The organism is Streptomyces sp., from assembly GCF_036524955.1.
Lineage (GTDB): Bacteria > Actinomycetota > Actinomycetes > Streptomycetales > Streptomycetaceae > Actinacidiphila.
Genome location: NZ_DATDBG010000315.1, coordinates 1 through 48,247 on the forward strand (window position 1 = coordinate 1; position 48,247 = coordinate 48,247).

Here is a 48,247-nt window from a genome sequence, read left to right on the forward strand (position 1 = left end):
CGCCGAGCCGCCCCGGCCGCGCGGCAGCCGGCCGGCGTCCTCGCGCACCGTCCGTACCGCTTCGCCGACGGCCGGACCGCGAGGTCCTGCGCCCGCACCGCCCGCCGGACCTCCTGCCGCACTCGGTCGCCCCCGCGGCCCGTCACCGCTGACCGGCGGCACCGCTTAGGGTGGGCGGCATGACCGCCACCCCCGTAACCACCTGGTACCTGGAACAGGCCGCACCCGACGACCTGCGGCCGGCGGCCGTGCCCGCGGCGGACGCGGGCGTGCGGATCGTCCGGGCCGAGGTACCGTCGGCGGAGCTGGGGCGCTTCCTGTATACGACCGTGGGCGCGGACGTGTCCTGGACCGACCGGTTGCCGTGGCCCCGGACACGGTGGCAGAGCCACCTGGAACGGCCGGGCTGCGAGATATGGGTGGCGTACGAGCACGGCACGCCGGCGGGCTTCGTGGAACTGGACGCGCAGGACGAGGGCGCGGTGGAGATCGCGTACTTCGGGCTGCTGCCGGACTTCAGGGGCCGTGGCATCGGCGGGCACCTGCTGTCGTACGGGGCCGCGCGCGCCTGGGACCTGGACGGGCGGTGGGCCGGACGCCCGCCGACCAAGCGGGTGTGGGTGCACACCTGCTCGCTCGACGGACCGCACGCGCTGGCCAATTACCGGCGGCGGGGATTCCGCGTGACACGCACCACAGTGTCTCAGTAAGCGAGATTATCGAGTCCACATAATGGATCGCGGTGGACTCCCCGGAGACCGCCGTGCCACGCTTTCGTCATGTCGCGCACTGGAATCGCCTTGGTAGGTCGGCCGCACGTCGACTTCTGCCGCGTGTCCAGCGCCATCTGTCCGGCGGGTTGAGCGCACTGACCTTGAGTTCCGCCGTCCCCGTCGTCGTGGACGCGCGGGAGTGCGCCGCCACCTCGCCGTCTGCCGCAGCCCTGCGTTAGCCCAGGTCAGACTCAGGCGAGCGGATACCCCCGCGCTGTTTCGACCGTATTCGAGCCTGCCCGAAGGACGCATCGCTATGGCTTCCAGCCCCGACTCGCCCAGGACCCCCGACGCGAGCGCTCCCAAGGCGACCCCCGCGGCCCGCCGCAAGGCCGGACGCCACCGCGGTGAGGGCCAGTGGGCGATGGGACACTTCACGCCGTTGAACGCCAACGAGCAGGCGAAGAAGGACGACGACGGTCTCAATGTGCGGACACGTATTGAGACGATTTACGCCCACCGTGGTTTCGACTCCATCGACGGCGCCGACCTGCGCGGACGCATGCGCTGGTACGGGCTCTACACGCAGCGCCGCCCCGGGATCGACGGCGGCCGGACCGCGATCCTGGAGCCGGAGGAGCTGGACGACAGCTACTTCATGATGCGGGTGCGCATCGACGGCGGCCGGCTCACCGTCGCCCAACTGCGCGTCATCGGCGAGATCTCGCAGGAGTTCGCCCGCGGCACCGCCGACCTCACGGACCGGCAGAACGTGCAGTACCACTGGATCCGCATCGAGGACGTCCCCGAGATCTGGCGCCGGCTGGAGGCGGTCGGCCTGTCCACCACCGAGGCGTGCGGCGACACCCCGCGGGTCATCCTCGGCTCCCCCGTGGCCGGCATCGCCGCCGACGAGATCATCGACGGCAGCTCCGCGATCGACGAGATCCACGCCCGCTACATCGGGTCCAAGGAGTTCTCCAACCTGCCGCGGAAGTTCAAGACCGCCATCTCCGGCTCGCCCCTGCTGGACGTCGCCCATGAGATCAACGACATCGCGTTCGTCGGCGTCGAACACCCCGAGCACGGACCCGGCTTCGACCTGTGGGTCGGCGGCGGCCTGTCCACCAACCCCAAGCTGGGCGTCCGCCTGGGCGCGTGGGTGCCGCTGGCCGAGGTGCCGGATGTCTGGGCCGGCGTGATCGGAATCTTCCGTGACTACGGCTACCGGCGGCTGCGGGCCCGCGCCCGGCTGAAGTTCCTGGTCGCCGACTGGGGACCGGAGAAGTTCCGCCAGGTGCTCCAGGACGAGTACCTCAAGCGGGAGCTGACCGACGGGCCCGCGCCCGAGCAGCCCGTACAGCAGTGGCGCGACCACATCGGCGTGCACCGGCAGAAGGACGGCCGCTATTACGTGGGGTTCGCCTCGCGGGTCGGCCGGATCGACGGCGCCACCCTGACCAAGATCTCCGACCTCGCCGCCGCGCACGGCTCGGACCGGCTGCGGACCACCGTCGACCAGAAGCTGATCGTGCTGGACGTCGAGGAGGACCGGGTCGATTCCCTGACCTCCGCTCTCGAAGCGCTGGACCTCCAGGTCAAGCCGTCGTCCTTCCGGCGCGGCACCATGGCCTGCACCGGCATCGAGTTCTGCAAGCTCGCCATCGTGGAGACCAAGGCGCGTGGCGCCTCGCTCATCGACGAACTGGAGCGGCGGCTGCCGGACTTCGACGAGCCGATCACCATCAACGTCAACGGCTGCCCCAACTCCTGCGCCCGTATCCAGGTCGCCGACATCGGCCTCAAGGGGCAGCTGGTCACCGACGCCGAGGGACGGCAGGTCGAGGGTTTCCAGGTCCACCTGGGCGGCGGCCTCGGCCTCGACCCCGGCTTCGGCCGCAAGGTGCGCGGCCTGAAGGTCACCTCCGCCGAGCTCCCGGACTACGTGGAGCGGGTCCTCACCCGCTTCCAGGCCGAGCGCGCCGAGGGTGAACGGTTCGCCCAGTGGGCGGCCCGCACCTCGGAGGAGGCGCTCTCATGAGCGACGCACGCGCGGCCACCCGGCCGCAGCCGACAGCGATTGCCACGCCTGCGCGCCGCGAGGGCGGAGAAGCGAGCCAAAGAGGCACAGCGAGCGACGCACGCGCGGCCGCCCAGCCGCAGCCGACAGCGATGCCCGCACCGCCGCGCCGTGCGCACGGAGAAGCAAACAAGGAGGCACTGTGAGCGAGCGTGCCGCACCCTTCTACTGCCCCTACTGCGGAGACGAGGACCTGCACCCGTCCGAGGAAGGCCATGGCACCTGGGAGTGCCGCGCCTGCAACCGCGCCTTCCAGGTGAAGTTCCTCGGGCTGCTGGCCAGGGGCCTGCAGGCCGACACCCCGCACGGAGGCGCTTCGTGACCACCGCACAGCACACCGCCGACGATCTGCGGCGCCTGGCCGAACAGGCCGGGCGCGACCTGGAGGAGGCGTCCGCGCTCGACGTCCTGCGCTGGGCGGCCGACACGTTCGGCCGCCGGTTCTGCGTCACCTCCTCGATGGAGGACGCCGTCGTCGCGCACCTCGCCTCGCGGGCGATGCCCGGCGTGGACGTGGTCTTCCTGGACACCGGCTACCACTTCCCGGAGACCATCGGCACCCGGGACGCGGTGGCTGCCGTGATGGACGTCAACGTGCTCACCATCACCCCGAGGCAGACCGTCGCCGAGCAGGACGCGCAGTACGGCCCCAAGCTGCACGACCGCGACCCCGACCGGTGCTGCGCGCTGCGCAAGGTCGCCCCGCTCGAAGAGGGCCTGCGCGACTACGACGCCTGGGCGACCGGCCTGCGCCGCGACGAGTCGCCGACCCGGGCGGGCACGCCGGTGGTCGGCTGGGACGCCAAGCGGCGGAAGGTCAAGATCGCCCCGATCGCGCGGTGGACCCAGGAGGACGTGGAGCGGTACGTGGCCGAGCACGGGGTGCTCACCAACCCGCTGCTGATGGACGGTTACGCCTCGGTCGGCTGCGCGCCGTGCACTCGCCGGGTGCTGGAGGGCGAGGACGTCCGCGCCGGGCGCTGGGCCGGACTCGGCAAGACCGAGTGCGGGATCCATCTGTGACCGCCGGGACGACGGGAACGAGCGTGACCACCACGACGGACAGCATGACAAGCGTGACGACGGACCAGGAGAGCCGCATGACCACCGGGGCCACCGTATGGCTCACCGGTCTGCCGAGCGCGGGCAAGACCACCATCGCCACCGCACTGGCCGAGAGGCTGCGCGGCGAGGGCCGGCGGGTCGAGGTGCTGGACGGCGACGAGATCCGCGAGTTCCTCTCCGCGGGCCTGGGTTTCAGCCGTGAGGACCGGCACACCAACGTGCAGCGGATCGGCTTCGTCGCCGAACTGCTCGCCTCGCACGGCGTGCTGGTCCTGGTGCCGGTGATCGCGCCGTACGCCGACAGCCGCGAGGCGGTGCGCAAGCGCCACCAGACGCACGGCACCGGCTACGTCGAGGTGCACGTTGCCACACCGCTGGACATCTGCTCGGTCCGGGACGTCAAGGGGCTGTACGCCAAGCAGGCCGCGGGCGAACTGACCGGCCTGACAGGGGTGGACGACCCGTACGAGGTCCCGCAGGACCCGGATCTGCGGATCGAGACGCAGGGCAGCACGGTTCAGGAGTCAGCTGCGGCCGTCCACGCGCTGCTTGCCGAGAGGGGCTTGGCGGCGAGCGACGCACCCGCGGCCACCGGGCCGCAGCCGACAACGATGCCCGCACCCGCGCCGCGAGAGCGGAGAAGCGAACCACAAAACACAGCGAGCGACGCACCCGCGGCCGACGGGCCGCAGCTGACAACGATTGCCACGCCTGCGCGCCGCGAGGGCGGAGAAGCGAGCGAAAGAGGCAGGCGCATATGACGTCGACCGTGACACACACCGGTACCACCGAGGACAGTCCGTACGCGCTGTCGCACCTGGACGCGCTGGAGTCCGAGGCGGTGCACATCTTCCGCGAGGTGGCGGGCGAGTTCGAGCGGCCGGTGATCCTCTTCTCCGGCGGCAAGGACTCCATCGTGATGCTGCACCTGGCGCTCAAGGCGTTCGCGCCGGCCGCGGTGCCGTTCTCGCTGCTGCACGTGGACACCGGGCACAACTTCCCGCAGGTGCTGGAGTTCCGGGACCGTACGGTCGCCGAGCACTCCCTGCGGCTGCACGTGGCGAAGGTGCAGGACTACATCGACGACGGGCGGCTGCGCGAGCGCCCGGACGGCACCCGCAACCCGCTGCAGACCGTGCCGCTGACCGAGGCGATCCAGCAGCACCAGTTCGACGCGGTGTTCGGCGGCGGCCGGCGGGACGAGGAGAAGGCCCGCGCGAAGGAGCGGGTCTTCTCGCTGCGCGACGAGTTCTCGCAGTGGGACCCGCGCCGGCAGCGTCCCGAGCTGTGGCAGCTCTACAACGGCCGGCACGCGCCCGGTGAGCACGTGCGGGTCTTCCCGCTGTCCAACTGGACCGAGCTGGACGTGTGGCAGTACATCGCACGGGAGCGGATCGCGCTGCCGGAGATCTACTTCGCGCACGAGCGCGAGGTCTTCAACCGCTCGGGCATGTGGCTGACGCCCGGCGAGTGGGGCGGCCCGAAGGACGGCGAGCCGCTGGAGACCCGGCTGGTGCGCTACCGCACGGTCGGTGACATGTCCTGCACGGGCGCCGTCGACTCCGACGCGACCACGCTTGACGCGGTGATCGCCGAGATCGCCGCCTCCCGGCTCACCGAGCGGGGCGCGACCCGGGCGGACGACAAGCTGTCCGAGGCCGCGATGGAAGACCGCAAGCGCGAGGGGTACTTCTAGACATGACGAGCACCACGAGTCACCTCACCGCCGAGCAGTTGTCGGCGACCACTCTGCTGCGCTTCGCCACCGCCGGTTCCGTGGACGACGGCAAGTCCACGCTGGTCGGACGGCTGCTGCACGACTCCAAGTCGGTGCTGGCCGACCAACTGGAGGCGGTCGAGCGGGCGTCACTGGTCCGCGGCCAACAGACACCGGACCTCGCGCTGCTCACCGACGGCCTGCGGGCCGAGCGGGAGCAGGGCATCACCATCGACGTGGCGTACCGGTACTTCGCCACGCCCCGGCGCCGGTTCATCCTGGCCGACACCCCGGGCCACGTGCAGTACACCCGCAACATGGTGACCGGCGCCTCGACCGCGGAGCTGGCCGTGGTGCTGGTGGACGCCCGCAACGGCGTGGTCGAGCAGACCCGCCGCCACGCCGCGGTCGCCGCGCTGCTGCGGGTGCCGCATGTGGTGCTCGCGGTCAACAAGATGGACCTGGTGGGGTACGCGGAGCCGGTGTTCGCGGCCATCGCCGAGGAGTTCACGGCGTACGCGGCCTCACTGGGCGTCCCGGGCGTCGCTGCGATCCCGATCTCCGCGCTGGCCGGCGACAACGTGGTGGAGCCGTCCGCGCACATGGACTGGTACGGCGGCCCGACCGTGCTGGAGCACCTGGAGACGGTGCCGGTCAGCCATGACCTCACCGGCTGCCCGGCGCGGTTCCCGGTGCAGTACGTGATCCGCCCGCAGACCGCCGAGCACCCGGACTACCGCGGCTACGCGGGCCAGGTCGCCTCCGGCATCCTGCGGGTCGGCGACCCGGTGACCGTCCTGCCGTCCGGGCGGACCACCACGATCGCCGGGATCGACGCGCTCGGCCGGAGCGTGGCCACCGCGTGGGCGCCGCAGTCGGTGACCGTGCTGCTCTCCGACGACCTCGACGTGTCCCGCGGCGACCTGATCGCCCCCACCGCGACCGCGCCCGCGGTCACCCAGGACATCACGGCCACCGTGTGCCACCTGCACGAACGCCCCTTGCGGATCGGTGAGCGGGTGCTCCTGAAGCACGCCACCCGCACGGTGAAGGCGATCGTGAAGGAGCTGCCGTACCGGATCGACCTGTCGCACGGCCTGGCGCACGAGAACGACCCCGCGCAGCTGAGGGTGAACGACATCGGCGCGGTGCGGCTGCGCACCGCCGAGCCGCTGCCGATCGACGCGTACGCGGACTCGCGGCTGACGGGTTCCTTCCTGCTGATCGATCCAGCGGACGGTACGACGCTCACCGCCGGCATGGCGGGCGAGGCGTTCGCCGAACGCGACCCGGCGGCCGGTGCCGCCGCGGCCGACGACGAGGGGTGGGACTTCTGACGATGACCCAGGAAGCCTTTTCCGGTTTCGCGAAGGAGGGCGGGCGCGTCGGCAGCGGCTCGCTCGGCTCGGGTACGGGCGGGGTGGCCCGATGTGCGGGCTGACCGCCTCGGCAGCGGCCCGCGGATCGACCGCGCCCGCCGCCGTACGCGCGTGCGCCACCGCCGTACGCACCCCCTCGCACCACCTTCGAAGACCTGACGCCACACCGGCCGCGCGCTAGAGCCCCCAGGGTCCAGCTCCGCGACACCGCCGGGCCTCACGAAAGGACACATCCACGTGTCTGCCCTGTCCCCCTCCGCGCTCCACGGCTCTTCCCACCGCCGCAGACTCACCGCCGCGGCGGCCGCCCTGCCGATCCTCTTCGGCGCTCTGGCCGCCTGCGGCTACGGTTCCGACGACAAGACGGAGGACAAGCCCAGCGCCGCCCCGAGCACGAGCGCGAGTGCCAAGAAGCTCTCCGCCGACGAGGTCAGGATCGGCTACTTCCCGAACCTGACCCACGCCACCGCGCTGGTGGGCCTGAAGCAGGGCATCTTCCAGAAGGAGCTCGGCGGCACCTCCGTCAAGGAGCTGACCTTCAACGCGGGTCCCGCCGAGATCGAGGCGCTGAACGCCGGTTCCATCGACATCGGCTGGATCGGCCCCTCGCCCTCCATCAACGGCTACACCAAGTCGGGCGGCACCAACCTGCGGATCATCTCCGGCTCCGCCTCGGGCGGCGTGAAGCTGGTGGTGAACCCGGCGAAGATCAAGACCCTGGACGACGTCAAGGGCAAGCGGATCGCCACCCCGCAGCTGGGCAACACGCAGGACGTGGCGCTGCTCAACTGGATCGCCACCAAGGGGTGGAAGGTCGACGCGCAGAGCGGCAAGGGCGACGTGTCGGTGGTCCGCACCGACAACAAGATCACCCCGGACGCCTACAAGGCCGGCTCCATCGACGGGGCGTGGGTGCCGGAGCCGACCGCGTCCAAGCTGGTCGCCCAGGGCGCGAAGGTGCTGCTGGACGAGAGCACGCTGTGGCCCGACAAGAAGTTCGTGATCACCAACGTGATCGTGTCGCAGAAGTTCCTGGCCGACCACCCGGACGTGGTGGAGGCGGTGCTGCGCGGTTCGGTGAAGGCCAACGAGTGGATCAACGCCAACACCGACCAGGCCAAGGCGGTCGCCAACACCGAGCTGGAGCGGCTGACCCAGAAGGCCCTCAAGCCGGAGGTGCTGGACCCGGCATGGGAGTCCATCCAGGTGATCGACGACCCCCTGGCTGCGACCGCCGAGCAGGAGGCGGCCCACGCGGTGTCGGCGGGGCTGCTGAAGTCGCCGAAGCTGGACGGCATCTACGACCTGACGCTGCTCAACAAGGTCCTCAAGGAGCTGGGCAAGCCGACGGTGGACGCGGCCGGACTCGGCAAGCAGTAGGCCCGAGGCCGGCAGATCCATCGGGCCGCCCGCACCGGCGGGCGGCCCGCTTCCCGACACCAGGACCCCAGGAGGTGACACCCATGGCCGACACCCTCACCAGTGACCAGGCGCGGACCGAGGAGAGTGCCGCGTACGCCGCACGGCTCGAACAGGTGTCGAAGGCATTCGGCAGGCCCGGCGCGCAGACGCTGGTCCTGGACGGCATCACGCTCGACGTGCGGCCGGGTGAGTTCGTCTGCCTGCTGGGGGCCTCGGGCTGCGGCAAGTCGACGTTGCTCAATCTGGTCGCGGGGCTGGACCAGCCGTCCGCCGGGAGCATCACCGCTCCCGGCGGGCGGCCCGCCCTGATGTTCCAGGAGCACGCGCTGTTCCCGTGGCTGACCGCGGGCAAGAACATCGAGCTCGCGCTGCGGCTGCGCGGCGTGCCGCGCGAGGAGCGCCGCCCGGAGGCCGAGCGGCTGCTGTCGCTGGTCCGGCTCGGCGGTTCCTACGGCAAGCGGGTGCACGAGCTGTCCGGCGGCATGCGGCAGCGCGTGGCACTGGCCCGCGCGCTCGCCCAGGACAGCCAGCTGCTGCTGATGGACGAGCCGTTCGCGGCCCTGGACGCCATCACCCGCGACGTGCTGCACGACGAGCTGACCCGGATCTGGTCGGAGACCGACCTGTCGGTTCTGTTCGTGACGCACAACGTGCGCGAGGCGGTCCGGCTGGCCCAGCGGGTCGTGCTGCTGTCGTCCCGGCCGGGGCGGATCGCCCGCGAGTGGACCGTGGACATCCCGCAGCCGCGCCGGATCGAGGACGCCACGGTGGCGGACCTGTCCATCGAGATCACCGAAGAACTGCGTGGGGAGATCCGCCGCCATGGCCAGCACTGAGACGACCGGCACGCACGGCACACCACGGGCGCCCGGCGCCGAGGACGCGCCGCCGGCCGTGACGGCGCGGAAGGCCGCCCGGCCCGGCATGGACGACCTGTCCGGCCTGGAGGCGGGCCTGGACGCGCTGGAGACCGTGACCGTCCGGCGCACGACCGTCGGCCAGGTGCTGCTGCGCAAGGTGCTGCCGCCGATCGCCGCCGTGCTGCTGGTCCTGCTGGTGTGGCAGGTAGCGGTCTGGGGGGAGCTGGCGCCGCCGACGAAGCTGCCGAGTCCGGACGCGGTCGCGAACGCGCTCGCCGAGCGGTGGGCGGCTGGCGACCTGTTCGAAATCATCTGGACCAGCGTGAAGCGCGGCCTGCTGGGCTTCCTCACCGCGCTGGCCATCGCCACCCCGCTGGGCCTGATCGTGGCGCGGGTGCCGTTCGTACGCGCCGCGATCGGCCCGATCCTGTCCGGCCTGCAGTCGCTGCCGTCCGTGGCGTGGGTGCCGGCCACGGTGATCTGGCTGGGCCTGAGCGACTCCGCGATGTACGCGGTGATCCTGCTGGGCGCGGTCCCCTCGATCGCCAACGGCCTGGTGTCCGGCATCGACCAGGTGCCGCCGCTGTACCTGCGGGCGGGCCGTACGATCGGCGCGACCGGCCTGCGCGGCGCCTGCTACATCCTGCTGCCCGCCGCGCTGCCCGGCTACGTGGCGGGCCTGAAGCAGGGCTGGGCGTTCTCCTGGCGGTCGCTGATGGCGGCCGAACTCATCGCGTCCTCCCCCGACCTGGGCGTGGGCCTGGGCCGCTACCTGGAGAACATGCGGGAGGGCTCGGACATGGCCGGGGTCTTCCTCGGCATCCTGCTGATCCTCTTCGTCGGCGTCGCCATCGACCTGCTGATCTTCAGCCCGCTGGAGCGCCGGGTGCTGCGCAGCAGGGGCCTGTCGGCCGGGAAGCAGTGAGGGTGCGACCGGTGAGCGCGCAAGCGGTGACCGCACGTCCGGTGACGGCGAGCCCGGCGACCACGCAGCCGACGATCCCGCACGCGGCGACCGTGCGTCCGAGTACCACCCCGCGTCAGGTGACCGCCCACCCGGCGATCACCCAGCCGGCCACCGCCCGTCCGACCACCCCGCACCCGGTGACCGTGCACCCGGCGACGGCCTGCCCGGCCACCCCGCACCCGGCGACCCCGCACCCGGTGACCGTGCACCCGGTAACGGCCCAGCCGGTGACCGCCCAACCGCTGAGCCCGCGCCCGGTGACGGCCCGTCCGGCCACCCCGCACCCGGTGGCCGCCCGTCCGGTGACCGTGCACCCCTTCCGCCCCCCGGCGCTGCTGGTCGTCGCGCACGGCTCCCGCGACCCGCGGCACGCCGCGACCGTGCGCGCCCTGACCCGGCGGCTGGCGGCGGCCCGGCCCGGCCTGCGGGTGGAGACCGCGTTCCTGGACTTCAACACCCCCTCGGTGCCGGCGGCCGTGCGGCGGCTCGCGGCCGACGGCGTACGGGACGCGGTGGCGCTGCCGCTGCTGCTGACCCGCGCCTTCCACGCCAAGGCGGACATCCCGGCCGTGCTGCGGGAGTCCACGGCGCCGTACCCGTGGCTGCGGCTGCGCACCGCCGGTGTGCTGGGCCCGTCGCCGCTGCTCATCGCCGCGCTGGAACGGCGGCTGCACGAGGCCGGGCTGCGGCCCGGCGACCGCTCGTCGACCGGCGTCGTGCTGGCCTCGGCGGGCTCCACCGACCCGGAGGCGAGCGCGGTGATCGCATCAATCGCGCGGGAGTGGCGGCGTACCGGCTGGTGCGCCGTGCGGCCCGCGTTCGCCTCCGCTTCCCTGCCGCGCACCGAGGACGCGGTACGCCGACTGCGCGCCGAGGGCGTCCGCCGGATCGCGGTCGCCCCCTACGTCATCGCGCCCGGGTTCCTGCCGGACCGGATCGCCCACGGCGCCGAGGAGGCCGGGGCGGACGTCCTGGCCCCCGTCCTGGGCGCGGCGCCGGAGCTGACCGAGCTGCTGCTGCTGCGGTACGACGCGGCGTCGGCGTACCGCACGGGCGCGGATCCCGCCGGCGTGCGGCGGCTACTGACGGCCTGACGGCTCCTGCCAGGGGCATCTGTCACATCTCACACTCAACGGTCAGTTGTGCATGCCGTCCCGGACGCGGGCAAGGCGTTCCGTGTGAGTCAACAGACCGAGACCAGCGTCCCACGGCGCACCGCGCCCTCACCTCATCCCGTATCGCGGGTCCCCGTGCCGAAGCCGCCGTCACCGGTCCCGGGGCGGCAGGGCGGTGAGCGACTGGCCGTGCTGGACGGACTGCGGTTCGCCGCCGCGCTGTCGGTCGTGCTGTTCCACTTCCTGGGGCAGGCGCCGGAGACGTTCCGCTGGATCTGGGGGCAGCCGTACGAACGGGTCTTCCCGGTCGCCCACGGCTACTTCGCCTTCGGGCGGCTCGGGGTGGAGCTGTTCTTCCTGATCAGCGGGTTCGTGATCGCGATGAGCGGCTGGGGGCGCACCCCGCGGGAGTTCTTCGTCTCGCGGGTGTCCCGGCTGTATCCGATGTACTGGATCGCGGTGCTGCTCACCGCCGCCTTCCTGACGGTGGCGGACACGCCGTTCGGGCGCCCGGGGCTGCGTACCGTGATCGCGAACCTGACGATGCTTCAGACACCGCTCGGCGTGGAGAACCTGGACTCGGTGTACTGGACCCTCTGGCCGGAGCTGTGCTTCTACCTGATGTTCGCGGTCGTGGTGTGGCGCGGCGTGACCTACCAGCGGGTGGTGCTGCTGTGCGGGCTGTGGACGCTGGCCGCCGCGCTCGCCCCGGCCGCCGACAACGACCTGGTCACCCTGCTGGTCAACCCGGTCTCCGCGCCGTACTTCATCGCCGGCATGGCCTTCCACCTGATGTACCGGTTCCGTCCCTCGCCGCTGCTGTGGGGCATCGTCGCCATGTCCTGGCTCCTGGCCGTGCAGTTCCTGCTGGCCCCCGCGCGGGGCCGGATCGACTGGACCGCCTGGTCCCCGGCGAAGGGCTGGTTGCTCCTCGCGGTCAGCACCTGTTTCCTCTTGGTCGCGGCGGTCGCCCTGGGCTGGACCCGCCGGATCCGCTGGCGCCGACTGAGCACCGCGGGCACCCTCACCTTCCCCCTCTACCTGATCCACGACAGCCTGGGCGTCTCCCTCACCCACGCCCTGAGCGGCCGGATCTCCCCCTGGGCCCTGGTCGCCCTCCTCACCTCCGCGCTGGTCGCCCTGTCCTACGTCCTCCAGCGCTACGCGGAACGTCCGCTGGCGGTGGCGGTCCGGCGCTCACTGAATTCGGCGTCGTGGAAGGGCGCGGGCTGGTGATGTTGTCGAAGGAGAATCGCTCGTCGTGGCATGCCCGCCGCGGAGCTCTGTCCTGCCCCCCGCAGCGGCCCTGCACGGTCAGGGGGCTGCCCGTTACGGCACGCCCGGCACGCCTGGCACGCCGCTGACCAGGCCCGGAGACGGGGGATGTCCCACCCGCCGCGCCGCCGCACGGCGTCGCGGCGGGAGCCGAGGCGGGGCCTGGGAGAAGGGGCGGGACTTTGTCACCCTGGCCGGAATCATGCGGTCAGCCACGCACCGGCAACCGCTAGCCTCTCTGCGTCCATCAACTGACCGAATGTTCAAGGAAGTTGAGGCGTTACCGTGATCAGTCGCAGGTCTCTTCTCGGCGTTGGCGCAGGCGCGCTGGCTCTGACCGGATTCAAGGCCCCCACCACCTGGGCCGACAGCGGTGTCCCGTGGAGCCGTTTGGCCGCGCGGATGCAGGGCCATCTCGTCCTTCCACGTGATGCGGACTACACAACGGCCAAGCACCTCTACGACCAGCAGTTCGATGTCATCGACCCGCAGGCGCTCGCCTACTGCGTCAGCGCCTCGGACGTGGCGACGAGCCTGACGTTCGCCCAGTCCCACCGGCTCCCCTTCGCGGTACGCAGCGGTGGGCACAGCCTCGGGGGGTTCTCCACCACCACCGGGCTGATCATCGATGTCTCCGCGCTCAACTCGATCTCGGTGGGCAACGGGACGGTCACGGTCGGCCCGGGCGCCCAGGGCGTCGACGTGGCCAACGCCCTCGCCCCGTACGGGCTGGCCGTCGTCGGCGGATACCACTCGTCGGTCGCTGCCGGTGGCTTCTACCAGGGTGGCGGCACCGGCCTGCTCACCCGCGCGCTGGGCATGGGCTGCGACCGGATCACCTCGGCCCGGGTCGTGCTGGCGGACGGCACGGCAGTCACCGCGTCGCCCACCCAGAAGAGCGACCTCTACTGGGCGGTCCGCGGGGGCGGCGGCGGCAACTTCGGCGTCGTGACCTCCTACACCATGGCCCCCGCGGTGATATCCCAGATCGCGGTGATCAACCTGGCGTGGAGCTGGGACAGGGCCGCCGCCCTGCTCGACAGTTATGCACGCTGGTCGGTCGACGCGCCGCGCACGCTCAACGGCGGCGTCTCCATCCGGTTGGCGGACGCCGCCGTGGGCAACACCCCCGTACCCTTCGCCTTCGTGGCGTCCACAGGCAGCACGGCCGAGTTGGAAAGCGAGGTCGCCCGGCTGGTGTCGCTGACCGGCGCCCCGGTCCAGCAGTCGCCGACGGCGGTCATGCCGTACCGGGACCTGATGATGAACTTCTACGGCTGCGCGACGAACACCGTGGCCCAGTGTCACCGTGCCGACACTCACCCCGGCGGTGTGCTCACCCGCTCCGGTCTCTACCTGCTGCGCAGTCGGCTGTTCACCACGTTGCCGCCCCTGAGCATGTGGCAGGACGTGGTGGCGCTCCTCGACACCCAGCGAGTGGCCGGCCAGGCCCACGCCGTGGAGCTGGTTCCGTTCGGCGGCGCCGTGAGCGACCTGGCCCGCACCGATACCGCGTTCGTTCACCGCGACGCGCTGTTCTCCGTGAACTATCTCGCCGACATCGGGTCGACCACCGCCGCGGACCCGGCCGGCAAGGCCGCCGCGCACCAGTTCGTGGACGACGGCTTCGCCGTCATCGACCCGCTGTCGGCCGGTGAGACGAACCAGAACTTCATCGACCCGAAGCTGACCGATTGGGCACAGTCGTACTACGCCGAGAACTACACGCGACTCGTCCAGATCAAGGCCAAGTACGACCCCAACGGTGCCTTCGGCTTCGCGCAGAGCGTGGCATGAGCTGAGCTGTCCGGACACCCGGGCATCACGGCTGGGCCTGTCCCGCGCGTCAGGGCCGGGCCCCGGACCGGCGAGACGGGCCGGGGCCCGGCCCGTCTCGCCGGTCCGGGCTCCGCCCGTCCGGCGGGTCCAGGGGGGTGCGTGCGGCCCCGGTACGGGGGGTGCGGTCGGGCGCGGGGCCCCGGAACCGTACGGCTGGGCAGGGTCGGCGGTCCCGCCGACTCTCCCCCGGAGCAGGCGCGACAGCGCCGCGTGCACCTCGTCCAGGCTCCGCTCCGCCTTGCTGACCTGGGCATTTGACCAGGCGGCAGTGGCCGGGGGCGCCCCGGGGAGTTCGTGGCCGCAGGGACTGTCAGGGGTCGCGGGTACGGTGGAACGTATGGGCGTGAGGCAGAGTGCGAGCGGCAGCGCGGCCCTCGCAGGCGACGACGTGGAATCGCGGCTGGAAGGGTACCGGGTCGAGCTGACCGGGTACTGCTACCGGATGCTGGGGTCGTCCTTCGAGGCCGAGGACGCGGTGCAGGAGACGCTGGTGCGCGCCTGGCGCGGCGCCGACCGGTTCGAGGGCCGGGCCTCGCTGCGCTCGTGGCTCTACAGGATCGCCACCAACGTGTGCCTGGACAGCCTGAGCGCGGGCAGCCGCCGGGCCCGGCCGATGGACCTCTCCCCCGCCTCGCACGCGGACGCGGCGCTGCCCTCCCCGACCGCACCGTCCGTGTGGATCGAGCCGGTCCCCGACGTACGGGCGCTGCCGTCGGCCGGCGATCCGGCCGACGTGGTGGTCTCACGGGAGACGATCCGGCTGGCGTTCGTCGCCGCGCTCCAGCACCTGCCGCCACGGCAGCGGGCCGTGCTGATCCTGCGGGAGGTGCTGGCCTGGAAGGCGAGCGAGACCGCGGAACTGCTGGGCACCACCGTCGCCTCGGTCAACAGCGCGCTCCAGCGGGCCCGGGCCACGCTCTCGGCGGCCGGGGTGACGTCGTCCGCGGCCGAGACGGCGCCCGTGCCCGCGATGGACGAGAGGCAGCAGGCGCTGCTCGACGCCTACGTCGACGCCTTCGAGCGGTACGACCTGGAGTCGCTGACCGCGCTGCTGCACGAGGACGCCACCATGTCCATGCCGCCCTACCCACTGTGGCTGCGCGGGCACGAGGACATACGCGGGTGGCTGCTCGGCACTGGAATCGGCTGCAAGGGATCACGGCTGCTGCCGCTCGGCGCGAACGGATCGCCTGCTTTCGGCCAGTACCGTCCGAGCGCTTCGGGCGCGGGGTACCAGGCCTGGGCGCTCCAGGTGCTGGAGCTCTCCGACGGCCGGGTCACCGGGCTCACCTCATTCCTGGACGTTCCGCACCTGTTCCCGCTTTTCGGGCTCCCACTCGAACTCCCCGGCTAGCCCGGCGAGTTCGAGCAGCCCGCGCAGCGCGGGCGCGGCGCCGCGCAGCCGTACCCGGTGGCCGGTCCGCCGGGCGGCCAGCGCCAGCCTGGCCAGCGCGGCAAGGGCCGCGAGGGCGGCCTCGGGGGTGCCACCCGGGCCGCCGCCGTCCGCGGCCAGCACGCTGACGTCCAGGACGACCGGGCCGATCCGCTCTCCGGGCGCCGGGCGGGGCCTCCCGGAGGCTCCGGGCTCGGCCCCGTCTCCGGCCTCCCCCGTGCCTACGAGCTCTTCAGGGGCTCGGACGGCTCCGGACTCCCCTGGGACTCCGGGCGCCGGGCGGGGCTTCTTGGGCGCACCGGGGATTCCGGGCTCGCCCCCGTCTCCGGCCTCCCCCGTACCCGCGAGCTCTCCGGGGGCTCCGGACCTCCCGGGGGCTCCGGGGTCTTCGAATCCCCCCGGGTCTCCGGGCTCACCGGGATCTCCGGGCTTCCCCGGGATTCCGGGGCCTCGGAGGGCTGGGCGGGCCGGATCGTCCGAGCCGGGGGTCGGCACCACTGTCGTTCCTCCTTCTCGCGGGGCCCCCGCGAGAGGGCTCCCCGCGATACCGACCGACACCACGTCCGTAACTCATCGGTGGTACGGGTACGTATCGCGGCGGGTTAGCCGAAAATCTTGCGCGGAACGGGGCCGCGCGGATGCGAGACTTACGGAGTCCGAACGAATGGCCGATGCCCACGGCATATGCGGTCGGATACCGGGCAGTCAGGCGTCGACTTCGAGAGGCACGGCATGGCGGACGCGGTGTTCACGCAGGAGCGGGCACGGGCGGTACTGGACGCCGCCGGGCATCCCGAGGCCGATCTGCTCTCGTTCGGGGAGAACGCGGTCTTCGCAGCCGGACGACTGGTGATCAAGGTGGGGCGCGGTGCGGATCTGCTGGACCGCGCCCGGCGGGAGGTGCGCACCGCGGACTGGCTGGCCAAGCACGACGTGCCGGCGGTGCGATCCGCGGAGTCCGAAGTGCGGCTGGTCGACGGGCACCCCGTGACGTACTGGCAGCGGCTGCCGGAGTCGCTGCGGCCCGCGGCGCCCGCCGACGTGGCGCCGCTGCTCAAGCTGGTCCACGCGCTGCCCGAGCCGGACTTCGGGCTGCCGCCGCGGGATCTGCTCGGCGGGGTGGAGCGGTGGCTGCGGCTGGCCGGTGCGGCGATCGATCCGGCGGACGCGACCTACCTGCGCAGACGCCGGGACGGGTTCGCCGAGCAGGCAGCCAAGCTGGTGCCGCAGTTGCCGCGCGGGCCGATCCACGGAGACGCCCTCCCCCGCAACGTGCACATCGGCCCGGACGGCCCGGTCCTGGTGGACCTGGAGACCTTCTCCTCCGACCTCCGCGAACACGATCTCGTCGTGCTGGCCCTCGCCCGTGACCGGTACGGCGTCGCCCCGGCCCACTACGACGCGTTCACCGCGGCCTACGGCTGGGACGTCACCGAATGGGACGGCTACGAGGCGCTGCGGGGCGCCCGGGAGACGGCGAGCTGCGCCTGGGTCGCCCAGCACGCACCCGCCAATCCCGCGGCCCTCACCGAGTTCCGGCGCCGCGTGGCATCTCTCCGGGCCGAGGACCCGACCGTCCGGTGGTACTCCTTCTAGTGCCGCGTGGTCAGGGTTCGCCCGTCAAGGAAGCGGCGTCCGGTGCGGATGCATCGCAAGACGCCGGACAGGCCTCGTAGGGGGCACGGATCCCAGAGCAAGACCGCAAAGCGGCTCGCGGGTGCATCGCAAGGCGCCGGACAGGCCTCGTAAGGGGCCTGCTCGGTCGGCACGGCAACACCGCGAGGCGCCGTGCCGGGGCGTCGCCGCGGGGCGAACTCCGGCTGACGCGGCGCCGGCACCGCCTCACGGGGCGGCCGCGGTGCCCGGGGGCTCGGGCGGTTCGGCTCCACCGGTCCGCGCCGTACCGCTCCTCGCCGCTGCGGCGGAACGGGGCAAAGCACGCCGCTCCCGCTCACAGTGCCGTGCGGGCGGCCCGACGCCGCCCCAGCCGGGGACATGCACCGGAGGGGCGTCAGCCCAGGTGGGCCGAAGAGGCCGGGTTCTGCGCACCGCCGCGGCGGCGGGTTCCAGGACCGCGCTGACCGGCGGTGCCGAACGCACCGCCGGCCCCTACGCCGCCGCACTCCGCAGGGGCCAGTGCGGGTCCACGTCGGGTTCGGCGGAGCCCTTGCGGCGGAGCCAGGAGGTGAAGTCCTGCGCCCAGGCCGCGTACCAGCCGCGCTGCGACTCGTGGAGGGCCCAGAGGTCCGCCGAGCCCACCTGGGCGTACTTCGCGGCGAGTGCGCGGGCCACCCGCACCGCGGCGAGGGCGTCGGCGCCCGCGTCGTGCGCACCCTCCAGGGTGACCCCGTAGACCGCGCAGGCGGCCTCCAGGGTGCGCTTGCCGCGGCGGTACTTGTCCAGTGCGCGGTCCATCACCAGCGGGTCGATGACCGGCCCGGTGCGGGCGCCGGGAGCGGCCAGCGGGGGCAGCGCGTAGCGGCGCGACTCCTGGTCGAGCAGGGTGAGGTCGAACGGCGCGTTGTAGACCACGACCGGCACTCCGGCCGCCCAGTAGCCCCGTACGGCGTCGGCGACCTCGGCGACCACCTCCGGTGCCGGGCGGCCCTGCGCGGCGGCGCGCTCGGTGCTGACGCCGTGAATGGCCGTGGTCTCCGCCGGGATCGGCACGCCCGGGTCGGCGAGCCACGCCCGGTGGCGTATCGGCTCTCCCGCCTTCACCTCGGTGACCGCCGCGGTCACGATCCGTGCCTGCCGCGGATCCGTCCCCGTGGTCTCCAGATCGAAGCCGACCAGCAGATCCTCGTGCCATGCCATGGCGAGTCCTTCCCACCCGATTCCCCCGTGTGCCCTGCCATCATCCCGTGGGCCACTGACAGTCCCGCCGGGCGGGGACACGCCGGCATGCGCTGACAGCCGCTCAGGAAACGGGCCGTGAATCGGTCCAGATGCCCTCGAATTCCTCGCGGTACACCTCGAACAGACCGCTCTCCGCAGGCCGTTCGCCGTCCACCACCCGGCGCGCCCCACCGCGCAGCACCATCACGGGCACCTCCATGCCGCGTGCCCGCCGCAGATACGTCTGCACGACCGCGAGCCCGTCCCCGCTGTCCCCGTCGACCAGGTACGCGGTGAACCGCGGGGTCTCGTCGAAGACCTGGATCTCGAAGGCGCCCGGGTCGCGCAACCGGGCCCGCACCCGGCGCATGTGCATGATGTTCATCTCGACCGACCGGCTCAGCTCACCGCGCCCGAGACCGAGTTCGCGCTCGCGCCGCCGTACCGCGCTGCTCGCCGGGTTGAGGAAGAGCAGCCGCACCCGGCAGCCGGACTCGGCGAGCCGTACCAGCCGCCGCCCGGAGAAGTTCTGCACCAGGAGGTTGAGGCCGATGCCGACGGCGTCCAGCCGCCGGGCGCCGGAGAACAGGTCCTCGACGGGGAGCTGGCGCTGCAACCGCACCCGATCGGGGTACACGCCGATGACGTCGGAGTAGCGGTCGGCGACCAGTTCCTCCATCGCGTCCACCGGCAGCCGCTGTGCGACCGTACGGGAGGGTCCGGCGCCCAGCATCTCCAGCAGCCGGGCGGAGGCGCGCTCGGACTGGTCCAGGACCATCCTGGACAGCGCCCGGTTGCGGGAGACCACGTGCCGGGCCACCTCCAGCTCGTCCAGGGCGAGTTCCAGCTCGCGCCGGTCGTCGAAGTACGGCTCGAAGCAGGGCCAGTGCTGGACCACGAGTTCACGCAGCTGCGGCAGCGTCAGGAAGCTGAGCACGTTGTCGTCGGCCGGATCGAGCAGGAAGCCCTTGCGGCGGCTCACCTCACGTACCGCGACCGCCCGCTGCACCCATTCGTGTCCGGCCGGGCCGGCCGCGGCGATCACCCACTCCTCGCCGTGCACCGGCTCGTAGACCGGGCGCAGCACCGCGTTGACGACGGCCCGCAGGCGCTGTTCGACGAGATTCAGCCAGACGTATGCCCGCGCGGCGCGTCGTGCGCGGGTGCGCACCTCCGCCCACGCGTCGGCGCCCCAGTCCAGTTCCGCTCCGATCTCCAGCGGCGCGGCGAGGCCGACCGCGCCGGGCATGCCGTCGGTGGTGTCGTGCTGGTCACCCTGCTCTCCGCCACCCGGGAGCATCAGACCTCCGGACGTCACCACGTCACCGCCTCCCACCCCCGTCCACGATCAAGGAAGGGTACTGCGGTACGGGGGGCGTCGCAGCCGTGTTGACCTTACTTGACTACTACCGACAACCTCATCCCCCTGCGATCGCCGGCTGTCGCGGCTGTGTCACCCTCGGGCGGAACCGGATGGGAGGATGTCCCGGCAACATAAGTGCCGGGTGCGCGGATACAGGACCGGAACGAGGATCTGCCGCGCGGTCCGGTCCGGGAGTGGAAGAGTCACGACATGCAAGTCTGGCCGGGTCATCCGTACCCCCTCGGCGCCACCTTCGACGGGGCGGGCACCAACTTCGCCGTCTTCTCCGAGGTCGCGTCGCGTATCGAACTGTGTCTGCTGCACGACGACGGCTCGGAGACGGCGGTGGAGCTGCGCGAGGCGGACGCCTTCGTCCGGCACGCCTACCTGCCGGGAGTGATGCCGGGGCAGCGGTACGGCTTCCGTGTGCACGGGCCGTACGATCCCGCCCGCGGCCACCGCTGCAACTCCGCGAAACTCCTCCTGGACCCCTACGCCAAGGCGATGAGCGGCACCATCGACTGGGACGAGGCGGTCTACGGCTACCGGTTCGGTCAGCCCGACTCGCGCAACGATCTGGACTCGGCCCCGCACACCATGACCTCGGTGGTGGTCAATCCGTACTTCGACTGGGCGGACGACCGCCCGCCCCGGATCGACTACCACCGCACCGTGATCTACGAGGCCCATGTGAAGGGTCTGACGATGCGGCACCCGGGGCTGCCGGAGGAGATCCGCGGTACGTACGCGGCGCTGGGTCACCCGTCCGTGATCAGCCACCTGGTGGAGCTGGGGGTGACGACCCTGGAGCTGATGCCGGTGCACCAGTTCATCCAGGACCACCGCCTGATGGACGCGGGGCTGGCCAACTACTGGGGTTACAACACCATCGGATTCTTCGCGCCGCACCACGCGTACTCCTCGCTGGGCGACCGCGGGCAGCAGGTGCTGGAGTTCAAGACGGCGGTACGCGCCCTGCACCGGGCCGGCATCGAGGTGATCCTCGACGTGGTCTACAACCACACCGCCGAGGGCAGCCACCTGGGCCCGACGCTGTCGCTGCGCGGTCTGGACAACGCCTCGTACTACCGGCTCGGCGGCGACAAGCGCTACTACACCGACACCACGGGCACCGGGAACTCGCTGCTGATGCGCAGCCCGCACGTCCTTCAGATGATCATGGACAGCCTGCGGTACTGGGTGACCGAGATGCACGTGGACGGCTTCCGCTTCGACCTGGCGGCCACCTTGGCCCGGCAGTTCCACGAGGTGGACCGGCTGTCGTCCTTCTTCGATCTGGTGCAGCAGGACCCGGTGGTCTCGCAGGTCAAGCTGATCGCCGAGCCGTGGGACGTCGGCGAGGGCGGCTACCAGGTGGGCAACTTCCCACCGCTGTGGACGGAGTGGAACGGCAAGTTCCGCGACACGGTACGGGATCTGTGGCGCGGCGAGAGTGCCACCCTGGCGGAGTTCGGCTCCCGGCTGACCGGCTCCTCCGACCTCTACCAGGACGACGGCCGCCGGCCGCTGGCCTCCATCAATTTCGTGACGTGCCACGACGGCTTCACGCTGCGCGACCTGGTGTCGTACAACGACAAGCACAACGAGGCCAACGGCGAGGGCAACCGGGACGGCGAGAGCTTCAACCGCTCCTGGAACTGCGGGGTCGAGGGGCCCACCGACGACCCGGACGTGCTGGCCCTGCGCGGGCGGCAGATCCGGAACTTCCTCGCCACGCTGATGCTCTCGCAGGGTGTGCCGATGATCTCGCACGGCGACGAGTTCGGCCGCACCCAGCACGGCAACAACAACGTCTACTGTCAGGACAACGAGCTGGCCTGGGTGGCCTGGCCCGACAAACCGGGCACCGGCGAGGAGAACGAGGAGAACGACGAGGCGCACCGGCTGCACGACTTCCTGCGCACGATGGTGTGGCTGCGCCGCGACCACCCGGTCTTCCGGCGCCGCCGGTTCTTCCACGGGCGGCCGGTGGAGGGCACCCACGACGAGTTGTCGGACATCGCCTGGTTCACAGCGGAGGGCCACGGGATGACGCAGCGGGACTGGCAGGCCGGGGACGCCAGATCGCTGGTGGTCTTCCTCAACGGCAACGCGATCTCCGAGCCGGGCCCGCGCGGCGAACGGGTCACCGACGACTCCTTCCTGCTGATGTTCAACGCGGCGCCTCGCTCCCAGGAGTTCCTGGTGCCGGTCAACCACGGCAAGGAGTGGCAGGTCGTCATCGACACGGAGCGGCAGGACGGGGTGCCGCCGGGCACCGGCGAGTGGGTGCGGGCGGGGGACCGGCTGCGGCTGGCGGACCGGAGCCTGGTGGTGCTCCAGCGGCCTGCGGACTGAGGGGGCCGGCGGGCTGAGCGGGCCGGTCCCGCGGTCGGGACTCGCCGGGTTCGGACCGCCTCCGCGCGCCGGATCGGCCGATCCGGGGTAGAGAGACCCCATGACCGCACACTCCGTGACGCCGAGCGCGACCTACCGGGTGCAGGTGCAGCCCGGCTTCACCTTCGCCGACACCGCCGCGGCGGTGCCGTACCTGGCCGCGCTGGGCGTGACGCATGTGCACCTGTCCCCGGTGCTGGAGGCGGTCCCGGGCTCCACACACGGCTACGACGTGGTGGACCACACCCGGGTACGGGCCGAGCTCGGCGGCGAGCAGGGCCTGCGCGAGCTCTCCCGTACCGCCCGGGAGCACGGTCTCGGCCTGATCCTCGACATCGTCCCCAACCACATGGCGGTCCCGGCCCCGGAACACCTCAACGGCCCGCTGTGGGCGGTCCTGCGGGACGGCCCTTCCTCGCCGTACGCCGACTGGTTCGACATCGACTGGTCTTCGCTCGGCGGCAAGGTGCTGCTGCCGGTCCTCGGCGAGCCCGTGCCCGACGTGCTGGGCGACCTGTCGGTCGTACGGGACAAGGCCGCCGGGGGCAGGGTGCTGCGGTACCACGATCACAGGTTCCCGCTGCGGCCCGGTACGGAGGGACTGCCGCTGCCGGAACTGCTGGACGCGCAGTGGTACCGCCTGGCGTACTGGAGGGCCGCCCGCACCGACGTGAACTACCGCCGTTTCTTCACCATCTCCGATCTGATCGCGGTCCGCGTGGAGCACCCGGAGGTCTTCGAGGCCACCCACGCGACGGTGCTGCGGCTGCTTCGGGACGGGGTCGCCGACGGCCTGCGGATCGACCACCCCGACGGGCTCGCCGACCCGGCCGGCTACCTGCGGCGCCTGGCGGAGGCGAGCGGCGGCCGCTGGACGGTGGTGGAGAAGATCCTGCACCGCGACGAGTCGCTGCCCGAGGAGTGGACGTGCGCGGGCACCACCGGCTACGACGCCCTCGACCGGATCGACGGCCTGTTCACCGACCCGGCGGGGGTGGCGGAACTGGCCGCCTTCTACCGCGACTTCACCGGCGTCCCCGACGACCGCGGCGGCCGCTGGGCGCCGACCGCCCGCCGCGCCGCCTACCGCATCGTCACCCACGACCTCGCCGCCGAGGTGGGCCGCCTGCGCCGCACGGCGGAACGCGCAGCCCTGCCCGGCCGTCCCCTCTGCTCGCCGGAAACCCTCGCCACCGCGATCCGTGAACTCCTGGTCCGCGTCCCCGTCTACCGCCCCTACGTCCGCCCCGGCACCCCGCCCACCGCCCACGACGCCGCGATGCTGGAACGCGCGACGGCGGAGGCCCGATGCGAGTCCTCCCCGGAGCTGGCCCCGGCGCTGGACTTCGTCCGCGATCTGGCGCTGGGACGGGCAGGGGGTGAGCCGGAGGCGAGCGAGGCCGCTGACCCGGGCGCGCGCCCGGCCGCTGCGCAGGGGCCCGGGGCGGGACCCGCGTCCGGGCGAGTGGCGGGTGAGCCGGAGACGCACGGAGCCGCCGAGACGGACGGTGGCGGGACCGCCACCGTCCCGGACACGGGCAGGGGCGACGACCGTCCGAACGCCGGCAGGGTGCCGCGCTCCGACGCGCACGCACGGCCGGCTGACACGCCGGGCCCCGGAGCGGCGTCTGCCCCCGCACGGGATTCCGGCGGCCGAGCCGCCACCGCCGGGACCGACGCGGGCGCGCGATCCCCGGCCGGGAAGGCTGCCGGGCAGAACGCCGCCCCGCAGGACGCCGCTCACCCGGACGCGGACGACTTCGCGGTGCGCTTCGCGCAGGTGGCCTCCGCGCTGCACGCGAAGGCGGTGGAGGACACCGCGTTCTACCGCTATGTGCCGCTGCTGTCGCTGTGCGAGGTGGGGCGGGACCCGGGGCGGCCGGCGACGACGCCGGAGGAGTTCCACGCCTACTGCGCGCGGGTGGTGCGGGAGCGGCCAGGCACCGGCACCGTGCTGTCCACGCACGACACGAAGCGCAGCGCCGATCTGCGGCTGCGGCTGGCCGTGCTGTCGGAGATGCCGGACGCGTGGCGGGCGTGGCTCGGGGAACACCCGGCGCGAGCCGAGGCGTTGGGGTGCCCGCCCGCGCCGGACCGGCACACCGAGTACAGCGTCTTCCAGACCGGCGTGGGGCTGGGGTTCTGCCACCCCGACCGACTGGTCCCGGCCGCTCTCAAGGCGGTGCGCGAGGCGGGGCTGCGCACCACGTGGACGGAGCCGGACCAGGCGTACGAGCAGGCGGTCGGCGACTTCGCCGGCGAGGGGCCGTGCGGGGTGCAGGTCTACGACATCGGGGAGTTCGCCGGGCGCCTCCGGCCGTACGAGGAGGCCAACTCGCTGGGCGCGGCCCTGCTGCACCTCACGATGCCGGGCGTCCCGGACCTCTATCAGGGCACCGAGTTCCCGGTGCGCACCCTGGTCGACCCGGACAACCGCGGCCCGCTGACCGCGCCGGTCCCCGGGACCACGCGCTTCGGCCGCGACCGCACTTTGCGCGGCCTGCTGGACGGCGCGGCCCCGCACGGTTTCGACGAGGTCAAGCTGCGCCTGACCGCCGTGACACTGCGTCTGCGCCGCGACCACCCGCAGTGGTACGGGCCCGCGGCCGCGTACGAGCCGCTGGCCGCCGAGGGCCCGGCCGCCGGGCACTGCGTGGCCTTCCTGCGCGGCGGGGGCGCCCTGACCGCCGTGACCCGCCTCTCCCGCCGCCTGGCGGAGGGGGGTGGCTGGCGCGGCACCGTCCTGCCGCTGCCGCCCGGCCGGTGGCGCGACCGCCTCGGCGGCGGCACGTACGAGGGCCGCGTACCGCTGGGCGAGCTGCTGGACGGCTCACCCGTGGCCCTGCTCACCCGGGAGGCGTGAGGCCTGCCGGGGCCGCGCGCAATGACCCAGGGACACCGGAATGACACGCTCCGTGACCCGAGAGCAAAGTGTTTGCAAGGGCCTCCGGATCACAGCACATTGTCAGACCCCGCTGTTACGTTCGACCTCATGACGACCGACGACACCGATCCCCTGCTACGGCAACTGCTCCGTATCCCGGAGGCCGAGGAGTTCCTGGCCTGGCCGGGCGACTTCGAGCCGTCCCGGTCCGGGCACGGGGAGGAGATACATCTGCCGTCAGGGGTACCGCTGAAGGCTGTCGCGGGAGACGGCGCGGGCGGTACGTACTACCAGGTCGGCGCGGTCGGCGAGGCGAACCGGCCGGTGCTCTACGTGAGTGCGGAGGGTGAGGCCGGGCTGATCGCGGACTCGCTGGCCGAGGCGCTGGAACTGCTGATCGGGCTGCCGTACTGGCAGGACTGCCTGCCCGGCCGGGGCTTCCTGCCGGACGGCCTGGAGGCGCAGTACCGCACGACCTTCCCCGACCTGGACGAGCGCCGCGACCGGGTGGCCGCGCTGCTGGGCCTCGGCCGGCCGCCCGCCGCGGAGCTGATGACCCGTCTGCACGCCTGCGTGGCCCGCAGCGTGCCCGAGTACCTGCCGGTGAACGCCAAGGAGGAGACGTACGAGCCGCTGCGCTGACCGCGCGCCGGGTAGGACCGGGCACGGCGCTTCGTTCCGCTGCGCGACCGCGCCCCGACCGGCGGTCGGGAACCGCGGCGGATGATGCACCACCACCTTCGCTGGGCATGATCTGTCCTGGGACGACCGATTCTGACCAGACGGGAGCCGTGCGTGTTGTTCGAGGTGTGGGCGCCGAACGCCCAGCAGGTGGAGATCCTGATCGAGGACCGCACGCACCCTCTCGGCCCCGACCCGGCGCGCTCGGGCTGGTGGACGGCGGACCTGCCGGCCCGGCACGGTACACGGTACGCGTACCTGCTGGACGGCGGGCCGCCGCTGCCCGACCCCCGCTCGCGCCGCCAGCCGGACGGCCCCGACGGCCGCAGCGCGGTGGTCGACCACCCCGCCTTCGCCTGGTCGGCGCCCTGGCCGGGCCGCGCGCTGCCCGGCGCGGTCCTCTACGAGCTGCACATCGGCACCTTCACCCCCGAGGGCACCTTCGACGCGGCCGTCGAGCGGCTGCCGCACCTGGCCAGACTCGGGGTCACGCACATCGAGCTGATGCCGGTCTGCCCGTTCCCCGGCCGGCACGGCTGGGGGTACGAGGGCGTGTCGCTGTGGGCGGTGCACGAACCGTACGGCGGCCCCGAGGCGATGAAGCGCTTTGTCGACGCGGCGCACCGGCACTCGCTCGGCGTCGTACTCGACGTGGTCCACAACCACCTCGGCCCGTCCGGCAACCATCTGCCGCCGTTCGGCCCGTACTTCACCGATCTGCACCACACCCCGTGGGGCGACGCGGTCAATCTGGACGCGCCCGGCTCCGACGAGGTGCGGGACTACCTGATCGGCAGCGCCCTGTCCTGGCTGCGCGACTACCGCCTCGACGGACTGCGGCTGGACGCCGTGCACGCCCTGGTCGACACCCGGGCGCTGCACTTCCTGGAAGAGCTGTCCACCGCCGTGGACGGCCTGTCCGCCGCGCTGGGCCGCCCGCTGTTCCTGATCGCCGAGTCCGATCTCAACGACCCGCGCACCACCGCCCCCCGCGAGGCGGGGGGCCTGGGCCTGCACGCCCAGTGGAACGACGACTTCCACCACGCCGTGCACACGGCGGTCACCGGCGAGTCGCGCGGCTACTACGCCGACTTCGCCGCCGCCGGGCCCACCGCCCTCGCCAGGACCCTCACGCACGGCTTCTTCCACGCCGGCACCTGGTCTTCGTTCCGCGGCCGGCACCACGGCCGCCCGCTCGACGTCGCCGCCGTGCCCGCGCACCGGCTGCTCGGCTACGCCCAGACCCACGACCAGGTCGGCAACCGCGCGACCGGCGACCGCCTCACCCCCGACCAGTTGGGCGCCGCCGCCGCGCTCGTGCTCACCTCGCCGTTCACCCCGATGCTCTTCATGGGCGAGGAGTGGGGCGCGGCCACCCCGTGGCAGTTCTTCACCGACCACGACGACCCGGAGCTCGGCGCGGCCATCACCCGTGGCCGGCGGCGGGAGTTCGCCGCGCACGGCTGGACCGAGCAGGACGTCCCCGACCCGCAGGACCCCGCGACCCGCGATCGCTCCTGCCTGGACTGGGCGGAACCGGACAAGCCCGTCCATCGCGAACTGCTGGAGTGGTACCGGGCGCTGATCGCGCTGCGCCGCACCGAACCCGCGCTCACCGACCCCCAGTTCGACGCCGTGACGGCCACCGCGGGAGGCCGGTCGCTGCTCCTGGCCCGCGGCCCCTTCCGTACGGTCGTCAACTTCTCGGACGCGCCCGCCCGGGTGCCCCTGGACGTCCCCTGCGAGGTGGTGCTGGCCCGGCCCGCCTGCAAGCTGCTGCGGGGCCCGGCCGTGCAACTCCCGGCCCGCGGGGCCGCCGTACTGCGGGAGCAAGGGTTACGGTGAAGGGGTGACGACTCCCCCGGAAGAGCAGCGGAAAGCGTCGGACTCGGGTCCGGACGGTGAGCCGCGGGCGGACTGCGTACTGTGCGGTGAGCCGACCGAGTACCCCGCGAGCACGCGGGGCGCCACGCTCTGCCCGGTGTGCGAGTGGCAGGAGGCGCAGCGCACGGCGTGCTCGGGGTGACGGGGATCAGTCCACCGGCAGGCGGGCGCGTCGGGCGGACACGTCGAAGGCCGTCGGCGGCATCCGTTCCGTCTCCGCCGGTGCCCGGTGCTTGCCGCTGGCCCACCGGGCGTGGCGGACGGGTCGTACGCCGCCGGGCCGACCGGCCCCCGGTCCGGCGCCACGCGCGACCGGGGGCACAGATCGTCCGCGTCGTGCTCCGCCGTGCCCTCGTCGTCCGCCGAACCGGGACGGGCCGCGAGGCGCCGCCGCGGCCCCCGACGGTGCGTGGGGTCAGGCGCTCAGCCGTTTCGCGTCGCGCGCCAGCGCGGTGAGGCGGGAGACGGCGCGGAAGTACTTCTTGCGGTAGCCGCCGGTGAGCATCTCCTCGGTGAAGAGGCGGTCGAAGGGGGCGCCGGAGGCCATGACGGGGATCTCGCGGTCGTAGAGACGGTCGGCGAGGACGACCAGGCGCAGTGCGGCGGCCTGGTCGGTGACCGGGTGGACGCCGCGCAGGAAGACCGCCTCGACGCCGTCGCACAGCGCCCCGTAGCGGCTGGGGTGGACGGTGGCGATATGGGCGGCGAGCGCCGGGAAGTCGTCGAGGGCCGCGCCGGGCGTACGGTGGGCCACCGCGGTGACCTGCTCGTCGGTGTACGGTGCCGGGGCCTCGGGCAGGCCGCGGTGGCGGTAGTCCTCGCCGTCGACCCGCAGGCAGAGGAAGCGCGCGGACAGGCTCTGGATCTCCCGCATGAAGTCGGTCGCGGCGAACCGGCCCTCGCCGAGCTTGCCGGGCAGCGTGTTGGAGGTGGCGGCGAGCCGCACCCCGGCGTCGGCGAGCTTGCCGAGCAGTGTGCTGACCAGCACCGTGTCCCCGGGGTCGTCCAGTTCGAACTCGTCGATGCAGACCAGGTGGTGGCCCCGCAGTGCCTCGACGGCACGCTGGAAGCCGAGGGCGCCGACGAGGTTGGTCAGCTCGACGAAGGTGCCGAACGCCTTCTGCTCCCGGGGTGCCGGGGTGGCGTGCCACAGGGAAGCCAGGAGGTGGGTCTTGCCGACGCCGTAGCCGCCGTCGAGGTACACCCCGTCCGGACGTCGCGCGGGCTCGGCCTCGCGCCGGAACCAGCTCCTGCGGCGGCCGGCCGAAGGTCCGGTGATCGTCGCGGCGAACCCTTCCAGCCCCCGCACGGCCGCCGCCTGGCTGGGCTGAGCCGGATCCGGCAGGTACGTGCCGAACCTCACCGCGTCGAAGCGCGGCGGCGGCACCATCTCGGCCACCAGCCGTCCCGCGTCCACCTGCGGGTCGCGCCCGCTCAGCGCGACGGGTCCGGTGGTCGTACCGGTTTGCGAGGATACGGCGGAGATGGCCACGACCATGCAGCGTAGTGCCTGCCCCTGCCCTCCTCCGCCGCATGTGGCGCACCCCACGTCCGCGAGCGGCGAAACCGCGGCATCTCACCCACGCCCGGCAGCCGCCGATGGCGAAGGGCCCGCCGCGAGAGGACCGGCAGCCGACCTCCGTGCCGCGCGGGTGGGCGAGGGAAAGCACCACCCGCGCCCGGCCGGCCAGCGACGGCGGAACCCCGTACGCGCCCCGCGCGACCGGCAGCCCTGCGCGCCCCGTGCCAGACTGCGGCCATGCAGCGGCTCTACCCCCCGTCCGGGCAGGACACGTACGACGGCCACCCTCCCGAGGCGGAAGACCTCGGCACCCCCGTCGGCCTGGCCGCCGCCTACGCCTACCCGCCGCGGGCAGCGGACCCGTACCTGCGCGCCAACATGGTCGCCTCCCTCGACGGCGCCGCCCTCGCCGACGGCACGTCGGCGCCCCTCTCCTCGGACGCCGACATGCGCGTCTTCGGCGTACTGCGAGCCCTCGCGGACGTGATCCTGGTCGGCGCCGAAACCGTTCGGCGGGAGGGCTACCGTCCGGCCAGGGCACGCGCCGACTTCGCCGCGCGGCGCGCCGCGGAGGGCCGGCCGCCGGCACCCGCCATCGCCGTGCTCACCCGCCGCCTCGATCTGGACTTCACCGCGCCCCTGTTCACCCGGGCCCAGACCCCGACCCTGGTCCTCACCGGAGCCGCGGCGCCCGCGAAGGATCTCGCCGCGGCCCGGGAGGCGGGCGCCGAGGTGGTGATCGCGGGAGTGGGCGACGGCGTGGACCCGGTCCGTGCGGTCCGCGAGCTGAGCGCACGCGGCCACGTGCGCCTCCTCCACGAAGGGGGCCCCCGCGTCCTCGCCCAGTTCGCGGCCGCCGGTGTGCTGGACGAACTGTGCCTGACCGTCTCCCCGCTGCTCACCGGCGGCGACGCCCCCCGGATCATGAACGGCCCCGCCGTCCCCGGTCCGGACGCCGCCGGACCCGCCCGTTTCGTGCCGCTGTCCATCCTGGAGGAGGACGGGTACCTCTTCACCCGCTACGTCCGCGCCTGATCCGGCCCGTACGGGTGCGAAAAAGCGGATTCTCCCGTTCCGGTTCGTGCCACGCGGGAAGACTTAGGCCGGTGCCGGTCGGAGATCGGGGCAGGATTGATTCCGTGGCGGCCCGGTGGCCGTGATCCCGCTGGCCCATGAGAACGCCCATGAGAGAGAAGGACGCGTCCCGTGTTCACGACCGTGCTCATGATCGAGAAGCCGCTCGGCCCCGCCGATGTGGAGATGGTCACCACCCTCCACGGCGACGAGACGGTCTCCTTCGTCGTGCTGATGCAGCCGCGCGGCGACCAGGACCGGCTCCTGCGGGCCGTGGACGACGTAGCGCTGGGACATCTGGATGCCGCGGCCCGGGAGAGCGAGGAGCCGACCGGCTCGGCGGCCTTTCCGCCCGCCGAGCGTTCCCTCGCGCACTCCCTGGAGGCACTGCGGGCCGCGGGCGCCGAGGCGGTCGGCCAGGTGGTCGAGCACCACCCGCTGGACGCGCTGCGTACGGTCGTCGAGCAGACCCAGGCGGACGAGGTCATCGTGCTGACCGCGCCGCACTTCGTGGAGGAGTTCTTCCACCGCGACTGGACCTCGCGTGCCCGCCACAAGGTGGGCGTACCGGTGCTCAAGCTCTTCGCCCAGCAGACGACCTAGCCGTACGCCCGGCGGGGCGACCCCCGACCCCGCCGCCCGCCCCGCCGGGATCGCCGCCGGCCGACCCGCGTGCCCGGGGGGTGCGAGAATCGGCCCGCACGCACGTACCCCGCAGGCGACGCACGCGGCGCCGTACACCCGCACCCCAGGAGATCCGCGCATGAGCACGTCCATTCCACCCGCCATGGACCGACCGCACTTCATCGGGATCGGCGGCGCCGGGATGTCGGGGATCGCGAAGATCCTGGCCCAGCGCGGGGCACGGGTGGCAGGCAGCGACGCCAGGGAGTCCGAGACCGCGGCGGCGCTGCGCGCGCTGGGCGCGACCGTGCACATCGGGCACGACGCCGCCCACCTGGCGCTCGACGCGACCTGCGTGGTCGTCTCCAGCGCGATCCGCGCGGAGAACCCGGAGCTGGTCGCGGCCCGGGAGCGAGCCGTTCCGGTGGTGCACCGCAGCGACGCGCTGGCCGCGCTCATGGACGGCGCGCGGCCGATCGCGGTCGCGGGCACGCACGGCAAGACCACCACCACGTCGATGCTGGCGGTCGCGCTGACCGCGCTCGGGCTTGAGCCGTCGTACGCGATCGGCGGCGACCTGGACGCACCCGGGTCCAACGCCCACCACGGCAGCGGCGAGATCTTCGTCGCCGAGGCCGACGAGAGCGACCGCAGCTTCCACACGTACGCCCCGGAGGTCGCGGTTGTCCTCAACGTGGAGCTGGATCACCACGCCAACTACGCCTCGCTGGAGGAGATCTACGAGTCCTTCGAGACCTTCGTCGGCAAGGTGCGTCCCGGCGGGACGCTGGTGATCTCCGCCGACCAGCCGGGCGCCGTCGAACTGACCCGCCGGGTCCGCGACACCGGCGGGCTGAACATCGTCACCGTCGGCGAGTCCGAGTCCGCGTCCGTGCGCATCACCCGGATCAGCCCGCGCGGCCTGACCAGCGAGGTCACCGTCCTCCTCGACGGCCGGATGCTCACCTTCACCGTCTCCGTGCCGGGCCGGCACTACGCGCACAACGCCGTCGCCGCTCTGGCGGCCGGTATCGCGATCGGCGCACCGGCCCGCAATCTGGCCTCGGCGCTGGGGAAGTACACCGGGGTCAAGCGGCGCCTCCAGCTCAAGGGCGAGGCGGCGGGCGTACAGGTCATCGACTCCTACGCGCACCACCCGACCGAGATGGCCGCGGACCTGGAGGCGATCCGGGGCGCCGCGGGCGACCAGCGGGTCCTGGTGGTCTTCCAGCCGCACCTGTTCAGCCGTACGCGCGAGCTGGCCGCGGAGATGGGCGCCGCGCTGGCGCTCGCCGACGCCTCCGTCGTACTGGACGTCTACCCGGCCCGGGAGGACCCGATCCCGGGTGTCACGAGCGCCCTGATCATCGACGCGGCGCGCGCGGCCGGCGCCGACGTCATGGCGGAACACGACAAAGAGGCGATCCCCGGCGTGGTGGCAGGAATGGCGAAGCCGGGAGATCTCGTTCTCACCATGGGCGCGGGCGACGTGACCGAGCTGGGTCCCCTGATCCTCGCCCGCCTCGTGGCTTAAGGAGACCTCAATGTCGTACGAAGTCAACAAGACCGACGAGCAGTGGCGTGCGGAGCTGTCCCCGCAGGAGTACGCGGTCCTGCGCGAGGCCGGCACCGAGCGTCCCTTCACCGGCGAGTACACCGACACCAAGACGGAGGGCGTCTACGCGTGCCGTGCCTGCGGCGCCGAACTCTTCCGTTCCGACACCAAGTTCGAGTCGCACTGCGGCTGGCCGTCGTTCTACGACCCCGCCGACTCCGATGCCGTGGAACTCATCGAGGACCGCTCCTTCGGGATGGTACGAGTGGAGGTCCGCTGTGCGCGCTGCGGCTCCCACCTGGGCCACGTCTTCGAGGGCGAGGGCTACGGCACCCCGACCGACCAGCGCTACTGCATCAACTCGATCTCGCTGCGGCTGAGTCCGGAGAAGTAGCCCTCCCGGGCCGGCCGCCTCTCGTGCCCGCCCCCGCCCGGCCTGTCGCACCGCGGTGGCAGACTGGGCGGGTGAGCAGCCCCCTGCAGCATGAGGCCGTGGACCGCGACGCGGCGCCCCAGTTCGTCCTGCCCCTGGTCGTACGGATGGAGCGCGACGCGCCGCCGTCCCGTACGGACGCGCTGGAGACGGCCGCCCGCGCCGTACTGACCCTGCTCTCCGACGAGCGGGCGACCGCGCCCGACGGGGAGTGGGCGAAGGCGGTACGGGACTGGCAGGACGCGCGCATCCGCAAGGTGGTGCGGCGGGCCCGGGGCGCCGAATGGCGGCGCGCCGAGGCGTTGCCGGGCATCACGGTGACCGGCCGGGCCGCACAGGTGCGGGTCTTCCCGCCGGTCCCGCTGGACGGGTGGCCCAGGGACCTGGCCCGGTTGCAGGTCTCCGGCACCGAACTGGCCGACCCGGAGGCACCGCCCCCGGCCGACCTGACGGAACCGGTGCTCTGGCTGAACCCCGAGATCGCCATGTCGGCCGGCAAGGCGATGGCCCAGGCCGGCCACGGCGCACAACTGGCCTGGTGGGAGCTGTCCGACGCGGACCGCGAGTCCTGGCGCAAGGCCGGCTTCCCGCTCGCCGTCCGTACCGCGCCGCCCGCCGAATGGCCCCGCCTGACCGCGGCCGGCCTCCCCGTCGTCCGCGACGCCGGCTTCACCGAGATCGCCCCGGGCTCCTGCACGGTGGTCGCCGACCACCCGGTCCTGCGGTAAGGGGGTACCCGCGGGGTGCGGCTCGCGGCGCCGACCGCCCCCGGGCCGGGCGTCACGGCGGGCCGCACCCCTGCTCACGGCCTCACGGTACCAGGACCAGCCGACCGCGCACTCCTCCCGCGGCGAGCCTTCCCGCGCGTCTGCGGCCTTGTCCAGCGGATATGTGCCGGCGACCCCGCAGCGTGAGGCGGCCCGCGTCGGCGAGGGCGGACAGCTCGGTGGGACGGGGCCGCCGGCGCGGACCCGGACGTCGGACGCCCTACGCCAGGCCGGCCACGAGGTCGCCCAGCTCGCGGCGGCGGCCGGTGAAGAACGGAACCTCCTCGCGGACGTGCATCCGTGCCTCGGAGGCGCGCAGGTGCCGCATGAGGTCGACGATGCGATACAGCTCGTCCGCCTCGAAGGCGAGGATCCACTCGTAGTCGCCGAGCGAGAAGGAGGCGACGGTGTTGGCCCGTACGTCGGGGTAGCCGCGCGCCATCCTGCCGTGGTCGGCGAGCATCCGGCGCCGGTCCTCCTCCGGCAGCAGGTACCAGTCGTAGGAGCGGACGAAGGGATAGACGCTCACGTAGTCGCGCGGCGTCTCGTCGGCGAGGAAGGCCGGCACATGGGACTTGTTGAACTCGGCCGGGCGGTGCAGCGCCATGTTGGACCACACCGGTTCCAGGGCGCGGCCCAGCCGGGTGCGGCGGAAGAGGTTGTACGCCTCCTGGAGCGCGTCGGAGGTCTCGGCGTGCCACCAGATCATCAGGTCGGCGTCGGCCCGCAGCCCGGACACGTCGTAGGTGCCGCGTACGGTCACGTCCTTCGCGGCGAGTTGGGCGAACAGCTCCGCCACCTCGTCGGCGTAGCCCGTGCGGTCGCCGGGCAGCGCGTCCCGCAGCCGGAACACCGACCAGAGCGTGTACCGGATGACCTCGTTGAGGTCCTTGGCCTTCTTGCCCGCGTTCGGGGCCTTGGCGGAGCTGACGGTGTCAGGGGTGGCAGTGGAGTCGCTCATGCGGCTATTCTCCCGCGCCGCCAGGGGTACCCGGCACCAGGGTCGCCCCCGCCGCGCCCGGTGCGAGACCGGCCAGCACCTCGCCCGCCGCCCGGCGCCCGGCGCCCACGCACGCCGGGATGCCCACCCCGTCGTACACCGCTCCGCACACCGCGAGGCCCTGCAGCTTTCCCAGGTGCTTGCGAATCCGCCGCACCAGGTCCACGTGCCCGACCGCGTACTGCGGCAGCCCGTCGTACCAGCGGGTGACGCGCGCCGCGACCGGCGCGGCCCGCAGACCCACGGCCTCGCCCAGGTCCTCCCGGGAGAGCCGGACCAGGTCGGTGTCGTCCCAGGCGAGGTCCGCCTCGTCGCCGTGCCGGCCGACCGAGGTGCGCAGCACGACGGTGTCGCCCCCGGCCTGGTCGAGCCAGCCCCACTTGCGGCTCGCGAAGGTGGCCGCCTTGATCGTCCGGCCGTCGACCGGCGGGACCAGGAAGCCGCTGCTGTGCGGCAGGTGGAGCAGGTCACGGCGGCGGAAGGCCATGGTGACCAGGGCCATGCCCGCGTAGGCGACGCTGCCGAGTTCGGCCGCGGCGGCGGGCGACTCGGCGGCCAGCAGCCGGGCGGCCTCGGGCGCGGGCGCCGCCAGCACCACCGCGTCGGCGGCCACCGCCCGGTCCGTCAGGCCGACCTGCCAGTCGTGCGGCCCGACGCGCCGCAGCTCGCTCACGGCGGCGCCGGTCTCGATGGTGACACCCGCCGCCCGGCACGCGCCGGCGACCGCGAGCGGCAGCCGTCCGACGCCGCCACGCAGACCGTTGAAGACCGGCCCGCTCTCCCCGCGGGCGGCGGCCTTGCGCTGGAGGTCCCTGGCCGCCTCGATCAGCGAGCGCCCGTCCCGTACCGCGGTGAAGAGCTGCGGCACGGCGGCGCGCAGCGAGAGCTGGTACGCGCTGCCCGCGTACACCCCGCCGAGCAGTGGTTCGACCAGCCGGTCCACCACCTCGCGACCGAGCCGGGCGGCGACGAGGCCGCCGACCGCCACGTCGTCGCCGATCTCGGTCCGGGGCAGGACGTGGTCGAGGGTGAGGCGGGCGAGCCCGGCGGCGGACAGCACGCCGGAGGCGGCGAGCGGGCCGAGATCCCCCGGCACGCCCATCACCTGGCCCTGGGGCATCGTCCGCAGCCGCCCCCGGGTCCACAGTCCGGCGCCCAGCACCGCAGGCGGCTCCAGATCGTCCCCCAGCCCGACCTCGCGGGCCAGGGCGATCGCCTCGGGCCGCCGGGCGAGCAGCGACTCCGCACCGAGGTCGACCGGCACCCCGGCGATCTCGCCGACGTGGAGCTTCCCCCCGAGCCGCGGCGACGCCTCCAGCAGGGTCACCCGCACGCCCGCGCGGGCCAGCTCCCAGGCGGCGGCGAGTCCGGAGATCCCGCCGCCGACGACCACCACATGAGGTGCGTGCGCCCGGCCCGCGGCGCCCGCCACGGTGTGCGTCTTGGTCATTCCTCCACTTTCTCAGACGCCGGATCGAGCCCCGACCGTGACCCCATCGGGACCGCGCACCGGCAACCCGCCCGGCGACCCGTACGTCAAAGCGGCGACAGGCTTCAACGGCCCTGCCCCAGGGGGATCTCATGACGCACGTGCCCACTGTCCGCACGACCGGGACCCGGCTCAGACGCGGGCGCCGCGGCGCCGGCGCGCTGTTCGCGCTGCTGCTGGCCGGCTCGCTCGCCGTCGCCGGGTGCAGCTCATCCGGCGGCAGCGACTCCTCGTCCGCGTCGGCCGACAAGGCGGCACCGGCCCGGCCGGGAGGCGGAAGGGCCCAGGCCGACAGCCCGTCCGGCGCCACCGGAGACGACGCGGCCCCCGGCGGCAGGCCGACCACCGGTGCCAGGACCCCGGCGCCGGCCACGTACCTGGTCCGTACCGCGCACATGACCGTCCGCACCCCGCACGTCGAGGACGCGCTGAACAAGGCGCGGGACCTGGCCGCCGCGGCCGGCGGTTACGCGGCCGACGAGGACACCTCGGTGGACGCCCGCGGCCACACGCGGTCCTCGGTCCAGCTCCGGGTGCCGGCTGCCGGGTACGACCGGCTCCTCACCGACCTCGCCGGGCTCGGCACCCTGCTGGAACGCAGGGTCAGCGTGGCGGACGTCACCGGCGAGGTGGTGGACGTCGAGAGCCGCATCAAGTCCCAGCAGGCCAGCGTGGCCCGGGTACGGGCGCTCATGGACCGGGCCGCCCGGCTCAGCGACGTGGTGTCGCTGGAGAGCGAACTGAGCACCCGCGAGGCCGCGTTGGAATCCCTGGAGGCCCAGCAGGCGACGCTGAGGTCCCAGACGGACCTCGCCACCGTCACGCTGCGGCTCACCGAGCCGCCGGTGCGGTTCGTCCCGCCGAAGCCGGCCGCGCACGACGGCTTCTGGACCGCGGTCGGCCACGCCCTCGAAGACGGCTGGCATGCGTTCTACCTGGCGCTGCGCGGGACGCTCGTGGTGCTGTCGGTGACGCTGCCGTTCCTGCTGGCGGGCCTGCTCGCCTGGTTCGCCTACCGGCCGGTACGGCGCCTGCTGCCGCGCAGGAGGCCCGCCCGGACGGTCGCCCACGCCTCGCTCCACGCCCCGGACGGCAGGCCCTGGCAGGTCCCGGCCCCCGCTTCGCACGGGGAGGAGCCGGAACAGCCCCGGGACTGAGCGGCCGGCCCGGTCGGCCGGGGCTCAGGCCTCGGTCGACCGGTGCACGAAGTCGACCAGCCGGGTGAGCGCGTCGGGGTCGGTGCTGGGCAGCACGCCGTGGCCGAGGTTGAAGATGTGGCCGCCCCCGGTGGCGGTGGCGGCCCTCGCGGCGTACAGCACCTCCCGGGTCTTCGCCTCGACGGCCGCGGTCGGGGCGAAGAGCACCGCCGGGTCGAGGTTGCCCTGGAGCGCCTTGCCGGGGCCGACCCGGCGCGCCGCCTCGTCCAGCGGCACCCGCCAGTCCACGCCGACCACGTCCGCGCCCGCCTCGCCCATCAGCCCGAGCAGTTCGCCGGTGCCGACGCCGAAGTGGATCCGCGGCACCCCGTACCCGGCGACCGCCTCGAAGACCTTGGCGGAGGCCGGCATCACCTGGCGCCGGTAGTCGGTGGGCGCGAGCGCGCCGACCCAGGAGTCGAAGAGCTGTACGGCGCTGGCGCCGGCCTCGATCTGCACCTTGAGGAAGGCTGCGGTGATCTCGGCGAGGCGGTCCAGCAGGTCGTGCCAGAGCTCGGGGTCGCCGTACATCAGGGCCTTGGTGCGCTCGTGGTTGCGCGAAGGGCCGCCCTCGATCAGGTAGCTGGCGAGCGTGAAGGGCGCGCCGGCGAAGCCGATCAGCGGGGTGGCGCCGAGTTCGGCGGTGAGCATCCCGATCGCCTCGGTGACGTAGGAGACGTCGCCGGGCTCCAGGTCCCGCAGCCGCCTCAGGTCCTCCCGGCTGCGGATCGGGTCGGCCACCACCGGCCCGACCCCGGGCTTGATGTCCAGGTCGAGGCCGATCGCCTTGAGCGGCACCACGATGTCGCTGAAGTAGATCGCCGCGTCGACCCGGTGGCGGCGCACCGGCTGAAGGGTGATCTCGGTGACGAGATCGGGCCGCATGCAGGAGTCCAGCATGGGGATGCCCTCCCGCGCCTTCAGGTACTCGGGCAGCGAACGCCCTGCCTGCCGCATGAACCACACCGGGGTGTGCGGCACGGGCTCACGCCGGCAGGCGCGGATGAACGGGGAAGCAGCGGTCTGCTGGAGCGCACTCACGCCTTGAATCTTCGCACGGGCACGAGCACGGCCGCGGGCGCGGCGGCAAAGCGGTGTTGGTCCCGGCACAGCGCGCCGCAGGCGCTTACTCTTCCGGGCATGGCAGCGGTACACGGGCACTCGGGCGACGAGGCTCCCTTTCCTTTCCGGCAAGCGGTGGAGGCAGTGCGTTCCGCCCGGGTGCGGCCCGAGATCCGGATCGAGGAGACCGCGGCGCCGCGCAGGCTCGCCTCGTACGCGTACGCGCTCGAGGCGGCGGTGCTCGTGGACGGCGAGGAACTGGCCGACGGACGGCTGGTGCTGCTGCACGAACCGGACGGCCACGACGCGTGGCACGGCGACTTCCGCGTGGTCACGCTGGCCCGCGCCGAACTGGAGCCGGAGATGGCCGGGGATCCGCTGCTGCCCGAGGTGAGCTGGTCGTGGCTGACGGGCGCGCTGGCCGCGCGCGGGGCGGCGTACGACCACCCCAGCGGTACGGTCTCCCGCGCGTCCTCCCACTACTTCGGCGCCCTGGCGGACAAGACGGACGACACGCAGATCGAGATCCGGGCCTCGTGGACTCCGCGGGACCGGCCGGGCGGAGCGGGCCCCGACGTGGTCGCCCACCTGGTGGCCTGGTGCGACCTGCTGTGCGCGTGCGCGGGTCTGCCGCCGTCGGACGGCCCGGACGCGGCCGGGCGGGGGGCCGGCGGCGTGGTGCCGTTGCCCAAGCGCCGTTCCTGAAGCGCCGTTCCTGAAGGACGCCGTTGCCCAAGCGCCGTTCCTGAAGCGCCGTTCCTGAAGGACGAGGACAGGGCGCGGCGGACGTACGGCGGCCCCGTACCCGCGCCCCCGGGCACGTACGCGCGCGGGTGACGGCGGACAGGGTGACGACGGACACGGTCACGTGTCGGCAGCCGCGGCCGGGTCGCGCACCGTACCACCTGGTGCACACGCGTGCCCGTTCAGACCGCCCGTTCGAGCGGTCGTCCGATTTGCCGGAATTGATGCTCAATAAATCGTGATCTTTCCCTAAAGCCCGGGGCAATTGCTGCCGAAGGAGACTGTGACCGTTTCAGTCCCCTTTGCCACAGGAGGCCCGGTGTCCGTTCTTCTCGAGCAGCCCACGAGCCTGGTCGCCTACCGTCCCAGCAAGCCGACGGCCATGGTCGTCGTCGCCGACCCCCGCGTCCGCTCCACTGTCACCCGACACCTGTGGGCTCTCGGCGTTCGTGATGTGATCGAGGCCTCGTCGATCGCCGAGGCCCGTCCCCGGGTCGGTAATCCCCGCGACATCTGCGTCGCCGACGTCCATCTGCCCGACGGTTCCGGCCTGACCCTGCTCGCCGAGACCCGTGCGGCCGGCTGGCCCAACGGCCTGGCGCTGTCCGCCGCCGACGACATCGGCGCGGTACGCAACGCGCTGGCCGGCGGCGTGAAGGGCTACGTCGTGACCGGTACGCGCAACAGCCCCGGCTCGCTGGCCGGCCGCCCCGGGCTCGCCCCGCTGGGCGCCACCGCGGCCCGCATGCAGCGCCGCCCGCCCGGCGCCCCCGGCCACCCGGGCGGTTACCGGGAACTGTCCGGACGCGAGGTCGAGGTGCTGCGCCTGGTCGCCGAAGGCCAGTCGAACAAGGCGATCGGCGTGTCCATGGGCCTGTCCGCGCTGACCGTCAAGAGCCACCTGGCGCGGATCGCCCGCAAGCTCGGCACGGGTGACCGGGCGGGCATGGTCGCGGTGGCGCTGCGCACCGGCATCATCCACTGACAGCGCGGTGGGCGCCGGCGACTGTCCGGTGGATCACCGCGCGAACGGCCCTGCCCGGCTACCCTTGACAGGTGACCGACGCCAGAGAGACCGCAACCAGAGCAGCCACGGCGCCGGTCCCGCTGCTGGACCCGCGCGAGGGCATCCCGCCGGTGACCGCCAGCCCGGAGGCCCTCGCACCCGTCATCGCGGCCTTCGCCGCGGGCTCCGGCCCGGTCGCCGTCGATGCCGAGCGCGCCTCCGGCTACCGCTACGGACAGCGGGCCTATCTGGTCCAGTTGCGCCGCGCCGGAGCAGGGACCGCGCTCATCGACCCCGTCGGATGTCCCGACCTGTCCGCGCTGGGCGAGGCACTGGCCGACACGGAGTGGGTGCTGCACGCCGCCACCCAGGACCTGCCCTGCCTGGACGAGCTCGGCATGCGCCCCACCTCCCTGTTCGACACTGAACTGGCCGGACGGCTGGCCGGGTTCGCCCGGGTGGGGCTCGGCGCGATGGTGGAGAACGTGCTGGGGTTCGCGCTGGAGAAGGGCCACTCCGCGGTCGACTGGTCCACCCGCCCGCTGCCCGAGCCGTGGCTGCGGTACGCGGCGCTCGACGTGGAGCTGCTGGTCGACCTGCGGGACGCGCTGGAGGAAGAGCTGCGGGTCCAGGGCAAGCTGGAGTGGGCGCTGGAGGAGTTCGCGGCGATCGCCGCCGCGCCGCCGCCCGCGCCGCGGATCGACCCCTGGCGCCGTACGTCCGGCATGCACAGAGTGCGGCGCAGACGCCAGATCGGCGTGGTGCGCGAGCTGTGGCAGGCGCGGGACCGCGCCGCACGGGAACGGGACGTGTCGCCGGGGCGGGTACTGAGCGACGCCGCGATCATCACGGCGGCGCTGGAGAACCCGCCGAACGTGCACGCGCTGGCCGCGCTGCCGGGCTTCGGGCACCGGATGGGCCGCCGCCAGCTCGAACAGTGGCAGGCCGCGATCGACCGGGCGCGGGCGCTGCCGGAGCGGGAGCTGCCCCAGCCTGCCGCCGCGTACACCGGTCCCCCGCCACCGCGTTCCTGGCCCGACAAGGACCCGGCCGCGGCGGCCCGCCTGTCGGCCGCCCGGGCGGCCGTCTCCGCGCTGGCGGAGGAGCTGAACCTCCCGCAGGAGAACCTGGTCAGCCCGGACACGGTCCGCCGCCTGTGCTGGGCGCCGCCCACGGAGACCACCCCGGAGGTGGTCGCCTCCACCCTCGACTCCCTCGGCGCCCGCCGCTGGCAGGTCGCCCTGATCACGCCCGCGCTCACCACGGCCCTCATGGCCCGCCCGGTCGAGGGACAGTCCGGACAATCCGGGTAACCAGACATCACCAACTCGCGGAATGTGAGCCCTGCCGCTTCCGCGGGTAAGGCTGCGAACGTCGGTTACCCACGAGTAGCATTGGCCGGGCAGGGTTCCAATTCTTGAGAGGGAGTGCCGTCGTGCCTCGTACCGCGAGGGATGTCGTCTTCGTTGACGGTGTCCGTACCCCGTTCGGCAAAGCGGGCCCGAAGGGCATGTACCACGAGACCCGGGCCGACGATCTGGTGATCAAGTGCGTCCGGGAGCTGCTGCGGCGCAATCCGGATCTGGACCCGGCCCGGATCGACGAGGTCGCGGTCGCCGCCACCACGCAGATCGGCGACCAGGGGCTGACACTGGGCCGCACGGCGGGCATCCTCGCCGGGCTGCCGACCACCGTGCCCGGCTTCTCCGTCGACCGGATGTGCGCGGGCGCGATGACCGCCGTGACGACGACGGCCGGCGGGATCGCCTTCGGCGCGTACGACGTGGTCGTCGCCGGCGGCGTGGAGCACATGGGGCGGCACCCGATGGGCGAGGGAGTGGACCCCAACCCGCGGTTCGTCTCCGAGAAGCTCGTCGACGAGTCCGCGATGTTCATGGGCATGACCGCGGAGAACCTGCACGACCGCTTCCCGCGGCTGACCAAGGAGCGCGCCGACGAGTACGCGGTGCGCAGCCAGGAGAAGGCGGCGAAGGCGTACGCCAACGGCAGGATCCAGCAGGACCTGGTGCCCATCGCGATCCGCCGCACCGACCCGGATGCGGGCGAGACCGGCTGGGGCCTGGCCACCGCCGACGAGCCGATGCGCCCGGGCACCACGCTGGAGCAGCTCGCGGGTCTGAAGACCCCGTTCCGCCCGCACGGCCGGGTCACCGCGGGCAACGCGGCCGGTCTCAACGACGGCGCCACCGCCTCGCTGCTCGCCGCCGAGGACGTGGCCCGCGAGCTCGCCCTGCCGGTGAGGATGCGCCTGGTGTCGTACGCCTTCGCCGGCGTCGAGCCCGAGGTGATGGGCATCGGCCCGATCCCGGCCACCGAGAAGGCACTCGCCAAGGCGGGTCTGACCATCGACGACATCGGCCTGTTCGAGGTCAACGAGGCGTTCGCCGTCCAGGTGCTGTCCCTGCTGGACCACTACGGGATCGCCGACGACGACCCGCGGGTCAACCAGTACGGCGGCGCCATCGCCTTCGGTCATCCGCTGGCGTCCTCCGGGGTACGGCTGATGACCCAGCTCGCGCGGCAGTTCGAGGAGCAGCCGCAGGTGCGCTACGGCATCACCACCATGTGCGTCGGCCTCGGCATGGGCGGCACGGTCGTCTGGGAGAACCCGCACTTCGACGGAGGCAGCAAGTGACCACCACCACCGAACTGCTGAAGGGGGCGGCCGAGCTCTTCCCCGGCGAGGTCGTCACCAGCGCCCAGGTGCGGCACCTGGACCTCCCGGGAGCGGGCCGCTTCGCCCTGATCACCCTGGACAACGGGTTCGACCACACCAAGCCCACCACCTTCGGCCCGCAGTCGCTCGCGAACCTGAACACCGCGATCGACCAGGTCGAGAAGGAGGCAGCGGCCGGGGAGATCACGGGTGCCGGCATCACCGGCAAGCCGTTCATCTTCGCGGTCGGCGCCGACCTCAAGGGTGTCGAACTGCTGGGGAGGCACGAGGACGCGCTGGCCATCGGAAAGGGCGGCCACGACGTCTTCAGGCGCCTCTCCTCGCTGGCCGTGCCCACCTTCGCGTACTACAACGGCGCCGCGATGGGCGGCGGCGTCGAGGCCGGCCTGCACTGCACCTACCGCACGGTCTCCGCCTCGGTGCCGGCCTTCTCGCTGCCCGAGGTCTTCCTCGGCCTGGTCCCCGGCTGGGGCGGCTGCACCCTGCTGCCCAACCTGATCGGGGCCGACCGCGCGGTCACCGTCATCATCGAGAACTCGCTCAACCAGAACCGCCAGCTGGGGGGCGGGCAGGTCTACGATCTCGGCATCGCGGACGCCCTGTTCGACGCCGCCGACTTCCTGGAGCGGTCGCTGGCGTGGACCGCGGCCGTCCTCACCGGCGAGATCCAGGTGGTACGCCCCGAGGTGGACCGCGGCGCGGCCTGGGACGAGGCTGTGGCCCGGGGCCGCTTCATCGCCGACAGCAAGGTGCACGGCGCCGCCCCGGCCGCCTACCGGGCGCTGGACATCATCGCCGCCGCGAAGAACGGCGACCTGGGCCAGGGCTTCGACGCCGAGGACGCCGCGCTGGCCGACCTCATCATGGGTGGCGAGCTGCGCAGCGGCATCTACGCCTTCAACCTCGTGCAGAAGCGCGGCAAGCGCCCGGCCGGCGCACCCGACAAGTCGCTGGCCCGCCCGCTGACCAAGGTCGGCGTGGTCGGCGCGGGCCTGATGGCCTCCCAGCTCGCGCTGCTCTTCGCCCGCCGCCTGGAGGTGCCGGTCGTGCTGACCGACATCGACCAGGAGCGGATCGACAAGGGCGTCGGATACGTCCACGGCGAGATCGACAAGCTGCTCGCCAAGGGCCGCGTCGGCGCGGACAAGGCCAACCGCCTCAAGGCCCTGGTCTCCGGCCACCTCGACAAGGCCACCGCCTTCGGCGACGCGGACTTCGTCATCGAGGCCGTCTTCGAGGAGATGGGCGTCAAACAGCAGGTCTTCGCCGAACTGGAAGCGGTGGTACGGCCCGACGCGGTCCTGGCCACCAACACCTCGTCGCTGTCGGTGTCCGAGATGGCCGAGAAGCTGGAGCACCCGGAACGGGTGGTCGGCTTCCACTTCTTCAACCCGGTCGCCGTGCTGCCGCTGCTGGAGATCGTCCGCGGCTCCGGCACCGACGACGCCTCGCTGGCCACGGCCTTCGCGGTCGCCAAGAAGCTGAAGAAGACGGCGGTGCTGGTGAAGGACGCCCCGGCGTTCGTCGTCAACCGCATCCTCACCCGCTTCATGGGCGAGGTCCAGAACGTCATCGACGAGGGCACGCCGGTCGAGGTCGCGGAGAAGGCGATCGAACCGCTCGGCCTGCCGATGTCGCCGCTGGTGCTGCTGGAACTGGTCGGACCCGCGATCGGCCTGCACGTCTCGGAGACCCTGCACGGCGCCTTCCCGGACCGTTTCAAGGTCTCGGAGAACCTGGCCGCCGTCGTCAAGGCGGGCAAGCGCGGGTTCTACGTGTATCCCGACGGCAATCCGGCCAGGCCCGAGCTCGACCCGGAGGTCGCCGCCCTCCTCACGCAGGGCGACAGCGTCCTGACCGAGGACCAGGTCCGCGCCCGCGTCCTCGACGCGGTCGCCGAGGAGATCGGCCTGATGCTCGCCGAGCACATCGTCGCCGAGCCCCAGGACATCGACCTCTGCCTGATCACCGGTGCCGGCTGGCCCTTCCACCTCGGCGGCATCACCCCCTACCTCGACCGCGAGGGCATCTCCGAGCGCGTCAACGGCAAGAAGTTCCTCGCACCGGGAGTGGCGAGCGTCCCGGCGTAGTGCCGCGCGGCACCTCGAGCGCCGGGCGGACAGGACCTGCCCGCCCGGCGCTCGCAGGCAGTCGTGCGCTCCGGGCCGACCGGGTCAGCGCAACAGCGTGTTCGTCGCGGCCGGCGTCGCCCGCGCCGCGATCACCCGCCTGGCCTCCTGGAGGACCAGCGCCCGCAGCATGCGCGGAGTGAGTGTCGTACGCGTCCCCCGCACCGCCGTGCCATTGATCTGCACGACCGGCATGTCGCCGAGGTGCTGCGCGGCGAACGCGGACTGCGACTGCCGCACCCACCCGTCGTGGTCCGCCTGCTGGACGCACGGCTCGAAGGTGCCCGCCGTGATCTTCCCGGCCTTCTTGGCCAGCTTCGTCATCAGAGCCACGTCGGCCAGACCGTCACTGTGCGGGTCGGGCTGGTTGTTCCAGATCTCCCGCACGAACTCGGTGAACCGTCCCTGGTCCTGGGCGCACGCCGCCGCGTTGGCCGCCACCTTGGCACCGGTGCCGCCGTACGCCTGGTCGGAGGCAGTGACCAGCCGGTAGTGGAGCTGTACCTGACCGGTGGTCAGCAACTGGTCGAAGGTGGCGCGGTACTGCTCGTCGAACGCCTTGGAGTCGGGGCTGCGCAGGTCCTCGTAGACGGTGACGGTGACCGGGACGGCCGACCGTACCGGCACGGCGAGCTTCTGCTCGGCGCCGGCGCCGGGGGACGCACCGGCCGCGGGTGCGGCCGGGACCGCCGCCACGGCGCCCTTCGGCTCGCTGACCTTGTCCTCCTTGGTGGCTCTGACGTGTGCGCCGACCAGCGCGGAGCCGCCGAACACGACGGCCATGGCCACCGTGCCGACAGCGTAGGGCCGCAGCCGGTCCAGGAGGTTCTTGCGGTTCTTCTTCCCCGGGCCCGCCGCCGCACCACCGGAGTTGTCGGGTCCCTTGGACTCCGTCATGACTACGCCACCTCGATCATCCCGCTCATCTCTCGCGCCTTTCTACCATCGGTTCCGCCCCCCGGTTGACGCCGGGCTCCAGCCCGCTGTGCGAGCGGCCGTAGCCGGAGCAGACCACCGAACGGAGCGCCATCCACGTGGCGGACCGGCGCCACGTCTCCAGGCTCAGGCCGGGCATCGGCCACAGCGAGGCGCACACCGACAGCACCGCGGCACCGGCACCCGGGGGCGCGGAACGCGCGGTGCAGGTCGGGCCGGGACGGGCAGTGGTCACCGCACTCCGGAGGTTCGCCTCACCGCTTCAGGCGCGCATACGCATACGCGGGCGCGGGGGTCCACCGGCACGGTGGCGTTGCGGGTGGCGCGGATCGCCGTACGCGCGCGGGCGCGGGGGTCCACCGTGTACGGATGGGCCCCCGCGTGGCCAGGACGGCGCGTTCAGTCGCGGGCGGCCTCGGCGGCGGGGTCCGCGGCCGGGTCCTCGTCGTCCGCGAACCGGCCGTCGAGGGTGGCGACCAGGCCGGTCACCTGGCGGGCGACGGCGGGCGCGGTGAGGCCGATCTCGGCCAGCACGTCCTTGCGGGAGCCGTGCGCCAGGAACTCCTGCGGGATGCCGAAGTCCCGCAGCGGTACGTCCACCTCGGCGTCGCGCAGCGCCTGCGCGACGGCCGAACCGACGCCGCCGGTGCGGCCGTTGTCCTCGACGGTGACGACCACGCGGTGCCCGGCGGCGAGCGCGGGCAGCTCCGGGTCGACCGGCTTGACCCAGCGCGGGTCGACCACGGTGGTGGTGATGCCCTGCGCGTCGAGCAGGGCCGCGATCTCCAGGCACATCGGGGCCAGCGCGCCGACCGACACCAGCAGGACATCGGTGCGCCCGCCCCCGACGTCGCCGGACCCGCTCTCGGAGGAGGTCTGCGACGGGGCCCGCAGCAGGTCCATCCCGCCGATCCGGCCGACCGCGGGCACCGCGGGGCCGACCGCGCCCTTGGAGTACCGCACGACGGTCGGCGCGTCCTCGACCTCGACGGCCTCACGGAGCTGCGCGCGCACCTGGTCGGCGTCGCGCGGCGCGGCGATCCGCAGGCCCGGCACGACCTGGAGGATCGACATGTCCCACATGCCGTTGTGCGAGGCGCCGTCGCTGCCGGTGACCCCGGCCCGGTCCAGGACGAAGGTGACCCCGCACTTGTGCAGGGCGACGTCCATCAGCACCTGGTCGAAGGCACGGTTGAGGAAGGTCGCGTAGACGGCGACCACCGGGTGCAGGCCACCGGTGGCCAGACCCGCGGCGGAGACGGCGGCGTGCTGTTCGGCGATGCCGACGTCGTACACCCGCTCGGGGAACGCCTTGGCGAACTTGGTCAGGCCCACCGGGTGCAGCATCGCGGCGGTGATGGCGACGATGTCGGGGCGCTCCTGGCCGAGCGCGACCATCTCGTCGCCGAAGACCGAGGTCCAGTCGGCGCCGGCCGCGGCGACCGGCAGGCCGGTGTCGGGGTGGATCGGGCCGATGCCGTGGAAGCGGTCGGTCTCGTCGCGCTCGGCGGGCCGGTAGCCGCGGCCCTTCTCCGTGATGCAGTGCACGATGACCGGGCCGCGGAAGCGCTTGGCGCGGTGGAGCGCGGACTCGACCGCCTCGATGTCGTGGCCGTCGATCGGGCCGACGTATTTCAGGCCCAGGTCCTCGAACATGCCCTGCGGGGTGATGAAGTCCTTCAGGCCCTTCTTCGCGCCGTGCAGCGTGTCGTAGAGCGGGCGGCCGATGAGCGGGGTGCGTTCCAGCAGTTCCTTGGTACGGGCCAGGAACTGCTCGTAGCCGTCGGTGGTGCGCAGGGTGGCGAGGTGGTTGGCGAGACCGCCGATGGTCGGCGAGTACGACCACTCGTTGTCGTTGACGACGATGACCAGCGGGCGGTCCTTCGCGGCGGCGATGTTGTTCAGCGCCTCCCAGGCCATGCCGCCGGTCAGCGCGCCGTCGCCGATCACGGCGACCACGTGGTCGTCGCGGCCGAGCAGTTCGTTCGCCTTGGCCAGACCGTCGGCCCAGCCGAGCACGGTGGAGGCGTGGCTGTTCTCGATCACGTCGTGCTCGGACTCGGCGCGCGAGGGGTAGCCGGACAGACCGCCCTTGCTCTTGAGGTTGGAGAAGTCCTGCCGCCCGGTCAGCAGCTTGTGC

The 48,247-nt window shown here is 73.0% G+C and carries 39 protein-coding genes and 1 pseudogene; 31 read left to right on the forward strand and 9 right to left on the reverse strand.

The genetic code is table 11. From position 1 onward, the window contains the following. Positions 1 to 179 precede the first annotated feature (179 nt). The 15 genes and pseudogenes from VIW71_RS24795 (at position 180) to VIW71_RS24865 (ending at position 15,786) form a co-directional block, all read left to right on the forward strand. The gene (locus VIW71_RS24795; RefSeq protein WP_331624834.1) at positions 180 to 710 is read left to right on the forward strand and encodes a GNAT family N-acetyltransferase; all 531 of its coding nucleotides are present in this window, start codon (positions 180 to 182) and stop codon (positions 708 to 710) included. 69 nt (positions 711 to 779) lie between these two features. After that, the gene (locus VIW71_RS24800; protein WP_322899662.1) at positions 780 to 863 is read left to right on the forward strand and encodes a putative leader peptide; all 84 of its coding nucleotides are present in this window, start codon (positions 780 to 782) and stop codon (positions 861 to 863) included. Positions 864 to 1,029: 166 nt separating this feature from the next. Beyond that, entirely contained in the window at positions 1,030 to 2,754 is a 1,725-nt protein-coding gene (locus tag VIW71_RS24805) for a nitrite/sulfite reductase (protein WP_331624836.1), read from the forward strand. A gap of 181 nt (positions 2,755 to 2,935) precedes the next feature. Next, positions 2,936 to 3,115 (forward strand): hypothetical protein, encoded by a 180-nt coding sequence (locus VIW71_RS24810; protein ID WP_331624837.1) that lies wholly within the window; start codon positions 2,936 to 2,938, stop codon positions 3,113 to 3,115. Continuing rightward, entirely contained in the window at positions 3,112 to 3,816 is a 705-nt protein-coding gene (locus VIW71_RS24815) for a phosphoadenylyl-sulfate reductase (protein ID WP_331624838.1), read from the forward strand. The genes VIW71_RS24810 and VIW71_RS24815 overlap by 4 nt, the downstream gene beginning before the upstream one ends. A gap of 44 nt (positions 3,817 to 3,860) precedes the next feature. Next, a pseudogene (gene cysC, locus VIW71_RS24820) lies at positions 3,861 to 4,427 on the forward strand (adenylyl-sulfate kinase); the annotation flags it as partial. A gap of 188 nt (positions 4,428 to 4,615) precedes the next feature. Next, positions 4,616 to 5,554: a sulfate adenylyltransferase subunit CysD gene (gene cysD, locus VIW71_RS24825; protein ID WP_331624839.1), complete on the forward strand. Its 939-nt coding sequence runs from the start codon at positions 4,616 to 4,618 to the stop codon at positions 5,552 to 5,554. 2 nt (positions 5,555 to 5,556) lie between these two features. Next, the gene (locus tag VIW71_RS24830) at positions 5,557 to 6,912 is read left to right on the forward strand and encodes a sulfate adenylyltransferase subunit 1 (RefSeq protein ID WP_331624841.1); all 1,356 of its coding nucleotides are present in this window, start codon (positions 5,557 to 5,559) and stop codon (positions 6,910 to 6,912) included. 279 nt (positions 6,913 to 7,191) lie between these two features. Next, positions 7,192 to 8,334 carry an aliphatic sulfonate ABC transporter substrate-binding protein gene (locus tag VIW71_RS24835; protein WP_331624843.1) on the forward strand — a complete coding sequence of 381 codons (1,143 nt, stop codon included), beginning with the start codon at positions 7,192 to 7,194 and terminating at the stop codon, positions 8,332 to 8,334. Between the two features lie 83 nt (positions 8,335 to 8,417). Next, positions 8,418 to 9,212 carry an ABC transporter ATP-binding protein gene (locus tag VIW71_RS24840; RefSeq protein WP_331624844.1) on the forward strand — a complete coding sequence of 265 codons (795 nt, stop codon included), beginning with the start codon at positions 8,418 to 8,420 and terminating at the stop codon, positions 9,210 to 9,212. Beyond that, positions 9,199 to 10,161, forward strand: coding sequence for an ABC transporter permease (locus VIW71_RS24845; protein WP_414720838.1), 963 nt, complete (start codon positions 9,199 to 9,201; stop codon positions 10,159 to 10,161). Before VIW71_RS24840 ends, VIW71_RS24845 begins: the two co-directional genes overlap by 14 nt. Positions 10,162 to 10,511: 350 nt before the next feature. Further along, complete coding sequence (locus VIW71_RS24850) at positions 10,512 to 11,297, forward strand: sirohydrochlorin chelatase (protein WP_331624880.1); 786 nt, start codon at positions 10,512 to 10,514, stop codon at positions 11,295 to 11,297. Between the two features lie 156 nt (positions 11,298 to 11,453). After that, positions 11,454 to 12,554 carry an acyltransferase family protein gene (locus VIW71_RS24855; RefSeq protein ID WP_331624846.1) on the forward strand — a complete coding sequence of 367 codons (1,101 nt, stop codon included), beginning with the start codon at positions 11,454 to 11,456 and terminating at the stop codon, positions 12,552 to 12,554. A 324-nt stretch (positions 12,555 to 12,878) separates the two neighbouring features. Next, positions 12,879 to 14,390: an FAD-binding oxidoreductase gene (locus tag VIW71_RS24860; RefSeq protein WP_331624848.1), complete on the forward strand. Its 1,512-nt coding sequence runs from the start codon at positions 12,879 to 12,881 to the stop codon at positions 14,388 to 14,390. A 379-nt stretch (positions 14,391 to 14,769) separates the two neighbouring features. Next, a complete protein-coding gene (locus VIW71_RS24865; RefSeq protein WP_331624849.1) occupies positions 14,770 to 15,786 on the forward strand; it encodes a sigma-70 family RNA polymerase sigma factor in 1,017 nt (338 codons plus the stop codon). On the opposite strand, the gene VIW71_RS24870 is transcribed toward VIW71_RS24865, so the two are convergent. Beyond that, positions 15,724 to 15,948, reverse strand: a complete 225-nt coding sequence (locus tag VIW71_RS24870; protein WP_331624850.1) for a hypothetical protein — start codon at positions 15,946 to 15,948, stop codon at positions 15,724 to 15,726. The genes VIW71_RS24865 and VIW71_RS24870 overlap by 63 nt on opposite strands. 609 nt (positions 15,949 to 16,557) lie before the next feature. Here VIW71_RS24870 and VIW71_RS24875 point away from each other — a divergent pair. Then, entirely contained in the window at positions 16,558 to 17,421 is an 864-nt protein-coding gene (locus VIW71_RS24875; RefSeq protein WP_331624852.1) for a phosphotransferase enzyme family protein, read from the forward strand. Between the two features lie 513 nt (positions 17,422 to 17,934). Here VIW71_RS24875 and VIW71_RS24880 read toward each other — a convergent pair. Together VIW71_RS24880 and VIW71_RS24885 are read right to left on the reverse strand one after the other, a co-directional pair. Beyond that, a complete protein-coding gene (locus VIW71_RS24880) occupies positions 17,935 to 18,642 on the reverse strand; it encodes a 3'-5' exonuclease (RefSeq protein ID WP_331624853.1) in 708 nt (235 codons plus the stop codon). 103 nt (positions 18,643 to 18,745) lie between these two features. After that, the gene (locus tag VIW71_RS24885; RefSeq protein WP_331624881.1) at positions 18,746 to 19,981 is read right to left on the reverse strand and encodes an SAV2148 family HEPN domain-containing protein; all 1,236 of its coding nucleotides are present in this window, start codon (positions 19,979 to 19,981) and stop codon (positions 18,746 to 18,748) included. A 255-nt stretch (positions 19,982 to 20,236) separates the two neighbouring features. Between VIW71_RS24885 and glgX the strand changes: the two genes are divergently transcribed. The 4 genes from glgX (at position 20,237) to treZ (ending at position 27,833) form a co-directional block, all read left to right on the forward strand. Continuing rightward, a complete protein-coding gene (gene glgX / locus VIW71_RS24890; protein WP_331624854.1) occupies positions 20,237 to 22,384 on the forward strand; it encodes a glycogen debranching protein GlgX in 2,148 nt (715 codons plus the stop codon). A 100-nt stretch (positions 22,385 to 22,484) separates the two neighbouring features. After that, the gene (treY, locus tag VIW71_RS24895; protein ID WP_331624855.1) at positions 22,485 to 25,286 is read left to right on the forward strand and encodes a malto-oligosyltrehalose synthase; all 2,802 of its coding nucleotides are present in this window, start codon (positions 22,485 to 22,487) and stop codon (positions 25,284 to 25,286) included. A 129-nt stretch (positions 25,287 to 25,415) separates the two neighbouring features. After that, positions 25,416 to 25,949: a hypothetical protein gene (locus tag VIW71_RS24900; RefSeq protein ID WP_331624856.1), complete on the forward strand. Its 534-nt coding sequence runs from the start codon at positions 25,416 to 25,418 to the stop codon at positions 25,947 to 25,949. A gap of 153 nt (positions 25,950 to 26,102) precedes the next feature. Then, complete coding sequence (gene treZ, locus VIW71_RS24905) at positions 26,103 to 27,833, forward strand: malto-oligosyltrehalose trehalohydrolase (protein WP_331624857.1); 1,731 nt, start codon at positions 26,103 to 26,105, stop codon at positions 27,831 to 27,833. A 454-nt stretch (positions 27,834 to 28,287) separates the two neighbouring features. Here treZ and zapE read toward each other — a convergent pair whose 3' ends face one another. Further along, entirely contained in the window at positions 28,288 to 29,370 is a 1,083-nt protein-coding gene (gene zapE, locus VIW71_RS24910; protein ID WP_331624858.1) for a cell division protein ZapE, read from the reverse strand. Positions 29,371 to 29,631: 261 nt separating this feature from the next. Here zapE and VIW71_RS24915 point away from each other — a divergent pair, with 261 nt between their 5' ends. The 5 genes from VIW71_RS24915 (at position 29,632) to VIW71_RS24935 (ending at position 33,808) form a co-directional block, all read left to right on the forward strand. Beyond that, positions 29,632 to 30,429 (forward strand): dihydrofolate reductase family protein, encoded by a 798-nt coding sequence (locus VIW71_RS24915; RefSeq protein WP_331624859.1) that lies wholly within the window; start codon positions 29,632 to 29,634, stop codon positions 30,427 to 30,429. A gap of 171 nt (positions 30,430 to 30,600) precedes the next feature. Further along, positions 30,601 to 31,071, forward strand: a complete 471-nt coding sequence (locus VIW71_RS24920) for an indole-3-glycerol phosphate synthase (protein WP_331624860.1) — start codon at positions 30,601 to 30,603, stop codon at positions 31,069 to 31,071. A 160-nt stretch (positions 31,072 to 31,231) separates the two neighbouring features. Beyond that, the gene (gene murC / locus VIW71_RS24925) at positions 31,232 to 32,626 is read left to right on the forward strand and encodes a UDP-N-acetylmuramate--L-alanine ligase (protein WP_331624861.1); all 1,395 of its coding nucleotides are present in this window, start codon (positions 31,232 to 31,234) and stop codon (positions 32,624 to 32,626) included. 10 nt (positions 32,627 to 32,636) lie between these two features. Next, positions 32,637 to 33,041, forward strand: a complete 405-nt coding sequence (msrB, locus tag VIW71_RS24930; protein ID WP_331624862.1) for a peptide-methionine (R)-S-oxide reductase MsrB — start codon at positions 32,637 to 32,639, stop codon at positions 33,039 to 33,041. Between the two features lie 71 nt (positions 33,042 to 33,112). Further along, positions 33,113 to 33,808, forward strand: coding sequence for a peptidyl-tRNA hydrolase (locus VIW71_RS24935; protein WP_331624863.1), 696 nt, complete (start codon positions 33,113 to 33,115; stop codon positions 33,806 to 33,808). Between the two features lie 259 nt (positions 33,809 to 34,067). Here the strand turns inward: VIW71_RS24935 and hemQ are convergent, their stop codons facing one another. Together hemQ and hemG are read right to left on the reverse strand one after the other, a co-directional pair. Continuing rightward, positions 34,068 to 34,808 (reverse strand): hydrogen peroxide-dependent heme synthase, encoded by a 741-nt coding sequence (gene hemQ, locus VIW71_RS24940; protein ID WP_331624865.1) that lies wholly within the window; start codon positions 34,806 to 34,808, stop codon positions 34,068 to 34,070. 4 nt (positions 34,809 to 34,812) lie between these two features. After that, on the reverse strand, positions 34,813 to 36,297 hold the full coding sequence (gene hemG, locus VIW71_RS24945; protein WP_331624866.1) for a protoporphyrinogen oxidase: 1,485 nt from the start codon (positions 36,295 to 36,297) through the stop codon (positions 34,813 to 34,815). A 140-nt stretch (positions 36,298 to 36,437) separates the two neighbouring features. Between hemG and VIW71_RS24950 the strand changes: the two genes are divergently transcribed. Further along, the gene (locus VIW71_RS24950) at positions 36,438 to 37,493 is read left to right on the forward strand and encodes a DUF4349 domain-containing protein (protein ID WP_331624868.1); all 1,056 of its coding nucleotides are present in this window, start codon (positions 36,438 to 36,440) and stop codon (positions 37,491 to 37,493) included. Between the two features lie 24 nt (positions 37,494 to 37,517). Here VIW71_RS24950 and hemE read toward each other — a convergent pair whose 3' ends face one another. Next, positions 37,518 to 38,582: a uroporphyrinogen decarboxylase gene (gene hemE, locus VIW71_RS24955; protein WP_414720839.1), complete on the reverse strand. Its 1,065-nt coding sequence runs from the start codon at positions 38,580 to 38,582 to the stop codon at positions 37,518 to 37,520. Between the two features lie 90 nt (positions 38,583 to 38,672). Between hemE and VIW71_RS24960 the strand changes: the two genes are divergently transcribed. From VIW71_RS24960 to VIW71_RS24980, 5 genes are all read left to right on the forward strand, one after another. Continuing rightward, positions 38,673 to 39,299 carry a DUF3000 domain-containing protein gene (locus tag VIW71_RS24960; protein ID WP_331624871.1) on the forward strand — a complete coding sequence of 209 codons (627 nt, stop codon included), beginning with the start codon at positions 38,673 to 38,675 and terminating at the stop codon, positions 39,297 to 39,299. Between the two features lie 358 nt (positions 39,300 to 39,657). Further along, on the forward strand, positions 39,658 to 40,323 hold the full coding sequence (locus VIW71_RS24965; protein ID WP_093738920.1) for a response regulator transcription factor: 666 nt from the start codon (positions 39,658 to 39,660) through the stop codon (positions 40,321 to 40,323). 71 nt (positions 40,324 to 40,394) lie between these two features. Further along, positions 40,395 to 41,657: a ribonuclease D gene (locus VIW71_RS24970; protein ID WP_331624872.1), complete on the forward strand. Its 1,263-nt coding sequence runs from the start codon at positions 40,395 to 40,397 to the stop codon at positions 41,655 to 41,657. Positions 41,658 to 41,779: 122 nt separating this feature from the next. Continuing rightward, positions 41,780 to 43,000 carry a thiolase family protein gene (locus VIW71_RS24975; RefSeq protein ID WP_331624873.1) on the forward strand — a complete coding sequence of 407 codons (1,221 nt, stop codon included), beginning with the start codon at positions 41,780 to 41,782 and terminating at the stop codon, positions 42,998 to 43,000. Continuing rightward, a complete protein-coding gene (locus tag VIW71_RS24980; RefSeq protein WP_331624874.1) occupies positions 42,997 to 45,132 on the forward strand; it encodes a 3-hydroxyacyl-CoA dehydrogenase NAD-binding domain-containing protein in 2,136 nt (711 codons plus the stop codon). Before VIW71_RS24975 ends, VIW71_RS24980 begins: the two co-directional genes overlap by 4 nt. An 84-nt stretch (positions 45,133 to 45,216) precedes the next feature. On the opposite strand, the gene VIW71_RS24985 is transcribed toward VIW71_RS24980, so the two are convergent. Continuing rightward, positions 45,217 to 46,068: a DsbA family protein gene (locus VIW71_RS24985; RefSeq protein WP_331624875.1), complete on the reverse strand. Its 852-nt coding sequence runs from the start codon at positions 46,066 to 46,068 to the stop codon at positions 45,217 to 45,219. Between the two features lie 438 nt (positions 46,069 to 46,506). Beyond that, positions 46,507 to 48,247 (reverse strand): 1-deoxy-D-xylulose-5-phosphate synthase (gene dxs, locus VIW71_RS24990; protein WP_331624876.1); only part of this gene is annotated, 1,741 nt, incomplete at its 5' end.

Coding starts and splice junctions, on each gene's coding strand:
- VIW71_RS24795 (WP_331624834.1), top strand. CDS start 180: ATGACCGCCACCCCCGTAACCACCTGGTACCTGGAACAGGCCGCACCC.
- VIW71_RS24800 (WP_322899662.1), top strand. CDS start 780: ATGTCGCGCACTGGAATCGCCTTGGTAGGTCGGCCGCACGTCGACTTC.
- VIW71_RS24805 (WP_331624836.1), top strand. CDS start 1,030: ATGGCTTCCAGCCCCGACTCGCCCAGGACCCCCGACGCGAGCGCTCCC.
- cysD (WP_331624839.1), top strand. CDS start 4,616: ATGACGTCGACCGTGACACACACCGGTACCACCGAGGACAGTCCGTAC.
- VIW71_RS24830 (WP_331624841.1), top strand. CDS start 5,557: ATGACGAGCACCACGAGTCACCTCACCGCCGAGCAGTTGTCGGCGACC.
- VIW71_RS24840 (WP_331624844.1), top strand. CDS start 8,418: ATGGCCGACACCCTCACCAGTGACCAGGCGCGGACCGAGGAGAGTGCC.
- VIW71_RS24845 (WP_414720838.1), top strand. CDS start 9,199: ATGGCCAGCACTGAGACGACCGGCACGCACGGCACACCACGGGCGCCC.
- VIW71_RS24865 (WP_331624849.1), top strand. CDS start 14,770: ATGGGCGTGAGGCAGAGTGCGAGCGGCAGCGCGGCCCTCGCAGGCGAC.
- VIW71_RS24875 (WP_331624852.1), top strand. CDS start 16,558: ATGGCGGACGCGGTGTTCACGCAGGAGCGGGCACGGGCGGTACTGGAC.
- VIW71_RS24880 (WP_331624853.1), bottom strand. CDS start 18,642: ATGGCATGGCACGAGGATCTGCTGGTCGGCTTCGATCTGGAGACCACG.
- glgX (WP_331624854.1), top strand. CDS start 20,237: ATGCAAGTCTGGCCGGGTCATCCGTACCCCCTCGGCGCCACCTTCGAC.
- treY (WP_331624855.1), top strand. CDS start 22,485: ATGACCGCACACTCCGTGACGCCGAGCGCGACCTACCGGGTGCAGGTG.
- VIW71_RS24900 (WP_331624856.1), top strand. CDS start 25,416: ATGACGACCGACGACACCGATCCCCTGCTACGGCAACTGCTCCGTATC.
- zapE (WP_331624858.1), bottom strand. CDS start 29,370: ATGGTCGTGGCCATCTCCGCCGTATCCTCGCAAACCGGTACGACCACC.
- VIW71_RS24915 (WP_331624859.1), top strand. CDS start 29,632: ATGCAGCGGCTCTACCCCCCGTCCGGGCAGGACACGTACGACGGCCAC.
- murC (WP_331624861.1), top strand. CDS start 31,232: ATGAGCACGTCCATTCCACCCGCCATGGACCGACCGCACTTCATCGGG.
- msrB (WP_331624862.1), top strand. CDS start 32,637: ATGTCGTACGAAGTCAACAAGACCGACGAGCAGTGGCGTGCGGAGCTG.
- hemQ (WP_331624865.1), bottom strand. CDS start 34,808: ATGAGCGACTCCACTGCCACCCCTGACACCGTCAGCTCCGCCAAGGCC.
- hemG (WP_331624866.1), bottom strand. CDS start 36,297: ATGACCAAGACGCACACCGTGGCGGGCGCCGCGGGCCGGGCGCACGCA.
- VIW71_RS24960 (WP_331624871.1), top strand. CDS start 38,673: ATGGCAGCGGTACACGGGCACTCGGGCGACGAGGCTCCCTTTCCTTTC.
- VIW71_RS24985 (WP_331624875.1), bottom strand. CDS start 46,068: ATGACGGAGTCCAAGGGACCCGACAACTCCGGTGGTGCGGCGGCGGGC.